44 protein-coding genes and 3 tRNA genes (1 of these 47 cut by a window edge) are annotated in these 43,305 nt (G+C 70.4%); 10 read left to right on the top strand and 37 right to left on the bottom strand.

Going from position 1 to position 43,305, the window contains the following annotated elements; genetic code table 11:
* Positions 1-130: 130 nt before the first annotated feature.
* The 7 genes from AB0A74_RS16935 to AB0A74_RS16905 all read right to left on the bottom strand — a co-directional run bounded on the left by AB0A74_RS16935 (position 131) and on the right by AB0A74_RS16905 (position 5,133).
* Entirely contained in the window at positions 131-550 is a 420-nt protein-coding gene (locus tag AB0A74_RS16935) for a MaoC family dehydratase (protein WP_358250299.1), read from the bottom strand.
* Positions 547-996, bottom strand: coding sequence for a MaoC family dehydratase N-terminal domain-containing protein (locus AB0A74_RS16930; RefSeq protein ID WP_358250297.1), 450 nt, complete (start codon positions 994-996; stop codon positions 547-549). Before AB0A74_RS16930 ends, AB0A74_RS16935 begins: the two co-directional genes overlap by 4 nt.
* A 70-nt stretch (positions 997-1,066) precedes the next feature.
* Positions 1,067-1,231 carry a 50S ribosomal protein L33 gene (gene rpmG / locus AB0A74_RS16925; protein WP_121224826.1) on the bottom strand — a complete coding sequence of 55 codons (165 nt, stop codon included), beginning with the start codon at positions 1,229-1,231 and terminating at the stop codon, positions 1,067-1,069.
* Positions 1,232-1,309: 78 nt separating this feature from the next.
* Positions 1,310-1,382 (bottom strand) — tRNA-Met (locus AB0A74_RS16920).
* 46 nt (positions 1,383-1,428) lie between these two features.
* A tRNA-Thr gene (locus AB0A74_RS16915) sits at positions 1,429-1,504 on the bottom strand.
* A 73-nt stretch (positions 1,505-1,577) separates the two neighbouring features.
* On the bottom strand, positions 1,578-4,178 hold the full coding sequence (locus tag AB0A74_RS16910) for a bifunctional diguanylate cyclase/phosphodiesterase (protein WP_358250295.1): 2,601 nt from the start codon (positions 4,176-4,178) through the stop codon (positions 1,578-1,580).
* Positions 4,179-4,353: 175 nt separating this feature from the next.
* Complete coding sequence (locus AB0A74_RS16905) at positions 4,354-5,133, bottom strand: PhzF family phenazine biosynthesis isomerase (protein WP_358250294.1); 780 nt, start codon at positions 5,131-5,133, stop codon at positions 4,354-4,356.
* A gap of 34 nt (positions 5,134-5,167) precedes the next feature.
* Here AB0A74_RS16905 and AB0A74_RS16900 point away from each other — a divergent pair, with 34 nt between their 5' ends.
* The gene (locus AB0A74_RS16900; protein ID WP_358250292.1) at positions 5,168-5,962 is read left to right on the top strand and encodes a GNAT family N-acetyltransferase; all 795 of its coding nucleotides are present in this window, start codon (positions 5,168-5,170) and stop codon (positions 5,960-5,962) included.
* On the opposite strand, the gene AB0A74_RS16895 is transcribed toward AB0A74_RS16900, so the two are convergent.
* On the bottom strand, positions 5,959-6,459 hold the full coding sequence (locus AB0A74_RS16895; protein ID WP_358250290.1) for a hypothetical protein: 501 nt from the start codon (positions 6,457-6,459) through the stop codon (positions 5,959-5,961). The two genes, AB0A74_RS16900 and AB0A74_RS16895, sit on opposite strands and share 4 nt — an antisense overlap.
* A gap of 266 nt (positions 6,460-6,725) precedes the next feature.
* Between AB0A74_RS16895 and AB0A74_RS16890 the strand changes: the two genes are divergently transcribed.
* Positions 6,726-6,968 carry a hypothetical protein gene (locus tag AB0A74_RS16890; RefSeq protein ID WP_358250288.1) on the top strand — a complete coding sequence of 81 codons (243 nt, stop codon included), beginning with the start codon at positions 6,726-6,728 and terminating at the stop codon, positions 6,966-6,968.
* A 97-nt stretch (positions 6,969-7,065) separates the two neighbouring features.
* Here AB0A74_RS16890 and AB0A74_RS16885 read toward each other — a convergent pair whose 3' ends face one another.
* Both AB0A74_RS16885 and AB0A74_RS16880 read right to left on the bottom strand, forming a co-directional pair.
* Complete coding sequence (locus AB0A74_RS16885; RefSeq protein ID WP_358250287.1) at positions 7,066-8,025, bottom strand: HNH endonuclease signature motif containing protein; 960 nt, start codon at positions 8,023-8,025, stop codon at positions 7,066-7,068.
* Between the two features lie 167 nt (positions 8,026-8,192).
* Positions 8,193-8,273 (bottom strand) — tRNA-Tyr (locus AB0A74_RS16880).
* 123 nt (positions 8,274-8,396) lie between these two features.
* On the opposite strand from AB0A74_RS16880, the gene AB0A74_RS16875 reads away from it, so the two are divergent.
* Together AB0A74_RS16875 and rfbA are read left to right on the top strand one after the other, a co-directional pair.
* Positions 8,397-8,888, top strand: coding sequence for a YajQ family cyclic di-GMP-binding protein (locus AB0A74_RS16875; RefSeq protein ID WP_358250285.1), 492 nt, complete (start codon positions 8,397-8,399; stop codon positions 8,886-8,888).
* A complete protein-coding gene (rfbA, locus tag AB0A74_RS16870) occupies positions 8,885-9,757 on the top strand; it encodes a glucose-1-phosphate thymidylyltransferase RfbA (RefSeq protein ID WP_358250283.1) in 873 nt (290 codons plus the stop codon). Before AB0A74_RS16875 ends, rfbA begins: the two co-directional genes overlap by 4 nt.
* Before the next feature lie 24 nt (positions 9,758-9,781).
* Here the strand turns inward: rfbA and htpX are convergent, their stop codons facing one another.
* The 4 genes from htpX to nuoB are packed head-to-tail and all read right to left on the bottom strand — an operon-like array spanning position 9,782 to position 12,152.
* Positions 9,782-10,642 (bottom strand): zinc metalloprotease HtpX, encoded by an 861-nt coding sequence (gene htpX / locus AB0A74_RS16865; protein ID WP_358250281.1) that lies wholly within the window; start codon positions 10,640-10,642, stop codon positions 9,782-9,784.
* Positions 10,643-10,661: 19 nt separating this feature from the next.
* Positions 10,662-11,174 carry a 4Fe-4S binding protein gene (locus tag AB0A74_RS16860; protein WP_358250279.1) on the bottom strand — a complete coding sequence of 171 codons (513 nt, stop codon included), beginning with the start codon at positions 11,172-11,174 and terminating at the stop codon, positions 10,662-10,664.
* Positions 11,167-11,736 (bottom strand): NADH-quinone oxidoreductase subunit C, encoded by a 570-nt coding sequence (locus tag AB0A74_RS16855; protein WP_358250277.1) that lies wholly within the window; start codon positions 11,734-11,736, stop codon positions 11,167-11,169. The genes AB0A74_RS16860 and AB0A74_RS16855 overlap by 8 nt, the downstream gene beginning before the upstream one ends.
* Positions 11,733-12,152 (bottom strand): NADH-quinone oxidoreductase subunit NuoB, encoded by a 420-nt coding sequence (nuoB, locus tag AB0A74_RS16850; RefSeq protein ID WP_358250275.1) that lies wholly within the window; start codon positions 12,150-12,152, stop codon positions 11,733-11,735. Before nuoB ends, AB0A74_RS16855 begins: the two co-directional genes overlap by 4 nt.
* 242 nt (positions 12,153-12,394) lie before the next feature.
* On the opposite strand from nuoB, the gene AB0A74_RS16845 reads away from it, so the two are divergent.
* Positions 12,395-13,432 carry a LysR family transcriptional regulator gene (locus AB0A74_RS16845; protein WP_358250273.1) on the top strand — a complete coding sequence of 346 codons (1,038 nt, stop codon included), beginning with the start codon at positions 12,395-12,397 and terminating at the stop codon, positions 13,430-13,432.
* On the opposite strand, the gene AB0A74_RS16840 is transcribed toward AB0A74_RS16845, so the two are convergent.
* Both AB0A74_RS16840 and ddaH read right to left on the bottom strand, forming a co-directional pair.
* The gene (locus AB0A74_RS16840) at positions 13,429-13,575 is read right to left on the bottom strand and encodes a hypothetical protein (protein ID WP_358250271.1); all 147 of its coding nucleotides are present in this window, start codon (positions 13,573-13,575) and stop codon (positions 13,429-13,431) included. The genes AB0A74_RS16845 and AB0A74_RS16840 overlap by 4 nt on opposite strands.
* Positions 13,576-13,800: 225 nt before the next feature.
* Entirely contained in the window at positions 13,801-14,679 is an 879-nt protein-coding gene (gene ddaH / locus AB0A74_RS16835; protein ID WP_343935301.1) for a dimethylargininase, read from the bottom strand.
* 75 nt (positions 14,680-14,754) lie between these two features.
* Here ddaH and AB0A74_RS16830 point away from each other — a divergent pair, with 75 nt between their 5' ends.
* From AB0A74_RS16830 to AB0A74_RS16815, 4 genes are all read left to right on the top strand, one after another.
* Complete coding sequence (locus tag AB0A74_RS16830) at positions 14,755-15,195, top strand: Lrp/AsnC family transcriptional regulator (RefSeq protein WP_121224781.1); 441 nt, start codon at positions 14,755-14,757, stop codon at positions 15,193-15,195.
* Between the two features lie 9 nt (positions 15,196-15,204).
* Positions 15,205-15,960: an enoyl-CoA hydratase gene (locus AB0A74_RS16825; RefSeq protein ID WP_358250269.1), complete on the top strand. Its 756-nt coding sequence runs from the start codon at positions 15,205-15,207 to the stop codon at positions 15,958-15,960.
* Between the two features lie 240 nt (positions 15,961-16,200).
* On the top strand, positions 16,201-18,093 hold the full coding sequence (locus AB0A74_RS16820; protein ID WP_358250267.1) for a 2-oxoacid:acceptor oxidoreductase subunit alpha: 1,893 nt from the start codon (positions 16,201-16,203) through the stop codon (positions 18,091-18,093).
* Positions 18,090-19,142 carry a 2-oxoacid:ferredoxin oxidoreductase subunit beta gene (locus AB0A74_RS16815; protein WP_343935298.1) on the top strand — a complete coding sequence of 351 codons (1,053 nt, stop codon included), beginning with the start codon at positions 18,090-18,092 and terminating at the stop codon, positions 19,140-19,142. The genes AB0A74_RS16820 and AB0A74_RS16815 overlap by 4 nt, the downstream gene beginning before the upstream one ends.
* Before the next feature lie 71 nt (positions 19,143-19,213).
* Here the strand turns inward: AB0A74_RS16815 and AB0A74_RS16810 are convergent, their stop codons facing one another.
* From AB0A74_RS16810 to AB0A74_RS16800, 3 genes are all read right to left on the bottom strand, one after another.
* Positions 19,214-19,423, bottom strand: coding sequence for a hypothetical protein (locus AB0A74_RS16810; RefSeq protein WP_358250265.1), 210 nt, complete (start codon positions 19,421-19,423; stop codon positions 19,214-19,216).
* 155 nt (positions 19,424-19,578) lie between these two features.
* The gene (locus AB0A74_RS16805; RefSeq protein WP_358250263.1) at positions 19,579-20,382 is read right to left on the bottom strand and encodes an Eco29kI family restriction endonuclease; all 804 of its coding nucleotides are present in this window, start codon (positions 20,380-20,382) and stop codon (positions 19,579-19,581) included.
* A 191-nt stretch (positions 20,383-20,573) separates the two neighbouring features.
* A complete protein-coding gene (locus AB0A74_RS16800; protein WP_358250261.1) occupies positions 20,574-22,529 on the bottom strand; it encodes a hypothetical protein in 1,956 nt (651 codons plus the stop codon).
* A gap of 191 nt (positions 22,530-22,720) precedes the next feature.
* Here AB0A74_RS16800 and rarD point away from each other — a divergent pair, with 191 nt between their 5' ends.
* Positions 22,721-23,656 carry an EamA family transporter RarD gene (gene rarD / locus AB0A74_RS16795; RefSeq protein ID WP_358250259.1) on the top strand — a complete coding sequence of 312 codons (936 nt, stop codon included), beginning with the start codon at positions 22,721-22,723 and terminating at the stop codon, positions 23,654-23,656.
* 155 nt (positions 23,657-23,811) lie between these two features.
* Here the strand turns inward: rarD and AB0A74_RS16790 are convergent, their stop codons facing one another.
* The 18 genes from AB0A74_RS16790 to AB0A74_RS16705 all read right to left on the bottom strand — a co-directional run.
* Positions 23,812-24,765: a polyprenyl synthetase family protein gene (locus AB0A74_RS16790; RefSeq protein ID WP_358250309.1), complete on the bottom strand. Its 954-nt coding sequence runs from the start codon at positions 24,763-24,765 to the stop codon at positions 23,812-23,814.
* Between the two features lie 99 nt (positions 24,766-24,864).
* Entirely contained in the window at positions 24,865-26,427 is a 1,563-nt protein-coding gene (nuoN, locus tag AB0A74_RS16785) for an NADH-quinone oxidoreductase subunit NuoN (RefSeq protein WP_358250257.1), read from the bottom strand.
* Position 26,428: 1 nt separating this feature from the next.
* Positions 26,429-27,991 carry an NADH-quinone oxidoreductase subunit M gene (locus AB0A74_RS16780; RefSeq protein ID WP_358250255.1) on the bottom strand — a complete coding sequence of 521 codons (1,563 nt, stop codon included), beginning with the start codon at positions 27,989-27,991 and terminating at the stop codon, positions 26,429-26,431.
* A complete protein-coding gene (gene nuoL / locus AB0A74_RS16775; protein WP_358250307.1) occupies positions 27,988-29,892 on the bottom strand; it encodes an NADH-quinone oxidoreductase subunit L in 1,905 nt (634 codons plus the stop codon). The genes AB0A74_RS16780 and nuoL overlap by 4 nt, the downstream gene beginning before the upstream one ends.
* 37 nt (positions 29,893-29,929) lie before the next feature.
* Positions 29,930-30,229 carry an NADH-quinone oxidoreductase subunit NuoK gene (gene nuoK, locus AB0A74_RS16770; protein WP_309117626.1) on the bottom strand — a complete coding sequence of 100 codons (300 nt, stop codon included), beginning with the start codon at positions 30,227-30,229 and terminating at the stop codon, positions 29,930-29,932.
* Positions 30,226-31,056: an NADH-quinone oxidoreductase subunit J gene (locus tag AB0A74_RS16765; RefSeq protein ID WP_358250253.1), complete on the bottom strand. Its 831-nt coding sequence runs from the start codon at positions 31,054-31,056 to the stop codon at positions 30,226-30,228. The genes nuoK and AB0A74_RS16765 overlap by 4 nt, the downstream gene beginning before the upstream one ends.
* Positions 31,053-31,595, bottom strand: a complete 543-nt coding sequence (nuoI, locus tag AB0A74_RS16760) for an NADH-quinone oxidoreductase subunit NuoI (protein ID WP_358250251.1) — start codon at positions 31,593-31,595, stop codon at positions 31,053-31,055. Before nuoI ends, AB0A74_RS16765 begins: the two co-directional genes overlap by 4 nt.
* A complete protein-coding gene (nuoH, locus tag AB0A74_RS16755) occupies positions 31,582-32,901 on the bottom strand; it encodes an NADH-quinone oxidoreductase subunit NuoH (protein WP_358250249.1) in 1,320 nt (439 codons plus the stop codon). The genes nuoI and nuoH overlap by 14 nt, the downstream gene beginning before the upstream one ends.
* Positions 32,898-35,348: an NADH-quinone oxidoreductase subunit G gene (locus AB0A74_RS16750; protein ID WP_358250247.1), complete on the bottom strand. Its 2,451-nt coding sequence runs from the start codon at positions 35,346-35,348 to the stop codon at positions 32,898-32,900. The genes nuoH and AB0A74_RS16750 overlap by 4 nt, the downstream gene beginning before the upstream one ends.
* A complete protein-coding gene (gene nuoF / locus AB0A74_RS16745; protein ID WP_358250245.1) occupies positions 35,345-36,625 on the bottom strand; it encodes an NADH-quinone oxidoreductase subunit NuoF in 1,281 nt (426 codons plus the stop codon). The genes AB0A74_RS16750 and nuoF overlap by 4 nt, the downstream gene beginning before the upstream one ends.
* Before the next feature lie 11 nt (positions 36,626-36,636).
* The gene (gene nuoE, locus AB0A74_RS16740; RefSeq protein WP_358250243.1) at positions 36,637-37,437 is read right to left on the bottom strand and encodes an NADH-quinone oxidoreductase subunit NuoE; all 801 of its coding nucleotides are present in this window, start codon (positions 37,435-37,437) and stop codon (positions 36,637-36,639) included.
* Positions 37,434-38,825: an NADH-quinone oxidoreductase subunit D gene (locus AB0A74_RS16735; RefSeq protein WP_358250241.1), complete on the bottom strand. Its 1,392-nt coding sequence runs from the start codon at positions 38,823-38,825 to the stop codon at positions 37,434-37,436. The genes nuoE and AB0A74_RS16735 overlap by 4 nt, the downstream gene beginning before the upstream one ends.
* On the bottom strand, positions 38,822-39,565 hold the full coding sequence (locus AB0A74_RS16730) for an NADH-quinone oxidoreductase subunit C (protein ID WP_358250240.1): 744 nt from the start codon (positions 39,563-39,565) through the stop codon (positions 38,822-38,824). The genes AB0A74_RS16735 and AB0A74_RS16730 overlap by 4 nt, the downstream gene beginning before the upstream one ends.
* A 5-nt stretch (positions 39,566-39,570) precedes the next feature.
* On the bottom strand, positions 39,571-40,119 hold the full coding sequence (locus AB0A74_RS16725) for an NADH-quinone oxidoreductase subunit B (protein WP_121224748.1): 549 nt from the start codon (positions 40,117-40,119) through the stop codon (positions 39,571-39,573).
* Between the two features lie 11 nt (positions 40,120-40,130).
* Positions 40,131-40,496: an NADH-quinone oxidoreductase subunit A gene (locus AB0A74_RS16720; protein ID WP_121224746.1), complete on the bottom strand. Its 366-nt coding sequence runs from the start codon at positions 40,494-40,496 to the stop codon at positions 40,131-40,133.
* Positions 40,497-40,844: 348 nt separating this feature from the next.
* A complete protein-coding gene (locus AB0A74_RS16715; RefSeq protein WP_358250237.1) occupies positions 40,845-42,122 on the bottom strand; it encodes a geranylgeranyl reductase family protein in 1,278 nt (425 codons plus the stop codon).
* Positions 42,123-42,229: 107 nt separating this feature from the next.
* The gene (locus tag AB0A74_RS16710; protein WP_358250235.1) at positions 42,230-42,796 is read right to left on the bottom strand and encodes an NADPH-dependent F420 reductase; all 567 of its coding nucleotides are present in this window, start codon (positions 42,794-42,796) and stop codon (positions 42,230-42,232) included.
* On the bottom strand, positions 42,793-43,305 hold the 3' portion of the coding sequence (locus tag AB0A74_RS16705) for a demethylmenaquinone methyltransferase (RefSeq protein WP_358250233.1). The gene runs 282 nt beyond the window's last position; 513 of the gene's 795 nt are visible here — the last part of the coding sequence; the start codon falls outside the window, past its right edge — the gene reads right to left on this strand; it ends in the stop codon at positions 42,793-42,795. Before AB0A74_RS16705 ends, AB0A74_RS16710 begins: the two co-directional genes overlap by 4 nt.

The following is a 43,305-nucleotide window of genomic DNA, read 5'->3' as shown; positions in this document are numbered from 1 at the left end:
AATTCGGCTGCACCCGACCAAAAGTGTGGTAGCCCTTCGGGCAGGCCATACGGAGATGACACAAGCAAGAAGCCCGGGTTGGGGTGTGACCTCACGAGGCCCCTTGGCGCTGCGCGCCTGGTGCTTTTGGTCAGGGGAGGCGTACTCGGGCTGAGGCTCCGCCCAGTACGGACTTGCCCTCGTGGGTGGCCGTGATGTTGACCTTGAAGGTGCCGTCCTCCAGGGCCTTGGTCACCTTCGCCGTGACCTCCACCAGGGTGCCCTCGTCGTTGTCGGGTACCGGTACGGGTCGGCCGAAGCGGACGCCGTACTCGACCACCGCGCCCGGGTCGCCCGTCCAGTCCGTCACCACCCGGATCGCCATGCCCATGGTCAGCATCCCGTGCGCGATGACGCCGGGCAGGCCCACCTGCGTCGCGAAGCGCTCGTTCCAGTGGATCGGGTTGAAGTCGCCCGAGGCGCCCGCGTACTTCACCAGGTCCGCTCGGGTGATGCGCAGGGTCAGCGGGGGCAGTTCGTCGCCCACCGAGACGTTCTCCGCCTTGATCACGCGTCCTCCCCTCGGACCACCAGCGTGCAGCGGCCGGTGCAGACGTGTTCGCCTTCGTCGGTGCTCACCTCGGCGCGGAGGGTGAGCATGTCGTTGCCCATCCGGCTGGCGATGCCGTCCACGTGCAGCTCCACGACCAGCCGGTCGCCGGCGGTGATGGGGCGGGTGTGGGTGAAGGTCTGGTCGCCGTGGACCACGCGGCTGTAGTCCAGGCCCAGGTCCGGGTCCTCCACGAGGACGTCGTTGGCCCCGAGGGACACGATGATCGCGAACGTGGGGGGCGCGATGACGTCCTTGTAGCCCGCCGCGCGGGCGGCCTCCGGGTCGTGGTGCACCGGGCTCGTCGCGCCCACCGCCGTGGCGAACTCGCGGATCTTCTCGCGGCCCACCTCGTAGGGCGGTGAGGGTGGGTACGCGCGGCCGATGAACGACTGGTCGAGGGGCACCGGAGCAGGTTACGCGACGAGGCCCGCCCCTGGAGCGGGGACGGGCCTCGTGGAAGCGCTTCGGCTGCGACTAGCGGGTTTCCTTGTGCGGCCGGTGGGTCTTGCAGTTCGGGCAGAACTTCTTGATCTCCAGGCGGTCCGGGTCGTTGCGCCGGTTCTTCCTGGTGATGTAGTTCCGGTGCTTGCACTCCTCGCACGCGAGGGTGATCTTGGGGCGTACGTCGGTTGCAGCCACGGGTCCTTGCCTTTCTAGAGCGCACGTGCCCCGTGGGCCCAGTGCGGGCTTACCGCCTGGCGGGGATCTTCGACCGAGTAGCGGTGGCCGGACTTGAACCGGCGACACAGCGATTATGAGCCGCTTGCTCTACCAACTGAGCTACACCGCTTCGCACGACCAGAGGCCGCGCATGCTTGCGCACCGCGGCCAAGTCGTGGAGCCCCTTTACGGAATCGAACCGTAGACCTTCTCCTTACCATGGAGACGCTCTGCCGACTGAGCTAAAGGGGCTTGCTCTTTCGTTCTTGCCGAGCGAGGAGAACTCTACACAACCTCGCGCCGTTCACGAAATCGGGGGGTCCCTTCAGTGGACCAAGGTGAGCACCGTCTCATCGCGAGCACCCCTGACCTGCACGGTTCGCGCGCGCAACCAGGCCTCGAAGCGCTCCTCGGACAGCGGCCGGGAGATCAGGTAGCCCTGCGCCACGTCGCAGCCCATCGACACGAGCTGGTCGCGCGCGGCGTCGTCCTCGACGCCCTCGGCGACCACGGTCAGGCTCAGCGAGTGGCCCAGCTCGACGATCGAGCGGACCACGGCCATGTCGCCCAGGTCGGTGCCCATGCCGAGCACGAACGACTTGTCGATCTTCACCTCGTCCACCGGGAGCTGGCGCAGGTAGGCCAGTGACGAGTAGCCGGTGCCGAAGTCGTCCACGGCCAGCACGACGCCCATGGTGTGCAGGCGGCGCAGCACGGGCAGCGCCCGCTCGGGGTCGGCCATCACGCCGGACTCGGTCAGCTCGAAGGTGAGCAGCTCCGGCGGCACGTCGTGCTTGAGCAGCGCCGCCGCGACGCGGTCCGGGAACTCCTCGTCGGCCAGCGTCCGGACGGACAGGTTCACCGCGATGGACATCCGCAGCCCGCGGTCGATCCACCGGCGGACCCGGTCCAGCGCCTTGTCCATCACGAAGTCGGTCAGCACGTCCACCAGGCCGGTGGCCTCGACGGCGGGCACGAACTCGTCCGGGTCGACGCGGCCGAACTCGGGGTGCTTCCAGCGCACCAGGGCCTCCGCGCCGACCACCTGTCTGCTCGGCAGCGCGACCTTGGGCTGGTAGTGGATCGACACCTGGCCGCTCTCCAGCGCCGACCGGAACTGGGTGACCAGCTGGAAGCGGCGCAGGAAGATCTGGCCCATCGACGGCGCGTAGGCGCGCAGCGGCTCGGCCTCGCTGGTCGCCCGCACGGCCACGTCGGCGCGCTGGAGCAGGGCGTCGGCGTCGGGGTCCTCGATCTCGCAGTCCGCGGTGGACGCCCACCCGACGACCGCGCCCGCCTCGACGGTGAGCCGGTCCACCGGGTACGGCACGGACAGCGCGGCGCGCAGCCGTTCGGCGATCTCCTGGATGCGCTCGGCCTGCCGGTCCAGCAGCAGCGCGGCGAACGCGCCGCCCTCCAGGCGGGCCAGCGGCACCTCGGGGCCCAGCTCGTCGCGCAGGCGGCGGCCGGCCGCGACGACCATCCGGTTGCCCCAGGCCTGGCCCAGCGCGTCGGAGACGGTGGACAGCACGTCGAGGTCGATCCGGATGACCGCGGACCGGTCGGCCTGGCGCATCGGCTCGGCGGCGGCCTCGCGCAGGCCCGGCCGGTTGAGCAGGCCGGTCAGCGGGTCGTGGTAGGCGTCGTGGCGCAGCCGGGCGAGCAGGCGGCGGTTGTCCACGGCGGTGGACAGGTGGCTGGCGAGGGTGCGCAGCAGCTGGATGTCGGCCTTGCCGAAGCCGCGCCACCGGCTGAGCCGGTCGTGCACCTCGACCGCGCCGAGCAGCTGGGTCGCGCCGCGCAACGGCACCACCAGCGCTTCCTGCGCGTCGCGGCGGACCAGGGACTCGGACACGTCCTCGCCGGCGTCGACGATGCGGAAGTACCGCACCTGCGAGCCGGGCAGCTGGAGCATGGCGTCCTCGCGAAGCTGGCGCGGGTCGTCGCGGCGCATGCCCTGGGGCAGCGGCTCGCCGGCGACCAGCGTGCGCATCGGGGCCTGCGGGTCGGTGCGCAGCCGCAGCACGACGCGGTTGGCGTTGAGCTGCTCGCGGATGCGTTCGGCGATCAGCTGCCACTCGTCGTCGTCGGCGCGGGCGTCGCCGCCGTCCGGGGTCGCGCCGCGCGGTCCGGTGGCGTGCCGGCCGGAGCGGGCGACGCGCAGCGACACCTCGCTGAGCGTCTCCAGGTCGCGCTGCTCGCGCAGCAGGCCCGAGTAGGCGAGGTAGATGGCGGTGATGCCGGCGAAGACCAGGACGATCAGGACGCCGCCCCACGGGGCCTTGTCCGCGATCTCGTAGCCGGCGAGGCCGGCGGAGGTGTTCAGCAGCGCCACGACCAGGGTCTGCAGCACCAGCCGCAGGCTCGGGCCGACGCGCATGCCCTTGCCCATCAGACGCAGCGCCGTCAGGCCCAGGACGCTGGCCAGCAGCGGCACGGCGATGGTGCCCAGGAACGCGCCCGCCCACTTGGGTCCGTTGCCGTCCAGGAACAGGTCCACGGAGTGGGCGACCGCGAAGGCCACCGAGATCTCCATGAACATCAGGCCCGCGTTGTAGACGGCGCGGTCGAGCACCCGGCGGCCGAGCAGCGTGCCGACGCCCGCGACCACGTGCGCGGCCAGCACGACCTCGAACGGGGCGACCAACAGGCCCAGGACGAGGGGGATCTCGGTGAACGAGATGGTCCAGGCCACTCCGCTGCGCACGTCGACGTTGATGGCGAGCTGCTCGGCGAGCAGGAAGCCGACGACGAGCAGCGGTCCGGTCCACAGGAGGTGCCTGGGGTCCCGGTCGGGCAGCCACGAGCCCACCGCGACCGCGGACAGCGTCCCGGCGAGCAGGAGCAGCACCGCGAACACGCTGAACGCGCGGGTCGTGGACCGGGTCGGCGCGTTCTGCGCCGTGGCCGACGCGTGGTCGGACATCCACCCTCCAAGTCGGCCGTCGTCGCGGGTGGCCGGGTCGCGGCCTACGAACTCCTGGCGTGACTGAGGGGTCCCGAACACCCACCGAGACCCCTCCAGGGGTGCCAATGTACCCCGGTTGGGCGACGAAATGGCAGGTCGTTGCGCGGATTACCACGAAAGGTAACAGTTCGGATCACACGATCAGCTCCCCTGCCAGCACCGTCACCGCTCGTCCGGCGAGTCGCACGCGATCACCGCTCAAGATCGCCCGGACCTGCCCGCCGCGGGGCGAGGCCTGCTCGGCGAGCAGTTCGGCGCGGCCCAGGCGCGGCGCCCACCAGGAGGCGAGCGTGCAGTGCGCGGAACCGGTTACGGGATCCTCCGGGACCCCGTAGGAGGGGTAGAAGCAGCGGCTGACGACGTCGAGGCCGGGGCGGTCGCCGGGGGCGGTGACGATGACGCCGCGGCCGGGGACGCGGGCGAGGGCGGCGTGGTCGGGTTCGAGCGCTCGAACCTCCGCGGCGCTCGCGACTTCCACGAGGACGTCCGAGACGGCTTGGGCGACGGCCTTGACCGTGACGCCGGGAAGGCCCGACGTGAGGGCGTCGGTCACCTCGATCGGCGTGGCCGGGTCGGCCGGGAAGTCCATCTCGACCCAGCCGTCGGGGGTGGTGGTGCAGGTGAGGAGGCCGCTGCGGGTGGTGAAGGCGCGGTCGCCACCCAGGACGTGCGCGGTGGCGAGGGTCGCGTGGCCGCACAGGTCCACCTCGCGGACCGGCGTGAACCAGCGCAGTGGCAGCGGCCCTTCTTCCTTGAGGCGCACGAATGCGGTCTCGGCGTGCTTCATCTCCGCCGCGACGGACTGCATCCAGCGCTCGTCGTCCGGAGTCCCGTCGTCTTCGAGCAGCACGACGCCCGCGGGGTTGCCCGCGAACGCCCGGTCGGTGAAGGCGTCCACCACGAGAATGCGCACCGCCGCAGGCTACGGCCCTGGTTACGGTCACGGCATGGACCCGCTACTGCCCGCCATCGGACCGGTGCCCGAGCCGTACTCGTTCACCGAACTGACCGCCGACGCGTTGAACGCCAGCTGGGGCGCGCTGCGCACGCACAGCCTGACGTGGCACCCCGACGCCGACCTGGACGCACAACTGCGGGACTGGCCGCTGACCGGCGCCGGCGACCCCGACACGGCCGCGCTGGTGACGGTCCCGAGCCGGGCGGTGGCGGCCGCGGAGGTGCTGGTGCGGCACGGTTTCGCGCCCCTGCTGGTGACCGCGGCGCGGCGGGCGGGGCTGGGCGGCCCGGCGGGCGCGGAGGACGTGCGCATCCGGCGGGTGACGGCGGCGGACGTGGCCGTGGCCGTGTCGGTGAACGTAGAGACGGTCCGGTACGACGGCTGGTTCGGGATGGTCAACGAGCGGCCCTCGACCGCGGCCCGGCTGCGCGAGCACATCGAGGCCCGGCTGACGTGGGACGAGCCGGGCCTGTGGCTGGCGGAACGGGACGGCACGCCGCTGGGCGTCCTGTACTACGACATGCCGCCGCACTCGGACTGGATCGCCGGGCGCACGTCCGCCGCCCCGGTGGTCTACATCGGACTGCTGGGCGTGCGGGAGGCGGCCCGGGGAGCGGGGGTGGGCAGCGCCCTGGTCGCGCACACCCACCGCCTGCTGGACGAGGCGGGCGTGGCCGTGACCCTGCTGCACCACGCCCTGCCGAACCCGCGCTCGACGCCGTTCTGGTACTCCCACGGCTACCGTCCGCTGTGGACGACGTGGCAGCGTCGTCCGGCGCTCTAGACGGGCACGAGCTCCTTCATCTCGCGCGGCGCGATCTCGCGCAGGCCGGCGCGGATGGCCGCCAGGCACTCGCGGGCGTCGGCGGCGGCCTGGTGCTGCGCCGCGCCGCTGCCCACGGCTTCGCGGAGGACCAGCCAGACCGAGGCGTCGTCTTCGCGAACGGCGGTGAGCAACTCGCGGGGTTCCGGGTAGGGGTGCAGGGCGATGCGGTCGGTGTGCGTGCGCAGGTCGCGCAGGGTGTCGCGGTCGAGGCCGGTGGCGGCCAGGCGGTCGAGCTTGGCGGACAGGTCCACGGAGACCAGCTCGGAGGTGGAGAGCGGGCCGAAGTTCAGGACCGTGGTGAGGGCGTACTCCAGGTCGTCGGCGGCGTTGAGCACCTCGCGCACGTGGTCGCGGGTGGCGGGTTGGGCGCGCCGGCGGACGGGGTTGTGCCGGATCACCAGGCCGAGGAGGACGCCGAGGGCGAGGGCGGTCAGGGCGATCCCGATTTCGCTCATGGGTTCGAGTCTGGTCGCACGCACCGGTGTTCCGTGCGCGCGCACGACGGCCGGCGGTCTGGCAGCGCCGAGAGGTCGTCGGGACTTCGGCTGAGCTGAACAGCCCAACCGGTCGGCGTGGCGACGTGATCCGAACGGCCCAGAGGGGGAAGGTGTGCCCCAGGCTCTCGTCCGCCCGAGTGAACCCGGAACCGAGGGGTACTCAAGCCGTGGTTCGAGACCTCCTAACAAGACAAAGGGGATGCACAACGGGCGAGGGGGTCGCCATGACCATCGCGAAGGAACTGTCCAACCGGGCGAAGGCCATGCTGAAGGCCGTGGCCGCGGGCAGGGGCCAACTGTCGGGCGGCGTCGAGCCGGACCTGTACGTGGACGGCCTGCCCTGCTGCGACCAGACCACCACCCACGCCCTGGTCCACGCCGGCCTCCTCCGCGCCCGCCGCGCCGTCGGCCTGTACGAGCGCGCGGACGCCGAGTTGACCGACGCGGGACGAGCAGCCATCGCATAACCCTCGAACACACGTTCGACATGGGTTATGCTGCACCCGAGGCCGGCACGCAAGCGAGAGGAAGCGCTTGCGCGTCGGTCTCACCTATGTCCGGGGGTCAGCGGCCCCAGGTCGCGGCAGCAGCGTTGTAGTGCGCGCGCACGGCACCGACGTCGATCAGCGACAAGTCCACCCGAACACCTTCCAGCGCGCCGTAGGCGGCGTAGTCGCGCAGCGCCGGGGCGATGTGCACCTCTCGCTGCGTCGGGTGCACCGCCATCAGTCCGCGGTCGAACAGCACGTGGACGTCGGCGCGCAGGAGCAGGCCTTCGGCCAGCTTGTGCTTGCCATGGTCAGCAAAAGCACGCAAGTGTGCGGCTTGGAGCGCCTCCGCCGGGCACGGGCCCGTGATGGCGCATCTCAGCCCGTCCCGTTGCAAGAGCTCTTTGCGGAACTGCGCCTGCCCTTGGCGTACCCGCACCATCGCGTCCCGGTGACCGCCGGGCAACTCCGAGGGCTCCGCCGGGTCGGCCGCGGGTTCCCCGGCCGGCTCCGGCACCGGCGGCATCGGCACCAGCAGGTCGCTCAGGAGCTGTTCGATCGCGGAGAGCTTCAGCGGGCTGATCGAGTTCTGCTTGGCGTTGTCGGCGGCGGCTTCGTCCCGCAGCCGCTTGACGGTGAGCGCGCCGTCCAGCGCACGCCACGTGCCGCCGTAGTGGGCGGAGTAGCGGGTGATGGGGATCGACTTGTGGTCCGGTACGTCGAACTCCCGCCGACAGTCCTTGGCCGTGCACAGGTACCTGGTCTGCCGGTGCTTCCGCGGCTTGAACGCCGTCCGCCCGCAGCCCGGGCACAGGTACCGCACCTTCTCGCCTTGCTGGGGCACGATCCGCTCGATGCGCGCCACGCCCAGCGCCACCTCCCGGTTGCGCACGACCACGAGGTCGCCCTCGTCCACCTTCCGGGCGTTCTGCACCGTCGAGTCGAAGACGTAGAGCGATTCGAGCACGTCGGGATAGCCGCTGTTGCCCTGGAAGTGCCGATCGTCCCCGACCGACAAGAAGGACCACGCCTGCACCGGCACCCCCACAAGCAAGAGAAGCCAACCCCTGGCGCCCGGACGAACCACAACGCCGTTTCGTCATGATGCCGCGACTACGCGTGCCGGGCCATCAACTTCTTCCGATGCCCGCGCCGAAACGAAAAGACCCCCGTGACGTGTCACGAGGGTCTCTCGACTTGATGTGGCGGGTAGAGGATTCGAACCTCTGTAGCTTTCGCGACGGATTTACAGTCCGCTCCCATTGGCCGCTCGGGCAACCCGCCCCGCCCCCGGTCGCCCGGGTGCGGTGCAGACAATACATAACCCCGTCGCGGCCACTCAAACCGGGGCCGTCCCGGTAGGCTTCCGGGGGTTCGCAGACACGCCTACGCGGAGGTATCGGGCACGTGGCAGACCCGTCGTTCGACGTGGTGAGCAAGGTCGACCGGCAGGAGGTCGACAACGCGCTCAACCAGGCCGCCAAGGAACTGAGCACCCGGTTCGACTTCCGGAACACCGGCACGTCGGTGGCCTGGGCGGGCGAGGAGGCGATCGCCTTCGAGTCCTCGACCGAGGAGCGCTGCCGGGCCGCGATCGACGTCTTCCAGGAGAAGCTGGTCAAGCGCGGCATCTCGATGAAGGCCTTCGAGGTCGGCGACCCCGCGGTCTCCGGGAAGGTGTTCAAGGTCACAGGCAAGATCGTCCAGGGCATCTCGTCGGAGAAGGCCAAGGAGATCGCCAAGAAGGTCCGCGACGAGGGCCCGAAGGGCGTCCAGGCGCAGATCCAGGGCGACCAGCTGCGCATCTCGGGCAAGAAGAAGGACCACCTGCAGGACGTCATCGCGCTCCTCAAGAGCAGCGACTTCGGTATCGCCCTCCAGTTCACGAACTACCGATGAAGGGCATCATCCTGGCGGGCGGGAGCGGCACGCGGCTGCACCCGATCACCCAGGCGGTGTCCAAGCAGCTGCTCCCGGTCTACGACAAGCCGATGGTGTACTACCCGCTGTCGGTGCTGATGCTCGCGGGCATCCGGGAGGTCCTGCTCATCTCGACGCCGACCGACCTGCCGCTGTTCCGGCGGCTGCTCGGGGACGGGTCCCAGTTCGGGATCTCCGTGGAGTACGCCGAGCAGGCCCACCCGAACGGGCTGGCCGAGGCGTTCGTCATCGGCGCGGACTTCGTCGGCGACGACGCGGTGTCGCTGGTCCTGGGCGACAACATCTTCTACGGCCAGGGCTTCTCCAAGCTGCTGCAGCACCACGCGGCGACGTTGGACGGCTGCGTGCTGTTCGGCTACCCGGTGCGCGACCCCGAGCGGTACGGCGTGGGCGAGGTCGACGCGGAGGGCCGGCTGGTCTCCATCGAGGAGAAGCCGGCGGTGCCGAAGTCGAACAAGGCGATCACCGGCCTGTACTTCTACGACAACGACGTCGTGGAGATCGCGCGGAACCTCAAGCCGTCCGCGCGGGGCGAGCTGGAGATCACCGACGTCAACCTGGAGTACCTGCGGCGCGGCAAGGCGCACCTGGTGGACCTGGGTCGCGGGTTCGCGTGGCTGGACACCGGCACGCACGACTCCATGCTGGAGGCGGGCCAGTTCGTGCAGGTGCTGGAGCACCGGCAGGGCGTGCGCATCGCGTGCCCGGAGGAGATCGCGCTGCGGATGGGCTTCATCACCGCGGACGAGTGCTACGCGCTGGGCGAGAAGCTCGCGAAGTCCGGCTACGGCCAGTACCTGATGAACGTGGCCCGCGAGGTGCGGTGACCGTGCGGTGACCGGCCTGCCGCGTTAGGAGCGGCGGGCCAGTTCCTCCAGGCGGCGGACGCGGTCGGCGATCGGGGGGTGGGTCGAGAACCAGCGCGCCAGCTGTTCGCCCGGCCGGAACGGTGACGCGATCATCAGGTGCGACTGGGACACCACCTGCGGTTCCGGGGCCAGGGGCGCGGCGCGGGTGCCGAGGTCGAGTTTGCGCAGCGCCGAGGCCAGGGCCAGCGGGTCGCCGGTGAGTTCCGCGCCGGACGCGTCGGCCTGGTACTCCCGGGACCGGCTGACGGCCATCTGCACGATGCCCGCCGCGATCGGCCCGAGGACGGCGATCAGCAGCATGGCGAACGGGTTGGGGCGGTCCTCGTCGTCGCCGCCGAACAGGCTTGCGAACAGCGCCAGGTTCGCCAGCGCGCTGACCACGCTCGCCAGCGCGCCCGCGACGCACGAGATGAGGATGTCGCGGTTGTAGACGTGCGACAGCTCGTGCCCGAGGACCGCGCGCAGCTCGCGCTCGTCCAGGAGTTCGAGGATGCCGGTGGTGCAGCAGACGGCGGCGTTGCGCGGGTTGCGGCCGGTCGCGAACGCGTTCGGCGCGGCCGTGGGGCTGATGTAGAGACGGGGCATGGGCTGCCGCGCGGCCATCGCCAGTTCCCGCACGATCCGGTACATCGCGGGCTGCTCGACCTCCGACACGGGACGGGCCCGCATCGCGCGCAGGGCCAGCTTGTCGGAGTTGAAGTACGCGTAGGCGTTGACGCCCAGTGCCAGCACGACGCCGATGACCAGCGCGGTGCGCCCGAAGAACGAGCTGATCCCGACGATCAGCGCGCTCATGGCGCCCAGCAGCAACGCGGTCTTCAACCCGTTGTAGTGCTTGTGCACGGTGTTCGCCTCCGGGTGACTACGTCCTCCCTCTCAACGCTCCCGGGCGTCCTGGGGTTCCGGAACCCCCTCGTCCGGGGCGTGTGGCACCGGTCTCCGGGGCGGGTTCCGCCTGGGTGTCGAGAGCAGGTGGCGGCGGCACATGTTCCACCCACATGTTCAGAACATCCCGTTCGTGGACCAGCTCGGCGACGGCTCCGTGGCCGTCGAGCGTGCCGGTGCCGGGGTAGGAGAAGTCGGGGGCCCAGTGGAGGGCGTCGAACGGGCAGGCCTCGACGCAGATGCCGCAGTAGAGGCACTGGCCGTAGTCGATGGCGAAGCGGTCGAGGACGTTGCGGGCGCGGGGGCGGGCGGAGCCGGGCTGGTGCTCGACTTCGGTGTGGGAGTCGATGTGGATGCACCAGTCGGGGCACTCGCGGGCGCAGATCATGCAGACGGTGCAGTTGGCTTCGAGCAGCGCGATCACACCGCGGGTGCGGGGCGGCAGGTCGGGCGTCGGCCCGGACATCGGCTCGGGCGTCGGCTCAGGCATCGGAGTCACCTTCGAGGCGTCGGGGTCCCCAGGACGGGTCGGGCACGCCGGGCGGGGCGGCGCGGCGGCGGCTGGGCGCGGAGGTGCCGTCCTCGCCGGGTTCCAGGCGGCCGGGCCACGGCCTCACGACGCGGGAAGCCAGCACGAAGTCCTTGCGCAGCGGGTGGCCCGCGAACGAGTCGGGCAGCAGCAGGTGCGGCGCGGGTTCGGACAGGGCGATGCCGAACATCTCCACCGCCTCCCGCTCGTGCCACGCGGCCCCCGCCCACAGGCCGGACACGCTGGGCAGCGGCTCGTCGCCGACCTCCGTGCGCAGGAGGAGGCCGAGCTTGCTGTCCGGGTTGAGGACGTGCAGGTAGACCGCGTGCTTCTGGCCGGACGCGCCGGGGCGGCCCGCGTCCTCGACGCCCAGCCAGTCGAAGGCGGTGCAGCCGAGGTCGTGGGCTTGGCGGGCGGCGGCGAGCCAGTGCTCGACGGAGACGTGCGCGGTGGTCTGCCCGAACGCGGTCTTGACCGCGGCGTGGTCGATGAGCGAGGCCAGTTCGGCCGAGGCGGCGGTCATGACACCAACCTGTGCAATGCGGCGAGGCCTTCGAGCAGCGCCTCGGGACGGGGTGGGCAGCCCGGCACGGCGACGTGGACCGGCAGCACCTGGTCGATGCCCTTGGTGACGCTGTAGGAGTCCCAGTACGGCCCGCCGGTGTTGCTGCACGCCCCGACGGACAGGACGTAACGGGGTTCCGGCATCTCCTGGTAAGTGGCGATCACTGCGGGCAACATGACATCGGTGACCGTCCCGGACACGACCAGCACGTGCGCCTCGCCCGCGGCGTGCGCCACGTCCACCCCCAGCGCGGCCAGGTCGTGCGGCCGTCCGCCCTCCAGGGCCGCCATGACCTCGACGCCGCAGCAGGCCAGCCCGAGGTCGAGCACGGTGACCCGGTACTTCGTTCCCCAGTCCAGGGTGGAAACCGTCACGTCGGATGAGGTTAATACGTGGGGGCCCGCCCGGCGCACGCCCGGCGGGCCCCCAACCCCCCAAAACCCCCTTGATTGCTCCCACGTGAACTCGCACCTGGTTGCGGAAGAAGTCTCTTACGAACCGTGTATACGTGTCCAGACAAAGCAACCAAGTTCTTCGGATAATTTGACCCCATACTGCGATCAAGTTCAGTACAACTGATCGGTAGAACATCTCGACCCCGACCCGAGAGGCCCCGATGTCCACGTCGGCACAGCTCCTGCTCCCCGCGGGCAACCGGCTCAGCAGGCTCCTGCACACCTCACCGCTGCTGCTGGACACAACGTTCGACCAGCTCAGGACCTTGATCGCGGTGTACGAGACGAAGTCGGCGCTGCGCGCGGCACGGGTGCTGGGGCGGGAGCAGTCCAGCGTGCAGAAGCAGATCGACACGCTGAACCGGAACTTCAAGTCGTTGTGCGGCGAGCCGCTGGTCGTCAAGCAGGGACGCGGAAAAGACGTGCTGATCACACCCACCGGCGAGGCGTTGGTGGAATTGGCGCGGTCCACAATGACCGACTGGTTGGATTCGATTCACGAGTGCCGCCGCAAGCTCGGCACGACGCTCACGGTGGGTACCACCCGGTTCATGCTCGACTCGCTGGCGAAGGCGTGGCACCACGTGGCCGACGACTTCCGGCGGCGGGACGTCGAGCTGAAGGTCGTGCACATCCGGACCCGGGACATCTGGAACAAGCTGGAGAGCAAGGAAGTGGACATCGTCTGCGGCAGCGTGGTGACGCCCGCGGGCGACGGGTCGGAGTTCGCGGACTTCGACGTGATCGAGTGGCGGCGCGGCGGGTTGGCGCTGCTGACCAACATCCCGGAGCACCGGTTGGGCACGAGCGTCGGCACCGGGGAGTTGCCGAAGCTGCCGCTGGTGGTGCCGGGTGACGGGCTGATCGCCGAGTTCCTGCGCGGGTGGTTCGGGCCGGACTACCGCAACGAGCTGGACATCGCGGCGGAGATCGACGAGATCCAGTACGGGATGTCGCTGCTGCGGTCCGGCCTGGTGGAGGGCTGCATGATCGTCACGTCCGGCCTGGGCGTGGTCGCGGCCAACAACGAGCTGCGCGAGGGCTCGGGCCTGCGGGTGGTGGAGCTGAAGAACGACCGGAAGCCGGTCCTGGAACGCCTGGTCGGGGTCTTCGCCCGCAAGGAGGAGCGGGCGAAGTTCCCGGCCGACCACCCGTTGAACCTGCTGTGGGCGGCGTTCCAACGGGAGGTGTCGGACTAACCGTTGCGCTGTCGCTGAACCTGCTTGACCAGCCACTCAAGCCCGGTGAGCTGGTGCGGAACCTCGGGCTTCTCGCGTTCCACCCGTTCCTCCTCCGGCGGCTGGGGCAACGGCTCTGGCCGCTGGGCGTCGAGGTCGTTCATGGCGCGCTCCCTACCTTGGTCGACAGCGAGGTGCCGTCGATCGGAGCACTCCGCGAGGTCCCGTCGCTAGCCCGATCAGCCCTATGGGTGACGCGCGCTCCACCCGTTCCTGCCACGATGCCGTGGTGATCATCCGCGGGCCGGGGCTGTCGTGGTGCGGCGGCGTCCGCGGGGCCGTGGAACGCGAAAAGCCCCCGACCGCGGTCGGGGGCCTTCGAGCGGGACTCAGTCCCGGAGTTCCATCGTGCAGCACTTCGGGCCGCCGCCGGACTTGCGGAGTTCGGAGATGTCCACGAAGACCGGTTCGAAGCCGCGCTTCGCCACTTCTTCCGCCAGGTGCGTCGCCTCGACCGGCAGGACCACGTGGCGGCCGTCGGAGACCGCGTTCAGGCCCAGGCACTCCGCGTCCTCCGCGGTGGCGATGACCGCGTCCGGGAACAGGCGGCGCAGGACTCGCTGCGAGCCCGGGGAGAAGGCCTCCGGGTAGTACGCCACCAGGTCGTCGGACAGCACGAACAGGGCCACGTCCAGGTGGTAGTACCTCGGGTCCACCAGTTGCAGCGAGATCACCGGCACGCCCAGGACCTCCTGGGCCTCCGAGTGGGCCAGGGGGTCGGTGCGGAAGCCCGTCCCGGCGAGCAGGTACCGGCCGGTCCAGGTGAAGTCGCCCTCGGCCTCGTTCGTGCGTTCCGGCATGACGACGTTGGTGTAGCCGTTCGCCAGGAACCAGCGGCGGAAGTGGTCCGCCTCCGGGACGCGCTGCTCGGCCCGGAACCGGGAGCCGAGGACCTGGCCGTCGATGACCGTGCCCGAGTTGGCCGAGAAGACCATGTCGGGCAGGCCGGGCTGGGGCTCGATCAGATCGACCTTGTGACCCAGGCGCTCGTAGGTCTCCTTCAGCTCCGTCCACTGGGCCAGGGCCAGCTCGGTGCTGATGGGTTTGGTCGGGTCCATCCACGGGTTGATCGCGTACTCCACCGTGAAGTACTCCGGCGGGCACATGAGGTACCGACGGGTGGTCGGCACGCGCACGGGGGCGGCGGGCGTGGTGACGCCCAGCACGATCGGCTCGTCGCCGGGGCCCAGGAGGGAAACCGAGGTCATGGATCGAAGGGTAAATAACCCTCAGACCAGCGAACAACGCCGCAGTATTGCGTCTTCTAGTGCAGAATGTTGCGTGTGGACTCGATCGACCAGCGGATCATTTCGTGCCTGATGGCCAACGCCCGCTCCAGCTACGCGGACATCGGCAAGGAGGTCGGCCTGTCGGCCCCCGCGGTGAAGCGGCGGGTCGACCGGCTCCTGGACACCGGCGTGCTGCGCGGCTTCACCGCCGTCGTGGACCCCGAGCAGCTCGGGTGGGGCACGGAGGCGTTCGTCGAGGTGCACTGCCGGGGCAACGTGACCCCCGGTGACATCCAGGCCCGGCTGGAGCCGATGGCCGAGGTCATGGCCGCCTACACGGTGTCCGGCGCGGCCGACGCGATCGTCCACCTGCGGGCGGCGAACATCCACCACCTGGAGACCGCGTTGGAACGGCTGCGCGCCGTGGAGATCATCGACCGGACCGTGTCCACCGTCGTGCTCTCCCGACTGCTGGACCGACCACCGGCCCCCTAGAGTGCCGCCATGCCAGAGGTGTTGTTGGAGCTCGTCGACCGTGTGGCCGTCATCACCGTGCACGACCCGGACCGGCGCAACGCGTTGACGCTCGACCTGTCCGACCAGTTGGTGCGGGCCGTGAAGAGCGCCGAAGAGGACGCCCACGCCGTCGTGGTGACCGGCGCTCCCCCGGCGTTCTGCGCGGGCGCCGACCTGACCGCGCTCGGCGAGGCCCGGGAGGAGGGGCTGCGGCGCATCTACGCCGGGTTCCTCGCCGTCGCCGCCTGCTCGTTGCCCACGATCGCCGCCGTGGGCGGGGCCGCGGTGGGCGCGGGGCTGAACCTGGCGCTCGCGTGTGACGTGCGGCTCGCAGGTCCGAAGGCGCGGTTCGACGCGCGGTTCCTCCAGCTCGGCATCCACCCCGGCGGCGGCATGACGTGGATGCTCCAGCGCCTGGCCGGACCGCAGACGGCCACCGCGATGACGCTGTTCGGGCAGGTCCTGGACGCGGACGCGGCCGTGCGGCACGGGCTGGCGTGGGAGCGGGTCGAGGGCGGGCACGACGAGCTGCTCGCGCGGGCCGTCGAGCTGGCCCGGCCGGCGGCCGAAGCTCCCCGGGAACTCGTCCGAACCATCAAGGCGACCATGCGGCGAACGGCGGCCATGGTCGAGCACAGTGAAGCCGTGGACACCGAAATCGTCCCCCAGGTCGCGTCCATCGAGACGCCGGAGTTCGCCGCCAAGCTGGCCGCGATGAAGGCCCGCATCAGCGGGCACCCCTGAGCGGAGTGCTGTGGACAGACCCCGCGACTTACCTGTAACTTCCGGTAACACTTACTGACCGGTACTTACGGAAGATTGCTGAGTTACCGCGGGGTTGCCCGGCAGTGCACCACTTGGGACGGATCGTCCCGCACAGTGGTACGGCGGAAACCGGCTCGACGACGGGCACGACTACCCTCGATGGAGGGGGAGGGGCGACTTGGCCCCTAGCGGGCGTGAAGAGAGGGATCGGCGTAGGACATGACTACCGACGTTGGTAACGGCGCCGCGCCAGGTGGCTCCCCGGAGAAGACCACCCGCAAGCTCGACCGGGTGGTCATCCGGTTCGCGGGCGACTCGGGCGACGGCATGCAGCTCACGGGTGACCGGTTCACCTCGGAGGCCGCGGCGTTCGGCAACGACCTCGCGACGCTGCCGAACTTCCCGGCCGAGATCCGGGCGCCACAGGGCACCCTGCCGGGCGTTTCCAGCTTCCAGCTGCACTTCGCGGACTACGACATCCTCACGCCCGGCGACCGGCCCGACGTCCTGGTCGCCATGAACCCGGCCGCGCTCAAGGCCAACGTCGGCGACCTGCCCCGCGGCGGCACGCTGATCGTCAACACCGACGAGTTCACCAAGCGCAACCTGGTGAAGGTCGGCTACGACAGCGACCCGCTGGAGGACAACTCCCTGGAGGGTTACCAGGTCCACAAGGTGGCGATGGCCACACTGACCATCGGCGCGCTGGAGAACACCGGCCTGGGCAAGAAGGACGCCGAGCGGGCGAAGAACATGTTCGCCCTGGGCCTGCTGTCCTGGATGTACCACCGGCCGACCGAGGGCACCGAGCGGTTCCTGCGCGAGAAGTTCGCCAAGAAGCCCGACATCGCCGAGGCCAACGTGCTGGCGTTCCGCGCGGGCTGGAACTACGGCGAGACCACCGAGTCCTTCGCGGTCACCTACGAGGTCGCCCCGGCCAAGCTCAACCAGGGCACCTACCGCCAGATCACCGGCAACACCGCGCTCGCGTACGGCATCGTCGCCGCCGGCCAACAGGCGAAGCTGCCGGTCGTGCTCGGCACCTACCCGATCACCCCGGCCTCGGACATCCTCCACGAGCTGTCCCGGCACAAGAACTTCGGCATCACCACGTTGCAGGCCGAGGACGAGATCGCCGGCATCGGCGCGGCCCTGGGCGCCTCCTACGGCGGCGCGCTGGGCATCACGTCCACGTCCGGCCCGGGTGTGGCGCTGAAGTCGGAGACCATCGGCCTCGCGGTGATGACCGAGCTGCCGCTGGTGATCATCGACGTGCAGCGCGGCGGCCCGTCGACCGGCCTGCCGACCAAGACCGAGCAGGCCGACCTGCTCCAGGCGATGTTCGGCCGCAACGGCGAGTCGCCGGTGCCGATCGTCGCGCCGCAGTCCCCCGCCGACTGCTTCGACGCCGCCCTGGACGCGGTCCGCATCGCGCTGAAGTACCGCACGCCGGTGCTGCTCCTGTCCGACGGCGCGATCGCCAACGGCTCCGAGCCGTGGCTGATCCCGGACATCGCGGACCTGCCGGACCTGTCGGTCGAGTTCGCCACCGCGCCCAACGGCCCGGACGGCGAGTTCTGGCCCTACCTGCGCGACCCGGAGACGCTGGCCCGCCCGTGGGCCGTGCCGGGCACGCCGGGGTTGCAGCACCGCATCGGCGGTCTGGAGAAGTCCGACGGCACCGGCAACATCTCCTACGACCCGGCCAACCACGACAAGATGGTGCGGCTGCGGCAGCAGAAGGTGGACGGCATCGAGGTGCCCGACGTGGTCGTGGACGACCCGTCCGGGCAGGCCCGGGTGCTGGTCGTGGGCTGGGGCTCGTCCTACGGCCCGATCGGCGCGGCGGCCCGCCGGGTGCGCAAGCTCGGCCTGCCGGTCGCGCACGCCCACCTGCGCCACCTCAACCCCTTCCCGAAGAACCTGGGAGAGGTGCTGGCGCGCTACGACAAGGTCGTCGTGCCGGAGATGAACCTCGGCCAGCTCGCGCTGCTCCTGCGCGCCAAGTACCTGGTCGACGCCATCAGCTACACCAAGGTGCAGGGCCTGCCGTTCAAGGCGGAGGAGCTGCAGGACGTGCTGGCCGACGTGATCAAGGGAGTGTCCGAATGACCGCGATTGACCTGGGTCTTCCGGGCTTGGGGGGTCTCGACGGGGTTCCGACGTCGGACGAGCCGCAGAAGGCCAAGGACTACAAGTCCGACCAGGAAGTCCGCTGGTGCCCCGGCTGCGGCGACTACGTGGTGCTCAACGCCGTGCAGTCGTTCCTGCCCACGCTCGGCCTCAAGCGCGAGAACATCGTGTTCATCTCCGGGATCGGCTGCTCGTCGCGGTTCCCGTACTACATGAACACCTACGGCATGCACTCCATCCACGGCCGCGCGCCCGCCATCGCGACCGGCCTGGCCGTGGCGCGGCCGGACCTGTCGGTGTGGGTCGTGACCGGTGACGGCGACGCGCTGTCCATCGGCGGCAACCACCTGATCCACACGCTGCGCCGCAACGTGAACCTGAAGATCCTGCTGTTCAACAACCGGATCTACGGCCTGACCAAGGGCCAGTACTCCCCCACCTCCGAAGAGGGCAAGGTCACCAAGTCCACGCCGTACGGGTCGCTGGACCACCCGTTCAACCCGGTGTCGCTGGCGCTGGGCGCGGAGGCGTCGTTCGTGGGCCGGGCGGTGGACTCGGACCGGGCCGGGCTGACCGAGGTGCTGCGCCAGGCCGCCGAGCACCGCGGGTCGGCGCTGGTGGAGATCTACCAGAACTGCCCGATCTTCAACGACGGCGCGTTCGACGTGCTCAAGGACGCCGACGAGGCGTCGCGGCGGATCATCAACGTGGTCGACGGGCAGCCGATCGTGTTCGGCGGCGGCGAGTACGCGGTGGTGCGGGACGGCTTCGGCCTGACCGTGGCCAAGACCGCCGACGTCGAGGAGTCCGAGATCGTCGTGCACGACGCGTCGGACCTGAACCTGTCGTTCGCGCTGTCCCGCCTGTCCACGCAGGACCTGCAGCACACGGTCACCGGCGTGTTCCGCAACGTCGCCCGCGCCACCTACGACGACGCGGCCCGCGCGCAGGTCGCCGAGGCGCAGGCCGCGAAGCCCGCCGACCTGGCGGCGCTGCTGCGCGGCAAGGACACCTGGACCGTCGCCTAGCCGGTCGGACACACGGAAGGGCCCCTGCTCCGCGGAGCAGGGGCCCTCGTGTTGTTGCGGCGCGGACGACCTCAGGTGGTGGTGCCCACGATGCCGTGCAGCGAACGCAGCGTCTTGAACCACACCCCCAATGCGCACGTCACGCCGGCCAGCCCGGCCGCGATCAACCCCGCCCGGACGCCGAAGACGTGCGACACGCCCAGCCACACGAGGTAGCCGACCGTGACGCCGGCGAGCACCGCCATGCCGGTTGCCGATACGACGATCACCAGGCTGCGCACGGTGAGCAACGGTGCCGGGTCGCCGCTCGCGGCACCGGTCCTTCGGTTGGCGCCAGAACCGGTTAAAGTCATGACGTCCCCTTCCTGTTGTCGGGTTGTGGATGAACAGATGGCTCCCGAACGTGCTGCCAGGCTCACCGGGGGCCATCTGTGCTTCAGAGGTGTTTCGTCACCTCTTCCAAATGCAGCCGAACTCGCGACGTGAGTTCAGCCGCCGAGTACTTCGCCGGACGATCCGATGCCGATCGACGCCCAGGGTGGAACTCGTCCCACGGGGAGCGGGGCGACAACGCACGCCTCCATGTCGATCCGTGGGAGTTGAAGCCCATCAGCACCGTGTTCCACAAGGGCTTCATCCGGCGGATGATCGATTTCTGGACGACGTCGACCCACAAGCCGTCGACCACGAGCAGCCGGCATTCGAAGTCGGCGACTCGGAGTTGGGGATGGCCGGATTCTCGGCCGTGGTGTTCCACCGCCTCAAGGTCCCTCATGATGCGTCTGCTCAGCAGGGTCCACAGCACCGGCGCCTCGACATCGCCCTCCGACACGGCGTCCCGCGATCCGGCGGCGCCTATGTACAAGGGGACGTCGGTGCCGGACACAGCGGAGTACGGCTCGAAAGACCCGGTGTAGTAGAGGACGACGAGGCCCGCACCCTGGAACACGTCGAACGGCATGTCCAGGCGGTGCCTGGCTTGCGTGAGCAGCTCTCGGCTGACGCTGTCGATGAGGCTGTCGAGTGCCAGGGGGTCGAACCGCCGGACGGTCGGCCGGTCGTGGGAGGGCTCTAGATCACGGCCCCGGTTCGAGAAGAAGACGCGGATCGCGGTCTCGTCGTAGACGGGCCCGCTACGCAGGTCGGCCACTGGCGTCGGGAACCGGTCGTCCCGTGCCTTCAGGTTCGACACGGCTTGCCGGCTCAGACCCGTGAGGTCGGCGATCTCGGAGATGCCCACCAACTTGAGCGGCGGCGGGCTCGCGCCGTCACCGCTCGACGTGGGAGGAGGCGGGTTCACGAGACTCCCGATATGTATGGCCGTTCAACCGGTACGACGCAGCCTACACCACGACGCGCATCGCGAACACGGAAGGGCCCCTGCTCCGCCTCCCGGAGCAGGGGCCCTTCGCGTTCCCTCCCCAGGGACGACTAGGGGGCCGGGCGGAAGCCCGCCTTCTCCGCGTCGGAGATGGTGCGGAACCACACGTCGGCTCGGGTCTCGGTGAAGTTGGCCGACTCCGCGGTGAAGTAGCGGCGGCCGGTGAGGGTGGCCTTGACCTGGAAGTCCGGGGCCGGGGCCATGCCGTCGGACTTCGGCAGCACCGAGCCCGGACCGAACGGCGAGCGCGGGTTGAAGCCCTCCGGCTGCTGGTAGCGGGTGGTCGTGCTCGCGGGTCGGCCGCCGGTGCTCGGGCTGAAGCCGACCGGGCGCGGGCGGACCGGGCGGGGTGGCGGCGGGCTGATCGGCTGCGCCGGTGCGGGCGGCGGCGGGGGCGGCGGGGTGGTGCGGGAGCCGGCCGGGCGCACCGGGCGCTGGGGCAGGCCGCCGTTGGCGCCGGATTCGAGCAGTTCGGGGGCGAGCTTGGGCACGAACGGCTGGTCGTTGCCGGGGGCCGCGGGCTTGGGCTTGGGCGGGACCGGCGGCTCGTCCACGATCTCGTCGTCGGGCGTGAGGATCGGCTCGAACAGGGAGCGCGGGCGGGCCGGCTCCTTCGGCTCGGGCTTGGGCTCCGGGCGCACCTCGGGCCCGGACTCCGGACGGGCCTCGGGGCGGGTGTCGGCGGGCGGTTCCGGCTGGAAGCGCGGGACGAAGGGCTCGTCGGCCGCCGCCGGGGGCTCGACCGGCTCCGAGGGCGTCGCGGGGCCGGGCAGGGCGTGGGCCTCGTCGTGGGGCGCGGCGCTCGACTCGGGACGACTCGGCTCGGCGGCCGGGGTGTGGGCGGCGATGTCGCGGGCGTCCAGGATCGTCGTCGCGTCCGGGGTGAACAGGCCGGGCGCGGCGGGTTCCGGTTCCGCGAAGTCGGGCTGGTCGGGCTTGGGCAGGTCGGGGCGCGCCGGGGCCGGGGGCGGCGTCGGCAGTTCGGCGCGGATCACCGGGTACTCGCCGGTCAGGTCCCGATCCGGCCAACTCTGCTGCGGCTCCTCGAACCGCGACTCCTCGGCACGCGGCTCCTCGGCCGGCTCCTCGAACCGGGGTTCGGCCGGGACCGGCTCCTCGAACCGCGGCTGGTCGGAGGGCGGCTCTTCGAACCGTGGGTTCTCGAAGCGGGACTCCTCGCCACGCGACTGTTCGCCACGTGACTCCTCGCCATGCGACTGTTCGCCATGCGACTGCTCGGCTTGGGGCTCGTCGGGACGCGCGTCCACCTCGGCGATGGCGCGGGCCAGGGCCGTGGCCGGGATCAGGGTGGTCTGCTCGGCGGGGCGCTCCGGCTCGTCCTCCTGCTCGGGGCCCTCGGCCGGGTCCTCGTCCTCACCGTAGACGACCGGTTCCGGCTCCTCCCGCCACACCTCGCGCGGCTGGAACGCCTCGACCTCCGGCGGGGCGGTCGGCTCGGGCTGCCGCGGCACCGCCACCTCGGCGGCGGGTCGCGCGGGCGGCAGGAGGTGGGTCTGTTCGGCCGGCAGGGCCGGCGGCTCGTCCGACTCGGCGGCCGACGACGTGGTCACCGGCTCGCCGCCCGGGGAGAGGCGCTCGAACAGGCTGCGCGGCCGGTCGTCCTCGTACTCGGGGAAGTCGTGCTGCTCCTCGAAGTCCGACAACGGGCGGTGCTCGTCGTCCAACTCCTCCAGCATCTGGTCGCGCTCGTCGAGCTTCATGCCGGCGACGTCGTAGCGCGGCGGGTTGTCGTCGCGCAGGAGGTCCTCGACCGGGGAGTTCGACGACCGGTGCCAGTCGTCGAACTCGTCCCGCGCCGGTTCGACGGGGGCGGGCGGGGCGGTCACGACCGGGGCGACCGGACGCGGGGACGCGCCGAGCAGGCGCTCCTCCAGGTCCTGCATCTCCCTCTTCGCGGGCCGGACCAGCACCAGCCAGGTCAGCGCGACGCCTGCCACGAACGACAGCAGGCTCCACAGCCACACCTGTCCGAAGAGCGAACTCACGCCGGAACCCTCCCACTGCACAGTCCTGACACTCCCCGACACGCTCCGCTGCCAGGCCTTCACCCGGTAGTGGAAGCGGTGCAAAACTACCCTGACCGCGAGGTCCGGCGCGTCCGACCACGCGGCCCTGCGCCCATAGTGGGCCAGTAGGCCGTTCGGAGCAACTGACCAGGCAAAACGGCTGGCGTAGAGTGGCCCGTGTGCCGCCCTTGACGAACTCCACCGCCACTTCGGCAGATGTTCACCAGAACAACAAGGGTATCGCTCTCGGGGCCGGCGCCTACGTCATCTGGGGCATGTTCCCCGCCTTCTGGCCACTGCTCGCCCCGGCCGGCTCCGGCGAGATCCTGGCGCACCGGATCGCCTGGTCGCTGGTGGTCATGGCCCTGCTCACGGCGGTGCTGGGCCGGTGGTCGAGCCTGCGGACCCTGTCCGCGCGCGGCTGGCTCATGGTGGCCGCCGCGTCCGCGCTGATCGCCGCGAACTGGGGCGTCTACATCTACGCGGTCAACAGCGGGCACGTGGTCGAGGCGGCGCTCGGGTACTTCATCAACCCGCTGGTCAGCGTCGTGCTCGGGGTGCTGGTGCTGCGCGAACGCCTGCGCGGCCTCCAGTACGCGGCCCTGGGCATCGCGGTGACGGCGGTGGTGGTGCTGGCGGTGGACTACGGGCGGCTGCCGTGGATCTCGCTGGTGCTGGCCTGCTCGTTCGGCGTGTACGGGCTGATCAAGAAGACCGTGCCGCTGGACGCCACGTCCAGCCTGACCGCGGAGAGCATCGTGCTGGGGCCGGTCGCCGTCGGCTACCTGCTCTGGCTGGGGTCGGCGGGCACGTTCCACAGCAACGGCTGGGGCCACGCCCTGCTGCTCGCGTCGTCGGGCCTGGTGACCGCCGTGCCCCTGATGATGTTCGGCGCAGGCGCACGACGGGTGCCGCTGACCACCATGGGCATGCTCCAGTACCTCGCCCCGATCCTGCAGTTCGCGTGGGGCGTGTTCGTGGCGCACGAGCCAATGCCCGCGTCCCGGTGGTTCGGCTTCGGCCTGGTGTGGGCGGCGCTCGCGGTGTTCACCCTGGACGCCCTCCGCTCCCGCCGCTCCAGACTCGCGCCGGCCCCGATCGAGTAGCCACACGCCGGGCGACGCCGCTTTTGGTCGGGCTGCCAAGCACAGGAAGGGCCTCGGTTCGTCCGACGCCCTTCCACCCCCGGGGGCCTGCCCGCCGGCGAGGCGCTTTCAATCTTGAGAGCGCGCAGCGCACACCTAAAGCGAGCCAGACAGGCTCAGTGAGTGCGGGTGACCACGTACTCGCTGACCGACTCCAAGGCATCACGCGCCACACCCGCCGGCAGGTCCACCAACGTCGCCCGCGCACGAGCCGCGTAGTCGTCCAGGGTGGCGCGCGCACGGGCCAACCCCGAAGACGCCCGCAACAGCTCCAACGCCTCCTCGACCTCACCGTCGTCAGTCAGGGGCTGGGCCAGCAGCGCGGCCAACCGCGACTCCGGCTCGTCGGCCAGCGCGTACAGCATGGGCAGCGTCTTCACGCCCTCGCGCAAATCGGTACCAGGCGTCTTGCCCGACTCCGAGGAAGGCGACGCGATGTCGATGACGTCGTCGGAGATCTGGAACGCCGCCCCGATGATCTCGCCGTAGTGCCGCAGCGCCTCGACCTGCGCCGGGGTGACGTCGGAGAACATCGCGCCGTACCGGGCGGCGGTGGCGATCAGCGACCCGGTCTTCTCGGCGATGGTGGTCAGGTAGTGGGCGATCGGGTCCTCGCCGTCGCGCGGGCCCATGGTCTCGCGCATCTGGCCGGTGACCAGCTCGGAGAACGTCTCCGCGATGATCCGCGCCGCCCGCGTGCCCAGGTCCGCGACCAGCGCGGACGCGTGGGCGAACAGGTAGTCGCCGGTCAGGATGGCGATCGAGTTGTCCCACTTCGCGTTGGCCGAGGCCGCGCCGCGGCGCATGGTGGCCTCGTCCATCACGTCGTCGTGGTACAGCGTGGCCAGGTGGGTCAGCTCCACCACGGCCGCCGCCTTGATGACGGCCTCGCGGTCCCACGACGACCCGAACTGGGCGGACAGGATGGTGAACAGCGGGCGGATGCGCTTCCCGCCCGCGTCCACCAAGTGGAGCGACGTCTCCATCACCGGGTGGAACTCGCTCTGCACGACCTTGTGCAGCAGCTCCTCCACCTCGGTGAGCCCCGCCTGAACCACCTCCGCGAGCACGGGGTCCGCAAACCGGAACCCCGTCCCCGCCCGCTCGCTACTGGTCACGCCTGAAGCCTACGTACCACTTGAAGACGAATCCGCCGGTACCCGCCCTATCTAGAAGATGAACCCGCCGGCACCCGCCCAATCGAGCGCGAACGCGGGCCACACCCCCAGCACCAGCGTGATCGCCGCGCCCATGGTGATGGCGATGGTGGTCATCGCGCCGGGCACGCTGACGGTCGGGCCGTCGGCCGCCGGCTCGCTGAAGTACATCAGCACGATGACCCGCAGGTAGAAGAACGCGGCCACCGCGGACGCCACCAGCGCGACCACCACCAGCGGCGCCATGCCGCTCTCCAGCGCAGCCGCGAACACCACGAACTTGCCGATGAAACCGCTGGTCAGCGGGATGCCGGCCAGGGCGAGCAGCAGGAACGTGAACACCGCCGCGGTCACCGGGGACCGCTTGGCCAGGCCCGCCCACTGGGACAGGTGGGTGGCCTCGCCGTCGGCGTTGCGCACCAGCGACACCACGCCGAACGCGGCGATGGTCGTGAAGCCGTAGGCCATCAGGTAGAACATCGTCCCCGACAGGCCCTCCTCCGACAGCGAGATCGACCCGACCAGCAGGAAGCCCGCGTGCGCCACCGACGAGTAGGCGATCATGCGCTTCACGTCGGTCTGGGTGAGGCCCAGCACCGCGCCGATCACCATCGAGGCGATGGCCACGGCCCACAGGACGCCGTTCCACTCCCAGCTCGACCGCTCGAACGCCACGAACAGCACCCGCAGGATGCCGCCGAACGCGGCGACCTTCGTGCAGGCCGCCATGAACGCGGTGATCGGCGTCGGGGAGCCCTGGTAGACGTCCGGCGTCCACGCGTGGAACGGGCCGACCGAGGCCTTGAACAGCAGGCCCACCACCAGCAGGCCGAAGCCCGCGTAGAGCAGCGTGTCGGACCGGTCGGTGCCGGAGGTGGCGGCGGCGATGTCGGCCAGCTTCACCGAGCCCGCGTAGCCGTAGAGCAGGGCCACGCCGTAGAGGAAGAACGCCGACGCGAACGCGCCGAGCAGGAAGTACTTCACCGCGGCCTCCTGCGACAGCAGGCGGCGACGGCGGGCCAGGCCGCACATCAGGTACAGCGGCAGGGACAGCACTTCCAGCGCGATGAACATCGTCAGCAGGTCGTTCGCCGCGACGAACACCATCATCCCGCCGAGCGCGAACAGCGTGAGCGGGAACACCTCGGTCTGCATGCCGAACCGGTTGGCCTGCGCGCGGTCCTGCTTGGTGCCGGGCAGCACGGACGCCTCGGCGACGAACGCGCCGCCGGGCTCGACCGAGCGGTCGGCGATGAGCAGCACCGAGCCGAGGCCGAGGACCAGCAGGGTGGCCCACAGGAAGATCACCGGCTTGTCGACGGCGACCGTGCCGGCGAGGGTCACGACGCCCTGCGGGAGGGCGTCGTTGGCGTGGGCGATGAGCGAGGCGCCCGCGAAGGCCAGGGTGAGCAGGGTCAGCACGACCTGGGTGCTCCACCGCTGGGCCTTGGGCAGGAACGCCTCCACCAGCACGCTGAGGCACGCCGCCCCGAGCACGATGAGGATCGGCGCGACCGCGAGGTAGTCGATCTCCGGGGCCGGCAACCGCTGGGCTTGGGCGAGGAGGTCCGTCACGTCACTTGCCTTCCTGCGCGACCGGGTCGGTCACGCCGACCTCGCTGAGCGTCGCCCCGACGGACGGGGTGATCACGTCCAACACCGGCTGCGGGTAGAACCCGAGCACCAGGATCAGCGCGACCAGCGGCGCGAGCACCGCCAGTTCCCGCTTGTTCAGGTCCGGGACCGGGGCGCGCTCGGGGTCGAGCGCCGCGCCGGGCCCGCCGACCGCGTCGACCAGCGCCGTGCCGCGCACGGGTCCCTGGAACACCCGCTGGTACAGCCACAGGATGTAGAGCGCGGCGAGCACCATGCCGATGGCGGCGAGGATGGTGAACACCGGCTGGTTCGGGAAGGACCCGATGAGCACCAGGAACTCGCTGACGAACGAGTTGGTGCCCGGCAGCGCCAGCGACGAGAGGCCCGCGACGAAGAACAGGCCGCCCAGCACCGGGGTGAGCTTGGCCATGCCGCCGTAGTCCTGGATCAGGCGCGACCCGCCGCGGGCCATCACCATGCCCACGACCAGGAACAGCATGCCGGTCGAGATGCCGTGGTTGACCATGTAGAGCACCGCGCCCGCGCCGGCCTGCGAGCTGAACGCGAAGATGCCCAGCGCGATGAAGCCGAAGTGCGCGATGGACGTGTAGGCGACGAACCGCTTCATGTCGGTCTGGCCGACCGCGAGCAGCGACCCGTACAGCACGCCCGCCACGGCGAGCACCAGCACCAGCGGCGCGAGCTCCTGGCTGGCCAGCGGGAACAGCGGCAGGCAGTAGCGCAGGAACCCGAACGTGCCGATCTTGTCCAGGATGCCGACCAGCAGCACGCCCGCCCCGACCGGGGCCTCGGCGCCGGCGTCGGGCAGCCACGTGTGCAGCGGCACCAGCGGCGCCTTGATCGCGAAGGCGATGAAGAAGCCGAGGAACAGCCAGATCTGCGTGGACAGCGGCAGCTCGCGCGTGACCGTCACGAGCGTGGCCCAGTCGAACGTGCCGGAGCCGAGCTTGTCCCGCGCGGCGACGTACACGCCGATCACCGAGGCGAGCATGACCAGGCCGCCCAGCAGCGAGTACAGGAAGAACTTCATCGCCGCGTACTGCCGGTTCGGCCCGCCGAAGCGGCCGATCAGGAAGTACATCGGGACCAGCACGGCCTCGAAGAACACGTAGAACAGGAACACGTCGGTGGCCGCGAAGACACCGACCATGCCGGTCTCCATGGCCAGCAGCAGGGCGAAGAACCCGCCCGCGCTGCGGCCCTCGGGCAGCTTGTCCGCCCAGGACCCGCCGATGACGACCGGCACCAGGAAGGCGATCAGGGCGATCATCACCAGGGCGATGCCGTCCACGCCGAAGGACAGGTGGATGCCGAACGCCGGGATCCACTCGGCCGAGCTGGTCAGCTGGAGGCGGTCGCCGGCCGGGTCGTAGGCGACCCACGCCAGCACCGCGATCACCAGTTCGGCCAGCGCGAAGGCGAGCGCCACGAGCTTCGCGGTCCGGTCGTTGCCCCGCAGGAAGGCCACCACGACGCTGCCCGCGAGGGGCAGCAGGAGCAGCGCGATCAGCGTCCAGCTCACGAGAACCTCACCATCAGCAGCGCGCCCAGGACGAAGATCGCACCCAGGAGCATGGAGAGCGCGTACGAGCGCACGAACCCGGTCTGCAAGCGGCGCAGCCGGCCCGAGCTACCGCCCAGCAGCGCGGCCGAGCCGTTGACCAGCCCGTCCACGCCCTTGTTGTCGACGAACACCAGCGCGCGGGTGAGCCAGGTGCCCGGCCGCGCGAACAGCGCCTCGTTGAGCGCGTTGCCGTACAGGTCGTTGCGCGCGGCGCGGACCACGAACGACACCCGCTCGGGCCGCTGCACCGGCTGCGGCCGGCGGCCGAAGAACAGCCACGCGACCAGCACGCCCAGCGCGGACAGGCCCAGCACCAGGAAGTTGACCACGGTGTGGTCGAGCACGCCGTGCTGCTCCTGCAGCTCGCCCAGCGACGGGGACAGCCAGTTCGCGAGGTTGTCGCCACTCGCGAGGAACGCGCCCGCGCCGACCGAGCCGATGGCCAGCAGGATCATCGGGACCGTCATGGTCAGGCCCGACTCGTGCGGGTGGTACTCGCGGCCGTCCTCGCTCTTCAGGTCGGTCCAGCGCGGCTTGCCCAGGAACACCAGGAACAGCAGGCGGGTCATGTAGAACGCGGTGATGCCCGCGCCCAGCGCCGCCGCGCCGCCGAACACCCAGCCGCGCCAGCCGTGCTCGCTGAACGCCGCCGCGATGATGGCGTCCTTGGAGAAGTAGCCGGACAGGAACGGGAAGCCGATCAGCGCGAGGTAGCCCAGCGTCCAGGTGATGAACGTGATGGGCATCTTGCGCCACAGGCCGCCCATGCGGCGGATGTTGCCCTCGTCGTTCATGCCGTGCATGACCGAACCGGCGCCGAGGAACAGCCCGGCCTTGAAGAAGCCGTGCGTGAGCAGGTGCATGATGCCCAGCGCGTAGCCCACGGGACCGAGGCCGACGGCGAGGATCATGTAGCCGATCTGGCTGACCGTCGAGTACGCGAGGACCTTCTTGAAGTCGTCGTACGCGCAGCCGATGATGCACCCGATGATCAACGTCAGCGCACCGATGATCATGACGACCAGGCGGCCGTCGGCGGAGGCGTTGTAGATCGGGTTGGACCGGGCGATCAGGTAGACGCCCGCGGTGACCATCGTGGCCGCGTGGATCAGCGCCGACACCGGCGTGGGGCCGGCCATGGCGTCCGGGAGCCACGCCTGGAGCGGGAACTGGCCGGACTTGCCGCACGCGCCCAGGAGCAGCAGCAGCGTCACCGCGGTGACCTCGGCCGCGGACAGCTCGCCGACGCGGGCGAACACGTCGGTGTACTGGGTGGTGCCCAGCTCCTTGAACAGGATGAAGATGGCGATCGCGAGACCCAGGTCGCCGACCCGGTTCATCAGGAACGCCTTCTTCGCGGCGCTGGCCGCCTCCGGCTTGTACTGGTACCAGCCGATCAGCAGGTAGGAGGCGAGACCCACGCCCTCCCAGCCGAAGTACAGGGTCACGAAGCCGTCGCCCAGCACCAGCAGCAGCATGGCCGCGACGAAGAGGTTCAGGTAGGCGAAGAACTTCCGCCGCCCGGCCTCGTGCGCCATGTAGCCGATCGAGTAGATGTGGATCAGCGACCCGACACCGGTGATCAGCAGGACGAACGTCAGCGACAGCGGGTCGAGCCGCAGCCCGGCCTCGACGTTGAGCGCGTTGACCGGCACCCAGTCGAACAGGTGCAGCTCGCTGGTCCGCTCACCGGTCTGCCCGATGGTCTCGAAGAACAGCGCCACGCCGTACGCGAACGCCGCGAGCACGGTCGCGCAGCCCAGCAGGTGGCCCCACTTGTCGGTGCGCCGCCCGCCCAACAACAGCACGGTCGCGCCGAAGGCGGGCAGCGCGAGCAACAACCAGGCGAGACTGCCGATCCCGCTGGCGGCAACAGGTTCCGTCACCGTCGACCTCTCAGTACTTCAGCAGGTTGGAGTCGTCGACCGAGGCCGAGCGACGCGTCTTGAAGATCGCCATGATGATCGTCAGGCCGACCACGACCTCCGCCGCGGCCACGACCATCACGAAGAACGCCATCACCTGGCCGTCGAGCCCGCCGTTGATGCGGGCGAACGTGACCAGGCTGAGGTTCACGGCGTTGAGCATCAGCTCGATGCACATGAACACGACGATGGCGTTGCGCCGCACCAGCACGCCGACCGCGCCGAGGCTGAACAGCAGGGCGGACAGCAGCAGGTAGTAGGTGGGGGTCACGACTGGTCTCCCTTGAGCGCGTGCGCGTCGGGCTGGTGCGCCGTGCCGGAGACCTCCGCGACGTCGTCCTCCAGCCGCTCCTTCGCGGTCGTCTCGATCAGCTCGGACAGCGACTCCTGCGCGACCGAGCCGTCGGGCAGCAACGCGGGCGTGGCGACCGAGTTGGCCGTGGCGAACACGCCGGGGCCGGGCAGCGAGCCCACCCGGTCGCCGCGGAAGCGCTCCTCGACCAGTTCCTTCTGCGTCTTCTTCGCCTCCTTGGACTTGGAGGTGAAGGCCAGCACCATCGCGCCGACCGCCGCCGTGATGAGCAGCGCGGAGGTCAGTTCGAACGGGAACAGGTAGTCGGTGAACAGCGCCTCGCCGATGTTGGCGACGTTGCCGCCGTTCTGCGTGTTCTGCCGCGCCAGGCCGATCGCGTCCACGTCGGTCAGCGCGCGGGCCAGGGAGCCGACCACGAGGGCCGCGAACCCGATGCCGAGCACGGTGGCCGCGAGCCGCTGCCCGCGCAGCACCTCCACGACGGAGTCCGAGCTGTCCCGGCCGACCAGCATCAGCACGAACAGGAACAGCATCATGATCGCGCCGGTGTAGACGATGATCTGCACGAAGCCCAGGAAGGGCGCCTGCTGGACCATGTAGAGCACGCCGAGGCTGAGCATGGTGAGCACCAGCCACAGCGCGGAGTGCACGGCGTTGCGGGCGAACAGCATGCCCAGCGCGCCGGCCAGGGCCAGGGGTCCGAGGATCCAGAACGCGACCGCCTCGCCGGTGGTGACGGTGTCCACCACGCGCTCGACGGTGTCCGGCTGGAGCAGGAGGTTCACCGGCCCTCCTGCTTCGCCTTGATGTCCGCCTCGGCCTGCAGGCGCGGGCCGTTGACGTAGTAGTCCTGCTCGTTCTCGCCCAGCCGCATCGGGTGCGGCGGCTGCTCCATGCCGGGCAGCAGGGGCGCGAGCAGGTCCTCCTTGGTGAAGATCAGCTTCTGCCGGTCGTCGTCGGCCAGCTCGTACTCGTTGGTCATGGTGAGCGAGCGGGTCGGGCACGCCTCGATGCACAGGCCGCAGCCGATGCAGCGCAGGTAGTTGATCTGGTAGTCGGCGCCGTAGCGCTCACCGGGCGAGTAGCGCTCGTCCTCGGTGTTGTCGCCGCCCTCGACGAAGATCGCGTCCGCCGGGCAGGCCCACGCGCACAGCTCGCAGCCGACGCACTTCTCCAGCCCGTCCGGGTGCCGGTTGAGCTGGTGGCGGCCGTGGAACCGCGGCGCGGTGACCTTCTTGACCTCGGGGTACTCCTCGGTGACGACCTTCTTGAACATCGTCCCGAAGGTCACGCCGAAGCCCTTGACGGGATCAAGCATCCCCATCGCCGGCCTCCTCCCTGGATGCGGTAACCGCTGCGGGTTCCTTGGTTTCGCCGGGCAGGTCCGCCACCGGCACCTGGCGCCGCCGCGGCGGCGACTTGGGGACCTGGAGGTCCAGCGGCGGCACGGGGAAGCCGCCGCCGGTGACCGGCACGGCGTTCGGGTCGCGCACCTCGCGCTTGTCCGGCAGCAGGAACGCCACCAGCAGCACGACGCCGAGGACCGCGCCGAACACGGCGAGCACGGTGGACGTGCTCAGCGAGTCGGACTCGATCTCCTGGCGCACGTACCGGGCGAACGCCACCGCGACGAACCACACCAGCGCGATCGGGACCAGGAACTTCCAGCCCAGCCGCATGAACTGGTCGTAGCGCAGGCGGGGCAGGGTGCCGCGCAGCCAGATGAACAGGAACAGGAACGCGAGCGTCTTGAGCACGAACCACAGCAGGCCGAACCAGCCGGAGTTGAGCAGGTGGTCGTCGCCGACGAACGGGAACCGCCAGCCGCCCAGGAACAGGGTCGTGGCCAGCGCGGAGACGGTCACCATGTTGACGTACTCGGCGAGGAAGAACAGCGCGAACTTCAGCGAGCTGTACTCGGTGTGGAAGCCGCCGACCAGCTCCGACTCGGCCTCGGGGAGGTCGAACGGGGCGCGGTTGGTCTCGCCGACCATCGAGGTCACGTAGATCAGGAAGCTCACCGGCAGCAGGTAGAAGTACCAGCCGCCGGCCTGCGAGGCGACGATGTCCGAGGTGGACAGCGAGTGCGAGTGCATGACGACCGCGACGATCGACAGGCCCATCGCGATCTCGTAGGAGATCACCTGCGCGGCCGACCGCAGCGCGCCCAGCAGCGGGTACGGCGAGCCGGAGGCCCAGCCGGACAGCACGATGCCGTAGACGCCCAGCGAGGAGCAGGCCAGCACGACCAGCACGCCGACCGGCAGGTCCACGAGCTGGAGGGCGGTGCGCTCGCCGAACAGCGACACCTCGCCGCCCAGCGGGATCACCGAGAAGGCGACGAACGCGGGGATGCAGGAGATCACCGGGGCCAGGAAGAACACCCACTTGTCCGCCAGGACCGGGCGGATGTCCTCCTTGAACGCCAGCTTGAGGCCGTCGGCCAGCGACTGGAGCCAGCCGCCCGGGCCGACCCGGTTGGGGCCGGGCCGCTGCTGCATGCGAGCGACGACCTTGCGCTCCCAGTTGATCATGAACAGGGTCATGACGACGAGGAACGCGAAGATCCCGACGACCTTGACGACGATCAGCCAGACCGGGTCGTCGGCGAGGAGTTCGGCGGTGCTCATTCCTTGCCTCCGCTAGTGACCGTGACGACCGACCCGTGGCCGGCGACGAGGGTGCGCCGCACGGTGGCCGCGCCCGAGTTGCCCGGCAGCCACACGACGCCGTCGGGCAGGTCGGCGGCCTCGACCGGCAGCGTCACCGCGCCCCGGTCGGTGGACACGGTGACCTCGCCGCCGAGCTCGACGCCCAGGCGGGCGGCCGTGGCCTGCGACAGCTTGGCCACCACCGGCCGGGCGGTGCCCGCCAGGTGCGGCTCGTCGTCCTGCAGCGAGCCGTTGTCCAGCAGCCGCCGCCACGTGGCGAGCACGACCTGGCCGTCCTTGGGCTGCGGGAGCAGCGGGGCGGCGACGGTCGGGGCCTGCGCCGAGACCACGCCGCGGCCCAGCCGCTCGAAGTCCGCGGCGGCCGACGCCGGGGTCTGGGTGAACAGGTCGGCGTCCATCTCGACGGCCAGCGTGTCCAGCACGCGGCCGTCGGGCAGCGCGCCGGTGCCCTCCAGGGTCAGGCCGAACGGGCGGTGCCGACCCTCCCAGTTGACGTAGCTGCCCGCCTTCTCCACCGCCGGGGCGACCGGGAGCACCACGTCGGCGTGCGCGGTGACCGCGCTGTGCCGCAGCTCCAGGCTCACCACGAAGCCGACGAACTCCAGCGCGCGCAGCGCCAGCGCCGGGTCGGGCAGGTCGAACGGGTCCACGCCGCCGACCACCAGCGCGCCCAGGCCACCGCTCGCGGCGGCGGTCAGGATGCCGGTGGTGTCGCGGCCGGGCTTGGCGGGCAGCGCGCCCTCGGCCAGGCCCCACGCCCGCTCGACCTCGGCGCGGGCGGCGTCGTCGGACACCAGCCGGCCGCCGGGCAGCAGCGTCGGCAGCAGGCCGGCCTCCAGCGCGCCCCGCTCGCCGGCGCGGCGCGGGACCCAGGCGACCTTCGCGCCCGTGCTCTTCGCGAGCGCGGACACCGCGGAGAACAGGCCGGGGACCTCGGCGGCGCGTTCGCCGACCAGGATCACCGAACCGGGCTTGGCCAGCTCCTCCACCACGTCGGCGGCGTGCTCGGGCAGGGCGTTCAGCGCGGCGGGCTCGCCGCCGGGCACGCACGCCAGCAGCGTGCCGAACGTCTTCTCCACGGCGGGCGAGGTGAACTGGCCCAGGTGGAACACCTTCGTCTTCTTCGCGCGGGCCGCCTTGCGCAGCCGCAGGAAGACGATCGGCGCCTCCTCCTCGGGCTCGAACGCCACCAGCAGCGCGGCCGGCGCGGCCTCGATGCCCTTGAAGGTGACACCGCCGGTCTCCGGGGTGACGCCCAGGACGGTCGAGGTCAGGAACTCCAGCTCCTCCGCCGAGTGGGCGCGGGCGCGGAAGTCCACGTCGTTGGTGCGCAACGCGATGCGGGCGAACTTGGCGTACGCGTACGCGTCCTCCAGGGTCAGCCGGCCGCCGGCGAGCACGCCGACGCCCTTGCCGTCCCGCGCCTTCGCCAACCCGGCCGCCGCGACCTGCAACGCCTCGGTCCACGACGACTCGCGCAGCTCACCGGTGGCCTCGTCGCGCACCAGCGGACGGGTGATCCGGTCGGCGGCGGTGGCGTAGCGGAACGCGAAGCGGCCCTTGTCGCAGATCCACTCCTCGTTGACCTCGGGGTCGTCACCGGCGAGCTTGCGCTGCACCTTGCCGCGCCGCCAGTCGGTGCGCTCGGCGCAGCCCGACGAGCAGTGCTCGCACACGCTCGGCGTGGACACCAGGTCGAACGGCCGCGCCCGGAACCGGTAGGCGGCCGAGGTCAGCGCGCCGACCGGGCAGATCTGGATGGTGTTGCCGGAGAAGTACGACTGGAACGGCTTCTCCTGCGCCACACCGATCTGCTGCTGCGCGCCGCGCTCCAGCAGCTCGATGAACGGGTCGCCCGCGATCTGCGCCGAGAACCGCGTGCACCGCTGGCACAGCACGCACCGCTCGCGGTCCAGCAGCACCTGGGTGCTGATCGGGATCGGCTTGGGGAACGTGCGCTTGTGCTCGTGGAACCGGGAGTCGGCGCGGCCGTGCTTGAGCGCCTGGTTCTGCAGCGGGCACTCGCCGCCCTTGTCGCAGATCGGGCAGTCCAGCGGGTGGTTGATGAGCAGCAGCTCCATCACGCCCTGCTGCGCCTTGTCCGCGACCGGTGAGGTGAGCTGCGTCTTGACCACCATGCCGTCGGCGACGGTCATCGTGCAGGACGCCTGCGGCTTCGGCATCGGCCGGCCGCCCATCTCCACCTCGACCAGGCACTGGCGGCACGCGCCCGCCGGGTCCAGCAGCGGGTGGTCGCAGAACCGGGGCACGACGATGCCCAGCCGCTCCGCGGTGCGGATCAGCAGCTCGCCCTTGGGCGCGACGACCTCGATGCCGTCGATGACGAGCTTGACGTGACCCTCGGGAACCACCAGCTCGGTGCTCTTGTCAGGGGCGATCGTCATGCCGTTGCTCCTGCGAGAACCCGGGAGTTCTGGTCGCACAGGGCCAGGAACTCGTCCTTGAAGTACTTGATGCCGCTGGTGATGGGGCTGACCGCGCCGTCACCCAGGGCGCAGAACGAGCGGCCCAGGATGTTGTCGCAGACGTCCAGCAGCGTGTCGATGTCCCCGGCCGTGCCCTCGCCGCGCACCATGCGCTGGAGGATCTGGACGAGCCAGTAGGTGCCCTCGCGGCACGGCGTGCACTTGCCGCACGACTCGTGCTTGTAGAACTCGGTCCACTTCATGACCGCCCACGGCACGGACACCGTCTCGTTGAAGATCTGCAACGCGGTGGTGCCCAGCATCGAGCCCGCCTCGGCCGCGCCCTCGAAGTCCAGCGGCACGTCGAGGTGCTCGGCGGTGAACAGCGGGGTGGACGAGCCGCCCGGCGTCCAGAACTTCAGCGGGATGCCGTCCTTCATGCCGCCCGCCATGTCCAGCAACTGCCGCAGGGTCGTGCCCATCGGCGCCTCGTACTGGCCGGGGCGCTCGACGTGACCGGACAGCGAGTAGATCTTCGGGCCCGGGGACCGCTCGCGGCCCATGGTGCGGAACCAGTCCGCGCCGCCGTTGACGATGTACGGGACCGACGCGATGGTCTCGACGTTGTTCACCACGGTCGGCGACGCGTAGAGGCCGGCGGTCGCGGGGAACGGCGGCTTGAGCCGCGGCTGGCCCCGCTTGCCCTCCAGGGAGTCCAGGAGCGCGGTCTCCTCGCCGCAGATGTAGGCGCCCGCGCCGGCGTGCACCACCACGTCGAGGTCGAAGCCCGAGCCGAGGATGTCCTTGCCCAGGTAGCCCGCCGCGTACGCCTCCCGCACGGCCGCGTCGAGCCGGCGGATGCAGTGCAGCACCTCGCCGCGCACGTAGATCGCGGCGAAGTTCGCGCGGATCGCGTACGAGGTGATGATGATGCCCTCGATCAGCGAGTGCGGGTCCGCCATCATCAGCGGGATGTCCTTGCAGGTGCCCGGCTCGCCCTCGTCGGCGTTGATGACGAGGTAGTGCGGCTTGCCGTCGCCCTGCGGGATGAAGCCCCACTTCATGCCGGTCGGGAAGCCCGCGCCGCCCCGGCCGCGCAGGCCGGAGTCCTTGCACTGCTGGATGAGCTGGTCCGGGTGGGCCTTGAGCGCCTTGCGCAGCGCCGTGTACCCCTCCAGCTGCTCGTAGGTCTTCAGCGTCCACGAGCGCGGCGACAGCCAGCGCTTGGTGAGGACCGGAGTCAGTTGGTCGACCACGTTCGCCTCCCCTACTTCTTTTCCGGCAGCGGCGGGAACTCCGCGTCGTCCGGCATCGCGGGCGCGGTCCAGCCGCGGTCCGCCGCCAGCGCGGCGCCCCGCACGGTCTCCGGCGCGGCCGACGGACCGTCCAGGTCCGCCTCCCGGCCCTCGAAGAAGCCCGCGAGCTGCAACTCGGCCTGGCGGAAGTCGGTGAGCGGCGCGCCCCGCGTCGGGTGCGGCTTCTCGCCCGCCTGCAACGCCTTGACCAGCTCCAACGCCTTCTCGGGCGTCTGGTTGTCGAAGAACTCGTAGTTCACCTGGAGGACCGGGCCGAGGTCGCACGCGGCGAGGCACTCGGCGTGCTCCAGCGTGATCGAGCCGGGCGTGCCCGGCTCGCCCGAGGTCTCCTCGTGGCCCAGCGGCTTGCCGTCGGCGCCCAGGTGCTCCCGCAGCTTCGCGTAGATCGCGTCACCGCCCAGCGCGGCGCACAGGGTGTTCGTGCACACGCTCACCAGGTGCTCGCCGCACGGCCGCCGCTTGTACATCGTGTAGAAGGTCGCGACCGCGCTGACCTCGGCGTGGGTCAGGTCGAGCTGGTCGGCGCAGAACGCGATCCCGGCCTGGCTGACGTACCCCTCGACCGACTGCACCAGGTGCAGCATCGGCAGCAGCGCCGACCGCGGGAACGGGTAGCGGGCGATGATCGCCCGCGCCCGGTCCACCGTCGCCTGGTCGAACACGCTGGTGTCGTACGGCGTCTCGTGCACCAGGTGCGCGGTCTCCGCCGGGTCCAGCGGCGAAGCCTCAAGGACTTCCTCGGGAGTGCTCATCGGTCACAACCACCCATCACCGGGTCGATAGAGGCCACCGACGCGATGACGTCGGCGACCATGCCGCCCTCGCACATCGCGGGCATCGACTGGAGGTTCACGAAGCTGGGTTCGCGCACGTGCACGCGCATCGGCCGGGTGCCGCCGTCGGAGACCAGGTGGTAGCCCAGCTCGCCGCGCGGCGACTCGATCGGCACGTACACCTGGCCCGCCGGCACCTGGAAGCCCTCGGTCACCAGCTTGAAGTGGTGGATCAGGGACTCCATGGACTGGCCCATGATCTTGCGGACGTGCTCCAGCGAGTTGCCCATGCCGTCCGCGCCGATCGTCAACTGCGCCGGCCACGCGATCTTGGCGTCCTCCACCATGACCGGGCCCGGCTCCAGGCGGTCCACCGCCTGCCGGACGATCTTGAGCGACTCGTGGATCTCCGCCAGCCGCAGCCGGTAGCGGGCGAACGAGTCCGCGTCGGTCGAGGTCGGCACCTCGAACTCGTAGTTCTCGTAGCCCGAGTACGGCTCGACCTTGCGCAGGTCCCACGGCAGGCCCGCGGACCGCAGGATCGGGCCGGTGATGCCCAGCGCGAGGCACGCGTCCACCGGCAGGTAGCCGATGCCCTGCAGGCGGTTGCGCCAGATCGGCTGGCCGGTGAGCAGCTTGTCGTAGTCCGGCAGCCGCGAGTCCATGACCTTGATGAAGTCGCGGATGCGCTGCGGCGCGTCGGCCGGGATGTCCTGCGCCAGGCCGCCGGGGCGGATGTAGGCGTGGTTCATCCGCAGACCGGTCAGGAACTCCAGCAGGTGCAGGACTTCCTCGCGCTCGCGGAAGCCCGCGGTCATGCCGGTGAGCGCTCCCAGCTCCATGCCGCCGGTGGCCAGGGCCACCAGGTGCGAGGAGATCCGGTTGAGCTCCATCAGCAGGACCCGGATCGTCTGCGCGCGGGCCGGGGCCTCGACGCCGAGCAGCTTCTCCACGGCCAGGCAGTACGCGGCCTCGTTGTGCAGCGGCGCCAGGTAGTCCATGCGCGTCACGAAGGTGACGCCCTGGGTCCAGTTCCGGTACTCGCAGTTCTTCTCGATGCCGGTGTGCAGGTAGCCGATGACGCTGCGGGCCTGGGTGACGGTCTCACCCTCCAGCTCCAGCACCAGGCGCAGCACGCCGTGCGTCGACGGGTGCTGCGGGCCCAGGTTCATGACGATGCGCTCGTCGCCCGCCGCCTCGGCCAGCACCTCGTCCCAGTCGCCGCCGGTCACCGTGTAGACGGTGCCCTCGGTCGTCTGGCGGGACGTGGCGTCGTACGGGTCGCGGCTCTGCGCGGCGGTGTCGGACTCGCGGCCCACCGTGCTGGTGTCGGTGCCCGTGGTCACGTCGGAAAGACGTTCGGTCATGAGTAGGACCGCCTCTGGTCTGGCGGGGGGATCTCCGCGCCCTTGTACTCGACGGGGATGCCGCCCAGCGGGTAGTCCTTCCGCTGCGGGTGGCCGTCCCAGTCGTCCGGCATGAGGATCCGGGTCAGCCCCGGGTGGCCGTCGTAGACGATGCCGAACATGTCCCAGGCTTCCCGCTCCTGCCAGTCCGCCGTGGGGTAGACCGACACGACGCTGGGGATGTGGGCGTCGTCCACGTCGACCGCGACCTCCAGCCGGATGCGCCGGCGGTAGGTCATCGACGTCAGGTGGTACACCGAGTGCAGCCGCTGCGGGGCGTCCGGCCCGTAGTCCACCCCGGACACCGAGCTGCACAGCTCGAAGCGCAGCGCCGGGTCGTCGCGCAGGATCCGCGCCACCTCGACCAGGTTCTCCCGGCGCAGGTAGAACGTGATCTCGCCGCGGTCCACGGTGATCTGCTGGATGGTGTCGGCGGGCAGGCCCTTTTCGTGGATCGCGCCGATCAGCTCGTCGGCGACCTCGTCGAACCAGCCGCCGAACGGCCGCTCGCTGGGCGCGGCGACGTGGGCGGGCAGCCGCAGGCCGCCGAAGCCCGACGTGTCACCGGAGCCGGCGACGCCGAACATGCCCTTGCGGGCCTTGCCCGCGACGATGGGTGCCTTCGGCGCGGCGCCGTTGGTCGCCTCCAAGCCCTCGACGGCGCGCTGCGCGCTGGAGTGCTCGTCCCCTGCCTGCGTCATCTCACTCACTTCTTCGCAAAGCGCTGGGACGACGGGATCAGCTCGGTGCGCTTGCCCTGCTCGGCCAGCAGCGCGGCCCGGTTCTGCCCCAGCGGCTCGTCCATGATCTTCGCGTGGATCTTGAGGATCGCGTCGATCAGCATCTCCGGCCGCGGCGGGCAGCCCGGCAGGTACATGTCGACCGGCACGACGTGGTCCACGCCCTGCACGACCGCGTAGTTGTTGAACATGCCGCCGCTGGACGCGCACACGCCCATCGCCAGCACCCACCGCGGTTCGGGCATCTGGTCGTAGATCTGGCGCAGCACCGGGGCCATCTTGTTGGTCACCCGGCCCGCGACGATCATCAGGTCGGCCTGGCGCGGCGAGGCGCGGAAGACCTCCATGCCGAACCGCGCGAGGTCGTAGCGCGGGCCGCCGGTGGTCATCATCTCGATGGCGCAGCAGGCGAGGCCGAACGTGGCGGGCCAGAGCGAGGACTTGCGGGTCCAGTTGACCAGCTTCTCCACGCTGGCGAGCAGGATGCCGTTCGGGAGCTTCTCTTCGAGGCCCACGGGTCTTCCCCTCAGTTCCAGTCGAGGCCGCCGCGCCGCCACACGTAGGCGTACGCGAAGCCGACCGTCGCGACGAACAGTGCGATCTCCACCAGGCCGAACAGGCCGAGCCGGTCCGCGGAGACCGCGAAGGGGTAGAGGAACACCATTTCGATGTCGAACAGGATGAACAGCATCGCCGTGAGGTAGTAGGCGACCGGCATGCGGCCACCGCCGACCACGGGCTGGGGTGACGGTTCGATGCCGCACTCGTAGGCGTCGAGCTTCGCCTTGTTGTAGCGGCGGGGCCCGATGTAGGGGGCGGCCGTCACGGAGAACAGGGCGAAGGCCGCGGCGAGGGCGAACATCAATACGAGGGGGAGGTAAGGGTCCAGCACTCTCCGTCGTCCTTTCCTCGCGTCGTCGCGGTGGTGGTGGCACCGCTGACAGTTGCGCACCCTAAGGGTGTTCTTGCGGCCTCCGGAGGTTAGGCGCACCTAACTTTCCGCAGGTCGCTTGTGAAACAGTTCACAAGGCATCTCAGCCGGTTGTGAACTGATTCACAAGACCTGGAGGTCAGTGTAGAACGTCACACAGAGGCGTGAACCGCACCCCCTTTACATGCTCTGACCTGGTCTTACACGGTGCAGATCAACAGCTTTGGCGGCGTGGAGTGAACGGGAGCACACCCAAAACGAAACAGCGCCGACCCGGAGGTCGGCGCTGCGTCGGCTAGTGGGGCCCGATTAGGCCGTTGGGGTGAGCTTTGTGGCGGCCGTGATGAGACGGTCGAAGGAGTCGCCGTCCTTGGGGTCGTAAAGGCCCGCGAGCAGCTTCAGGACCAGTTTCATCAGCGTTTTCCGAGGTAGGCCGTACTTGGTCGCCGTGCGCATGACCGTCGGGTTGCCGATGAGCCTGGAGAAGACGTTGCCCAGGCGGTAGTAGCTGCCCAGGGCCTGCTCGATCCGGACGGGGTAGCCGTGAAGTGCGCGTTCCCGGCTGTAGCCGGTGCGGGCGAGGCCCTGGACGACCGACTCGGCCGCGATCCGGGCCGACTCCATGGCGTAACCGATGCCCTCGCCGTTGAACGGGTTCACCATGCCACCGGCGTCACCCACCAGGAGCAGCCCGTCGCGGTAGTGCGGCTTCCGGTTCAGGCCCATGGGCAGCGCCGCGCCGCCGATGCGGCTGGTCGCGTTCTCCTCGCGGAAGCCCCACTCCTCCGGGGTCCCGTCGAGCCAGGAGCGCAGCAGCGCGCGGTAGTCCGTGGTGCCGTAGGCCTTGGAGGTGCTGAGGATGCCCAGGCCGACGTTCACCGTGCCGTCGCCCATGCCGAAGATCCAGCCGTAGCCGGGGAGCAGGACGTCGTTCTGGCGGTCCCACAGCTCCAGGTGCGACTCCAGGTAGTCGTCCTTGGTGCGGGGGCTGGCGTAGTAGCGGCGGACGGCCACGCCCATCGGCTTGGCGTCGTTCTTCTGGATGCCGACGCTGAGCGCCAGGCGGGCGGAGACGCCGTCGCAGCCCAGGACGATCGGGGCGCGGTAGGTGACCGGCCGCTTGTCCGGGCCGGCCTTGGCCTCGACGCCGACCACGCGGCCGTTCTCGGTGATGGCCCCGGTGACCGTCGTCTGCTCGTGGAGGCGCGCGCCCGCCTGTTGCGCGGTCTTGGCGAGCATCTCGTCGAAGTCCTGGCGGGGGCGGACCACGCCGTAGGGCGGGAAGGTCGCCAGGTCCGGCCAGTCCAGTTCCAGCGTGACCCCGCCGCCGACGACCCGCAGGCCGCGGTTGTGCAGCCAGCCGGCCTCTTCCCTGGTGTCGATGCCCAGGTCGATGAGCTGCTTCACGCCGCGCGGGGTGAGCCCGTCGCCGCAGACCTTCTCGCGGGGGAACGTGCTCTTCTCCAACAGCAGCACGTCCAGGCCCGCGCGGGCCAGGTAGGTCGCGGCCGTGGACCCCGCGGGTCCCGCGCCGACCACGATCACCTCGGCGTCCTCGCCTGCCCTGCGGCGGCTGGGAGTCGTCATCCCCGCTCCTTGTGCGTCAGTTCACAAAGTCCCGGGGTCGAGTCTACTTATGCCTTCCTGAGGCCTTCTCAGTCCTGTTGCCCGTGCTCAGTCCTGCCGGCCGGCGCTCAGTCCTGTTGCACGAGGCTGAGCCCGGGCAGCGGCCCACCCGGGTACTGCTGGAGCCGCCCACCGACCTCCAACGACCCGAGGTCGATCGCGGCCCACCCGGCGGACTCGACCAGCTCGGCGACCACCTTCGTGGCCCCGGGGTCGTCGCCGGACAGGAAGATCACCGTGCGGGCGTCCCGTTCGAGCCGCTCGGGGCTGAGCGTGTTGAACCCCTTGACCAGCCGCGCGCCCGGGACCTTCTCGGCGACGATCGCGCTGGAGGGCCGGCCGCCGATGTCCGCGAACACGAAGCCGGGGAGGATCGGGTTGCTGGTGTCCACCACGACCTTGCCGGTCCAGTCGCGCCCCGCGGTCACGGCGTCCATGGCGACCCACGGCACGGCGAGGAACGTGACGTCCCGCCCCTCGACCGCCTGGTCCACGGTGCCCTTGGCGACGCCGTCGAGCTCGGGCAGCGTCTCGGGCCCGCGGCTGTTGGCGATCACCACGTCGTGCCCGGCGCGGGCGAGCTTCTTCGCGACCGACGCACCGATGTTCCCCGCGCCGACAACCCCGACCTTCACTCGCCCTCGCCCTCCACGGCCTCGCCGGCTCCCGCCGGCCGGCTCGCCTCCGCCGACTCGCTGATCTCACCCGTCTCGCTGATCTCCGCCGGCTCGCTGATCTCCGCCGGCTTGGTGGCCCGGTGCAGCGCGACCATGCCGAAGGTCAGGTTCATCCAGGCGACGTCCTCCCACCCGGCCCTGGCGACGATCTCCGCGAGCGCCCGCTGGTCCGGCCAGGTCCGCATGGACTCGGCGAGGTACTGGTACGCCTCGGGGTTCGAGGAGACGAACCGGCCGATGAAGGGGAGGATCCGGAGCAGGTAACGCATGTAGACGAACCGGAAGGGCCGGAACGTCGGCGTGGAGACCTCGCAGATCACCAGCCGGCCGCCGGGTTTGACCACGCGGGCCATCTCGCGGAGCGCGGCTTCGGTGTCGTTGAAGTTGCGGAGCCCGAAGGAGACCGTGACGGCGTCGAAGGCGTTGTCCGCGAACGGCAGCCGGAGGGCGTCGGCGGCGACCTTGGG

Origin of the sequence: Saccharothrix sp. NPDC042600 (genome assembly GCF_040647305.1) — a bacterium.
Classification (GTDB): Bacteria; Actinomycetota; Actinomycetes; order Mycobacteriales; family Pseudonocardiaceae; genus Actinosynnema; species Actinosynnema mutabilis.
Note: the sequence above shows the minus strand (reverse complement) of the source record. Positions and strands in the feature narration are given on the sequence as shown.

Coding starts and splice junctions, on each gene's coding strand:
- AB0A74_RS16735 (WP_358250241.1), bottom strand. CDS start 38,825: ATGACCGAACGTCTTTCCGACGTGACCACGGGCACCGACACCAGCACG.
- AB0A74_RS16840 (WP_358250271.1), bottom strand. CDS start 13,575: ATGAACGACCTCGACGCCCAGCGGCCAGAGCCGTTGCCCCAGCCGCCG.
- AB0A74_RS16860 (WP_358250279.1), bottom strand. CDS start 11,174: ATGCCTGAGCCGACGCCCGAGCCGATGTCCGGGCCGACGCCCGACCTG.
- AB0A74_RS16820 (WP_358250267.1), top strand. CDS start 16,201: ATGACTACCGACGTTGGTAACGGCGCCGCGCCAGGTGGCTCCCCGGAG.
- ddaH (WP_343935301.1), bottom strand. CDS start 14,679: ATGACCTCGGTTTCCCTCCTGGGCCCCGGCGACGAGCCGATCGTGCTG.
- AB0A74_RS16845 (WP_358250273.1), top strand. CDS start 12,395: ATGTCCACGTCGGCACAGCTCCTGCTCCCCGCGGGCAACCGGCTCAGC.
- AB0A74_RS16900 (WP_358250292.1), top strand. CDS start 5,168: ATGGACCCGCTACTGCCCGCCATCGGACCGGTGCCCGAGCCGTACTCG.
- AB0A74_RS16890 (WP_358250288.1), top strand. CDS start 6,726: ATGACCATCGCGAAGGAACTGTCCAACCGGGCGAAGGCCATGCTGAAG.
- nuoE (WP_358250243.1), bottom strand. CDS start 37,437: ATGAGCACTCCCGAGGAAGTCCTTGAGGCTTCGCCGCTGGACCCGGCG.
- AB0A74_RS16730 (WP_358250240.1), bottom strand. CDS start 39,565: ATGACGCAGGCAGGGGACGAGCACTCCAGCGCGCAGCGCGCCGTCGAG.
- AB0A74_RS16715 (WP_358250237.1), bottom strand. CDS start 42,122: ATGACGACTCCCAGCCGCCGCAGGGCAGGCGAGGACGCCGAGGTGATC.
- AB0A74_RS16825 (WP_358250269.1), top strand. CDS start 15,205: ATGCCAGAGGTGTTGTTGGAGCTCGTCGACCGTGTGGCCGTCATCACC.
- nuoH (WP_358250249.1), bottom strand. CDS start 32,901: ATGAGCACCGCCGAACTCCTCGCCGACGACCCGGTCTGGCTGATCGTC.
- rfbA (WP_358250283.1), top strand. CDS start 8,885: ATGAAGGGCATCATCCTGGCGGGCGGGAGCGGCACGCGGCTGCACCCG.
- AB0A74_RS16895 (WP_358250290.1), bottom strand. CDS start 6,459: ATGAGCGAAATCGGGATCGCCCTGACCGCCCTCGCCCTCGGCGTCCTC.
- AB0A74_RS16855 (WP_358250277.1), bottom strand. CDS start 11,736: ATGACCGCCGCCTCGGCCGAACTGGCCTCGCTCATCGACCACGCCGCG.
- AB0A74_RS16815 (WP_343935298.1), top strand. CDS start 18,090: ATGACCGCGATTGACCTGGGTCTTCCGGGCTTGGGGGGTCTCGACGGG.
- AB0A74_RS16750 (WP_358250247.1), bottom strand. CDS start 35,348: ATGACGATCGCCCCTGACAAGAGCACCGAGCTGGTGGTTCCCGAGGGT.
- AB0A74_RS16910 (WP_358250295.1), bottom strand. CDS start 4,178: ATGTCCGACCACGCGTCGGCCACGGCGCAGAACGCGCCGACCCGGTCC.
- nuoI (WP_358250251.1), bottom strand. CDS start 31,595: ATGGGGATGCTTGATCCCGTCAAGGGCTTCGGCGTGACCTTCGGGACG.